The organism is Streptomyces milbemycinicus, from assembly GCF_002154605.1.
Classification (GTDB): Bacteria; Actinomycetota; Actinomycetes; order Streptomycetales; family Streptomycetaceae; genus Streptomyces; species Streptomyces milbemycinicus.
Genome location: NZ_MUNE01000141.1, coordinates 1 through 40,828, shown reverse-complemented (window position 1 = coordinate 40,828; position 40,828 = coordinate 1). Strand labels below are relative to the sequence as shown.

Annotated in this window: 35 protein-coding genes and 1 riboswitch; of the genes, 22 read left to right on the top strand and 13 right to left on the bottom strand. The window is 72.4% G+C overall.

The annotated features are described in order from the left end of the window. From CCN51_RS13205 to CCN51_RS13190, 4 genes are all read right to left on the bottom strand, one after another. A partial coding sequence (locus CCN51_RS13205; protein ID WP_143675794.1) for a DUF2264 domain-containing protein occupies positions 1–759 on the bottom strand: 759 nt, incomplete at its 3' end. Continuing rightward, positions 756–1,622 (bottom strand): carbohydrate ABC transporter permease, encoded by an 867-nt coding sequence (locus CCN51_RS13200; protein WP_014174397.1) that lies wholly within the window; start codon positions 1,620–1,622, stop codon positions 756–758. The genes CCN51_RS13205 and CCN51_RS13200, both read right to left, overlap by 4 nt. A 13-nt stretch (positions 1,623–1,635) precedes the next feature. Beyond that, on the bottom strand, positions 1,636–2,502 hold the full coding sequence (locus tag CCN51_RS13195; RefSeq protein ID WP_014174396.1) for a carbohydrate ABC transporter permease: 867 nt from the start codon (positions 2,500–2,502) through the stop codon (positions 1,636–1,638). After that, on the bottom strand, positions 2,499–3,809 hold the full coding sequence (locus tag CCN51_RS13190) for an extracellular solute-binding protein (protein WP_014174395.1): 1,311 nt from the start codon (positions 3,807–3,809) through the stop codon (positions 2,499–2,501). Before CCN51_RS13190 ends, CCN51_RS13195 begins: the two co-directional genes overlap by 4 nt. Before the next feature lie 109 nt (positions 3,810–3,918). Between CCN51_RS13190 and CCN51_RS13185 the strand changes: the two genes are divergently transcribed. Next, positions 3,919–4,953 (top strand): LacI family DNA-binding transcriptional regulator, encoded by a 1,035-nt coding sequence (locus tag CCN51_RS13185; protein WP_043486285.1) that lies wholly within the window; start codon positions 3,919–3,921, stop codon positions 4,951–4,953. On the opposite strand, the gene CCN51_RS13180 is transcribed toward CCN51_RS13185, so the two are convergent. Next, complete coding sequence (locus CCN51_RS13180) at positions 4,932–5,426, bottom strand: hypothetical protein (protein WP_014174393.1); 495 nt, start codon at positions 5,424–5,426, stop codon at positions 4,932–4,934. The two genes, CCN51_RS13185 and CCN51_RS13180, sit on opposite strands and share 22 nt — an antisense overlap. Positions 5,427–5,436: 10 nt before the next feature. Then, positions 5,437–6,645 (bottom strand): ROK family transcriptional regulator, encoded by a 1,209-nt coding sequence (locus CCN51_RS13175; protein WP_014174392.1) that lies wholly within the window; start codon positions 6,643–6,645, stop codon positions 5,437–5,439. Positions 6,646–6,795: 150 nt separating this feature from the next. Between CCN51_RS13175 and CCN51_RS13170 the strand changes: the two genes are divergently transcribed. The 5 genes from CCN51_RS13170 (at position 6,796) to CCN51_RS13150 (ending at position 11,249) form a co-directional block, all read left to right on the top strand. Continuing rightward, positions 6,796–7,809, top strand: a complete 1,014-nt coding sequence (locus CCN51_RS13170) for a sugar ABC transporter substrate-binding protein (RefSeq protein ID WP_014174391.1) — start codon at positions 6,796–6,798, stop codon at positions 7,807–7,809. Between the two features lie 74 nt (positions 7,810–7,883). Then, complete coding sequence (locus CCN51_RS13165; protein ID WP_014174390.1) at positions 7,884–8,858, top strand: ABC transporter permease; 975 nt, start codon at positions 7,884–7,886, stop codon at positions 8,856–8,858. Then, the gene (locus CCN51_RS13160) at positions 8,855–9,640 is read left to right on the top strand and encodes an ATP-binding cassette domain-containing protein (RefSeq protein WP_014174389.1); all 786 of its coding nucleotides are present in this window, start codon (positions 8,855–8,857) and stop codon (positions 9,638–9,640) included. Before CCN51_RS13165 ends, CCN51_RS13160 begins: the two co-directional genes overlap by 4 nt. A gap of 35 nt (positions 9,641–9,675) precedes the next feature. Further along, positions 9,676–10,560 (top strand): sugar phosphate isomerase/epimerase family protein, encoded by an 885-nt coding sequence (locus CCN51_RS13155; RefSeq protein ID WP_014174388.1) that lies wholly within the window; start codon positions 9,676–9,678, stop codon positions 10,558–10,560. Positions 10,561–10,565: 5 nt separating this feature from the next. Beyond that, complete coding sequence (locus CCN51_RS13150) at positions 10,566–11,249, top strand: nucleoside/nucleotide kinase family protein (RefSeq protein WP_014174387.1); 684 nt, start codon at positions 10,566–10,568, stop codon at positions 11,247–11,249. Here the strand turns inward: CCN51_RS13150 and CCN51_RS13145 are convergent. Further along, complete coding sequence (locus tag CCN51_RS13145; protein WP_014174386.1) at positions 11,212–12,114, bottom strand: lytic polysaccharide monooxygenase auxiliary activity family 9 protein; 903 nt, start codon at positions 12,112–12,114, stop codon at positions 11,212–11,214. The two genes, CCN51_RS13150 and CCN51_RS13145, sit on opposite strands and share 38 nt — an antisense overlap. Continuing rightward, positions 12,111–12,989, bottom strand: a complete 879-nt coding sequence (locus CCN51_RS13140; RefSeq protein ID WP_014174385.1) for a CPBP family intramembrane glutamic endopeptidase — start codon at positions 12,987–12,989, stop codon at positions 12,111–12,113. Before CCN51_RS13140 ends, CCN51_RS13145 begins: the two co-directional genes overlap by 4 nt. 308 nt (positions 12,990–13,297) lie before the next feature. On the opposite strand from CCN51_RS13140, the gene CCN51_RS13135 reads away from it, so the two are divergent. Next, positions 13,298–14,929 carry a TROVE domain-containing protein gene (locus tag CCN51_RS13135; RefSeq protein ID WP_014174384.1) on the top strand — a complete coding sequence of 544 codons (1,632 nt, stop codon included), beginning with the start codon at positions 13,298–13,300 and terminating at the stop codon, positions 14,927–14,929. A gap of 34 nt (positions 14,930–14,963) precedes the next feature. Here the strand turns inward: CCN51_RS13135 and CCN51_RS13130 are convergent, their stop codons facing one another. Then, positions 14,964–16,454 (bottom strand): outer membrane protein assembly factor BamB family protein, encoded by a 1,491-nt coding sequence (locus tag CCN51_RS13130; protein ID WP_014174383.1) that lies wholly within the window; start codon positions 16,452–16,454, stop codon positions 14,964–14,966. Positions 16,455–16,574: 120 nt separating this feature from the next. On the opposite strand from CCN51_RS13130, the gene CCN51_RS13125 reads away from it, so the two are divergent. The 13 genes from CCN51_RS13125 to cobM all read left to right on the top strand — a co-directional run bounded on the left by CCN51_RS13125 (position 16,575) and on the right by cobM (position 31,004). After that, positions 16,575–17,075 carry a MarR family winged helix-turn-helix transcriptional regulator gene (locus CCN51_RS13125; RefSeq protein ID WP_014174382.1) on the top strand — a complete coding sequence of 167 codons (501 nt, stop codon included), beginning with the start codon at positions 16,575–16,577 and terminating at the stop codon, positions 17,073–17,075. Between the two features lie 117 nt (positions 17,076–17,192). Further along, on the top strand, positions 17,193–18,464 hold the full coding sequence (locus tag CCN51_RS13120; protein ID WP_078610350.1) for an MFS transporter: 1,272 nt from the start codon (positions 17,193–17,195) through the stop codon (positions 18,462–18,464). 185 nt (positions 18,465–18,649) lie between these two features. Then, on the top strand, positions 18,650–18,826 hold the full coding sequence (locus CCN51_RS55825; protein ID WP_014174380.1) for a hypothetical protein: 177 nt from the start codon (positions 18,650–18,652) through the stop codon (positions 18,824–18,826). 231 nt (positions 18,827–19,057) lie between these two features. After that, the gene (locus CCN51_RS13115) at positions 19,058–19,585 is read left to right on the top strand and encodes a helix-turn-helix domain-containing protein (protein WP_014174379.1); all 528 of its coding nucleotides are present in this window, start codon (positions 19,058–19,060) and stop codon (positions 19,583–19,585) included. Positions 19,586–19,646: 61 nt separating this feature from the next. Continuing rightward, complete coding sequence (locus tag CCN51_RS13110) at positions 19,647–20,234, top strand: hypothetical protein (RefSeq protein ID WP_106436553.1); 588 nt, start codon at positions 19,647–19,649, stop codon at positions 20,232–20,234. Continuing rightward, positions 20,227–21,417, top strand: a complete 1,191-nt coding sequence (locus CCN51_RS13105; RefSeq protein ID WP_043489280.1) for an MAB_1171c family putative transporter — start codon at positions 20,227–20,229, stop codon at positions 21,415–21,417. The genes CCN51_RS13110 and CCN51_RS13105 overlap by 8 nt, the downstream gene beginning before the upstream one ends. 196 nt (positions 21,418–21,613) lie before the next feature. Further along, positions 21,614–22,852 (top strand): cytochrome P450 family protein, encoded by a 1,239-nt coding sequence (locus tag CCN51_RS13100; RefSeq protein ID WP_086859565.1) that lies wholly within the window; start codon positions 21,614–21,616, stop codon positions 22,850–22,852. Positions 22,853–23,065: 213 nt separating this feature from the next. Then, positions 23,066–24,952 (top strand): methylmalonyl-CoA mutase small subunit, encoded by a 1,887-nt coding sequence (gene mutA / locus CCN51_RS13095; protein ID WP_014174375.1) that lies wholly within the window; start codon positions 23,066–23,068, stop codon positions 24,950–24,952. Between the two features lie 53 nt (positions 24,953–25,005). Continuing rightward, positions 25,006–27,165 carry a methylmalonyl-CoA mutase gene (gene scpA, locus CCN51_RS13090; RefSeq protein ID WP_086013721.1) on the top strand — a complete coding sequence of 720 codons (2,160 nt, stop codon included), beginning with the start codon at positions 25,006–25,008 and terminating at the stop codon, positions 27,163–27,165. 4 nt (positions 27,166–27,169) lie between these two features. Next, positions 27,170–28,189, top strand: coding sequence for a methylmalonyl Co-A mutase-associated GTPase MeaB (meaB, locus tag CCN51_RS13085; protein ID WP_014174373.1), 1,020 nt, complete (start codon positions 27,170–27,172; stop codon positions 28,187–28,189). Next, on the top strand, positions 28,182–28,934 hold the full coding sequence (locus CCN51_RS13080; protein WP_014174372.1) for a (2Fe-2S)-binding protein: 753 nt from the start codon (positions 28,182–28,184) through the stop codon (positions 28,932–28,934). The genes meaB and CCN51_RS13080 overlap by 8 nt, the downstream gene beginning before the upstream one ends. Before the next feature lie 52 nt (positions 28,935–28,986). Beyond that, on the top strand, positions 28,987–30,264 hold the full coding sequence (locus tag CCN51_RS13075) for a bifunctional cobalt-precorrin-7 (C(5))-methyltransferase/cobalt-precorrin-6B (C(15))-methyltransferase (protein ID WP_014174371.1): 1,278 nt from the start codon (positions 28,987–28,989) through the stop codon (positions 30,262–30,264). Then, positions 30,261–31,004: a precorrin-4 C(11)-methyltransferase gene (gene cobM / locus CCN51_RS13070; RefSeq protein ID WP_014174370.1), complete on the top strand. Its 744-nt coding sequence runs from the start codon at positions 30,261–30,263 to the stop codon at positions 31,002–31,004. The genes CCN51_RS13075 and cobM overlap by 4 nt, the downstream gene beginning before the upstream one ends. On the opposite strand, the gene CCN51_RS13065 is transcribed toward cobM, so the two are convergent. After that, on the bottom strand, positions 31,001–32,182 hold the full coding sequence (locus CCN51_RS13065; RefSeq protein ID WP_014174369.1) for a cobalt-precorrin-5B (C(1))-methyltransferase: 1,182 nt from the start codon (positions 32,180–32,182) through the stop codon (positions 31,001–31,003). The genes cobM and CCN51_RS13065 overlap by 4 nt on opposite strands. A 182-nt stretch (positions 32,183–32,364) precedes the next feature. Here CCN51_RS13065 and CCN51_RS13060 point away from each other — a divergent pair, with 182 nt between their 5' ends. Beyond that, the gene (locus CCN51_RS13060; protein ID WP_014174368.1) at positions 32,365–33,156 is read left to right on the top strand and encodes a cobalt-precorrin-6A reductase; all 792 of its coding nucleotides are present in this window, start codon (positions 32,365–32,367) and stop codon (positions 33,154–33,156) included. A 40-nt stretch (positions 33,157–33,196) separates the two neighbouring features. On the opposite strand, the gene CCN51_RS13055 is transcribed toward CCN51_RS13060, so the two are convergent. The 3 genes from CCN51_RS13055 to CCN51_RS13045 are packed head-to-tail and all read right to left on the bottom strand — an operon-like array spanning position 33,197 to position 36,968. Then, complete coding sequence (locus CCN51_RS13055; protein WP_014174367.1) at positions 33,197–34,693, bottom strand: precorrin-2 C(20)-methyltransferase; 1,497 nt, start codon at positions 34,691–34,693, stop codon at positions 33,197–33,199. Beyond that, the gene (locus CCN51_RS13050; protein WP_014174366.1) at positions 34,690–35,340 is read right to left on the bottom strand and encodes a precorrin-8X methylmutase; all 651 of its coding nucleotides are present in this window, start codon (positions 35,338–35,340) and stop codon (positions 34,690–34,692) included. Before CCN51_RS13050 ends, CCN51_RS13055 begins: the two co-directional genes overlap by 4 nt. Next, positions 35,337–36,968 carry a nitrite reductase gene (locus CCN51_RS13045; RefSeq protein WP_405380846.1) on the bottom strand — a complete coding sequence of 544 codons (1,632 nt, stop codon included), beginning with the start codon at positions 36,966–36,968 and terminating at the stop codon, positions 35,337–35,339. Before CCN51_RS13045 ends, CCN51_RS13050 begins: the two co-directional genes overlap by 4 nt. A 56-nt stretch (positions 36,969–37,024) precedes the next feature. Continuing rightward, a riboswitch (cobalamin riboswitch) is annotated at positions 37,025–37,179 on the top strand. A 31-nt stretch (positions 37,180–37,210) separates the two neighbouring features. On the opposite strand from CCN51_RS13045, the gene cobN reads away from it, so the two are divergent. Further along, the coding region (gene cobN / locus CCN51_RS13040) for a cobaltochelatase subunit CobN (protein WP_086859561.1) at positions 37,211–40,828 on the top strand (3,618 nt) is incomplete at its 3' end.

The following is a 40,828-nucleotide window of genomic DNA, read 5'->3' as shown; positions in this document are numbered from 1 at the left end:
GAAGCGGTAGGTGAGGCTGCGGCCGTACGGGACCGCGGCGCCGTCGTCCGCGAACCAGTGCTGGAAGTCCCCCGCGAACAGCGAGGCGCGCATCCGGAAGCGCACCGCGCGCTCGGGGTCGCGCTCACCGGCGAGCGCCGCGTACAGCAGCCCGTAGAAGTGCATCGCCCACGGTACGTAGTAGTCGCGGCGCTCGGTGGGCCCGTCCGCGTACCAGCCGTCGCCGAGCGCGAAGGACTCCAGCCGGTCCAGTCCGGCCCGGACCGGGGCGTGGTCGTAGGACACGCCGACCCGGTCGAGGCCGAGGCTGATCAGGACGGGGAAGAACAGCCAGTTGTTCTCGGTGGTGGGGCGGTCGAGGGCGGAGCGCAGCCAGCGCGCGACCCGGTCCCGCTCGGGCCCCTTGAGCGGGTCCCACAGCCGGTCGGGGGCGAGCGCCAGGGCGAAGCCGATCGCGGCCATCTCGACGATCCGCTGGTCGTGGGGGCCGGGTTCGCCCCAGTACTCGGGGTGGTCCGGGTCCGTGCCGGTGGCCAGGCCCCGCACCCAGTGGCCCCAGTGCTCGAAGGCCCCGCCGCCCGCGGCGAGCGGCGCGAGCCCCCACAAGGGCCGGGCGAAGGACTCCAGTTCGGCGGCCGTGTCGTCGTGGATGGCGGTGTTGACACCGAGCCTGAGCCGGGCCCGGCCCTCGCTGAAGTGCGGCAGCAGCGGCTCGGTGAGACGGCGTGCGAACCCCTGCAGCGCGTTGCGGTCGGTCATCCCTTCTCGGCTCCTGCCATGAGTCCTGAGCGCAGAAAGCGCTGGGCGAATACGAACGCGACCAGGGTGGGCGCGGCGGCGACCAGTCCGGCCAGGGCCGCTTCCGGCTGATGGATGTCCAGGTCGCTGAAGCCGCTGCCCGCGTTGACCGCGCCGGTCGACTGCAGCAGCGACATCAGCCCGAGCTGCAGGGTGAAAGTCCGGTCGTCGGCGAGCATCACGAACGGCAGGAAGAAGTCCGTCCAGGAGCGGACGAAGGAGAAGAAGGCGATCAGCCCGATCGCGGGCTTGGCGAGTGGCACCGCGACCGACCAGAACAGCCGCAGCTCTCCGGCCCCGTCCACCCGCCCCGCGTCCAGCAGGGTGTTGGGAAGGTTGGCGGCGAAGTGCAGAAAGGCGAGATAGACCCCGAAGGGATAGAAGGACAGCGGCAGGATCACCGAGGCCGGCGTGGAGACAAGCCCAAAGGCGTCCATCTCCAGATACAGGGGGAGCACCAGCGCGGCCGGCGGCAGGATCATGCAGACGATCGAGAGCGTCAGCAGCGTGCGGCGCCCGCCGAACTCGTGCTTGGCCAGGACATATCCGGCCGGTACGCACAGCGCGAGCGACAGCGCGACGCTCGCCGCCGCATACAGGACCGAATTGCCGATCCAGATCGTGAGCTCACCGTCGTTGTACCTCATCAGATGGCTCCACGCGGCGCCCACATTGCCCAGCGAGCCGAAGCCCAGCGGCGAACCGGTGGTCAGGTCGTCGGCGGTGCGGGTGGGGGCGAGGGCCAGCCACAGCAGCGGCAGCCCGAAGAAGACGGCCGCGCCGAGCAGGAAGACCGCCCGCGCGGTGCGGGATATGGCGTTCATGCGGCTGTCCCCCTCACCGGTCGTCCGTCGCGTACATACGGGTGCGCTTGATCACGATCCAGGCGGCCACCAGACCGACCGCGAGCATGGCCAGCGAGAGCGCGGCGGCCTTGCCGAAGTCGCCTTCCTGGGTCGCGTAGGCGTACGCGAGCTGGTTGACCGACCAGGTGGGGCTGATCTGGCCGGGCGCCCCGGTGGTCAGCACCGTCGGCTCCACGAACACCTGGCTGCCGGAGGCGAAGCTGGAGATGAGCACGAACGCGACATAGGTGCGCACCATGGGCAGCTTGATGTGCCAGGTGGTACGCCACGTGGACGCCCCGTCGACCTGCGCGGCCTCCAGCACATCCCGGGGCAGCGCGTTGAGCGCCCCGTACAGCACGACGATCCAGCCGCCCGCGTGCACCGCGACGCCCATCACCGTCAGGATGCCGATGAGGGTGGAGCCGGAGAGCGCGTCCGTGACGCTGGTGATGTCGAACAGGTCGAGCAGCGGGCTGAAGGGGCTGGCGTCCGGGCTGAACATGAACAGCCACAGCAGCGCCGCCGCCGAGCCGGTGACCGCTCCCGGCAGGTAGTAGACGAACCGCATGGTGGAGGAGAAGCGGCCCGGCCGCGCGTGCAGGGTGAGCGCGAGCGAGAGCACCAGCAGGACCAGCACCGGCAGCCACAGCAGCAGATACGTCCCGACGTGCCAGGCCGCGTCGGAGAGCCGGTAATCGTCGAAGACCGCGCTCCAGTTGCGTACGCCGGAGAACGCGCCGTCGTGCACGAAGGACGTCCACAGGGCGTAGCCGGCCGGCGCCAGCCCGAAGACGGCCAGGAACAGGGCGTACGGGCCGATCAGCGCCCAGGCCGCGAGGGATCGGGAGCGCTTCATCCGGCGGTCTGGTCAACGGAGTAGTTGTTGGTCTCGGCGGCCTGGGTGAGCTTCTTCTGCCAGTCGGACAGGGCGTCGGTCAGCGACTTCCCGCCCCCGGTGGCGGCGCCGACGGTCTGGTTGAAGCTGTTCTGCCACTCGGCCTCGAAGCGGATGGCGCCGAAGCCGGGGCGCAGACCGGCCGCGGCCTTCGTCAGCACGGGCACCGGATTCGCGGCGTAGTAGGGGTCCTTCGCCTTGGCCTTGCCCCATTCGGCAGCGGCGGCGGTGAAGGCGGGATACGTCGGCTGCTTCGCCTGGAGCGCTGTGTCGGTGGTCAGCCAGGTGGCCATGGCGGCCGCGGCCTTGGCGCGTTTGCCCGCGTGTTTCGAGATCAGGAAGGCCCCGCCGCCGACCTGTCCGGAGTACGACCTGTCCTCGCCGTCCCAGGTGGGCATGGGGGCCGCGGCGATCCTGCCGTCGGGCACCTTGAAGGCGGGCTTGAACATGAAGTCGCCGAACCAGGCAGGTCCGGGCAGCATCAGGATCTTGTTTTGGGAGCCGAGCTTCGCGAACGCCGGGTCGGTGGGGACGACGGTCGTCACCGCCTTCTTCTCGGCGAGCGGCTGCAGCATCTCGGCCACCCGGGTGCAGGTGGCCTGCGCGGTGTCGATACGCACCTTGGTCAGGCTGAGGGTGTCGCGGGTGGGGCAGCCGCTGCTGCCGAAGTAGGTGCCCGCCCCGTACTTGCCGTTGACCGCGCCGACGATGGTGCCGGGGTGTTCCGCGGCGGCCTTCAGACCGAGCTTCTGGTAGTCCTGCCAGGTGGCGGGCGCCCGGTAGTGATACTTCTCCATCAGCTTCGCGTCGTACCACAGCACCGTCGGCGCGATGTCGTTGCGCAGGCAGTACACCTTGCCGTCGAAGGTGCAGGTGTCGAGGGAGCCCGGTGCGAAGCCGTCCAGGGTCTTCCCCGGCACCAGGCCCTCCAGCGGGGCCGCGTACGCGAACCTGTCGGCGGCCAGGGTCGCGGCCTCGGCAGGGTTGGCGAGGAAGACGAGGTCGGGCCAGCCACGCTTGCTGCGGTTGGCGAGGGAGATCTTCGTGGGGACATAGCCCGCGTCGGGCGGAATGGTCACGATCCGGATCTTCTGGTCCGGGTGTTCCTTCTCGTACTGCTGCGCCGCGGCGGTACGGGTGTTGTCCACCCACACCAGCAGCTCGTCCTTGTCTCCGCCGCCCGCGCCCGAGCCGCAGCCGCCGAGCAACAGGGCGCCGCACAGGACCAGTGCCGCGTGGGTGGGAAAGCCGGGACCCCATCGGTTCATCGAAGACCACCTCAATGCCGGGGAGCTGATGTTGCGATAGTTTTCGCAACACCGAGATCGTCCCGAAAGGTAGGAGAAACATCGGATGGGGTCAACGCTTGGGGACGAAATGGCGGGGGCGACTTTGGCCGAGATAGCGAAGGAGGCGGGCGTTTCGGTCTCTACCGTCTCAAAGGTGCTGCATAACAGATCCGATGTCTCCTCGAAGACCAGAGCAAAGATCCAACGGCTTCTGGAGCGGTACGGCTATCTCGCCCGGCACCGCCCCGCGGCCTCGGCGGTGTTGCGTGGCGGGCTGATCGACTTCGTCATCAACGAGCTGGACAGCCCCTGGGCGGTCGAGCTGATCCGCGGCGCCGAGGAGGTCCTGCACGGCGTCGGCATGAGCCTGGTCGTCTCGGCCACCCACGGCCGCACCCGGCTGGCCCGCCAGTGGCTGGACTCCCTGGCCACCCGGCCCACCCTCGGCGCGATCCTGGTCGTACCCGAGTTGACCACCGGGCAACACGAGGAGCTGCGTCGGCTGGGTATTCCCTTCGCGCTGGTCGCCCCGGTCGACGAGCCCGCGCCCGGTGTGCCGTGGGTGGGCGCCACCAACTGGCCCGGCGGGCTGGCCGCCACCCGCCATCTGATCGAGCTGGGCCACCGCCGTATCGCCATCATCAGCGGCCCGCAACGCCGCCTCACCTCGCGCGCCCGCGCCGACGGCTACCGCTCGGCGCTGGAGGAGGCCGGGCTGCCCTTCGACCCGGAGCTCGTACGGTATGGCGACTTCACCCATGACCTCGCCCACCGGCACGCCCTGGATCTGCTGGCGCTGGACCGACGGCCCACCGCCATCTTCGCGGGCAGCGACCACCAGGCCCTCGGCACCTTCCGGGCGGCCGCCACCCTCGGTCTGCGTATCCCCGAGGACCTGAGCGTGGTCGGCTTCGACGATCTGCCCTTCGCCGACTGGGTCACCCCGCGGCTGACGACCGTGCGCACCCCGCTCGCCGATATGACCGCTCTCGCCGCCCGGATGGTCCTCCAACTGCTCGCCGGGGAGCAGCCCGAGACCACGCGGGTCGAGGTCGCCACGGAACTCGTCGTCCGTGAGAGCAGCGGACCGCCGGGCGGGCCTCAGCCGTCGGCCAGTTTGTAGTCGTAGTAGCCGGTCGGACCGGTCAACACCGCCTGGAAATACAGCGGTTCGCCGTCGGTGTCCAGCGGGACCTCATGACCGGCCACCCGGGTGAAGCCGAGGGAGAGCCCGGGCAGATACGCGTACAGGGTCTCGTCCAGGACTGTCAGGCCCATCGCCGCCAGCCGTCCCAGCAACTCCCGGGCCGGGGTGCGGAAAACGTCGATGCCGCGGAAGCGGACGGTGATGTCCTCGGGGCCGGGGCGGGGGATCCACACCTCCGCGGCGCCGAGGGTCCTGCCGTCCTCGAGATGGAAGACGATCTCGAACTGCGGGTGCAGTGCGAGCACCTTCATCGAGCGGAACCGCACCGCGGAGCCGTCGTTGCGGACCTTGATCCTGCCCAGCTCCGCGGCCGCGGCCTTGAGGCCGTCCGCGGGCATGCCGAGGGGGAAGCCCGTGATGCCGTGCGGCGGGTCCAGCTCGATGTCCATGGCCCGCATCCTAAGAGGCGGTGCCCTCCACGAGTTGCCTGACCCGCTCCGGCGCGTAGATGCCGTCGGTCAGCAGCTGGGACAGTCCGAGGATGCCGGCGTGCGGATCCAGTTCGCTGCGCACGATCTGGAGGTTGCGGGTGGCCAGCGGCAGCGAGCGGCCGTACACGACCTCGCGGATGCCGGCGAACAACTGCTCGTCGGTGTGGGCGAGTTGCCCGCCTATGGCGATGACCCGGGGGTTGAACATATTGACCGCGTCGGCGATGGCGCCCCCCAGGATGCGGGCGGCGCGGCGCGCGAGCCGTACGGCGGTGATGTCGCCGGAGCGGATGAGCCGTACCGCGTCATCGACCGTCGTCACCTCGTAACCGGCTTCCTTCAGGTCCCGGACCAGGGCCCAGCCGCCGGCGTACGCCTCCACGCAGCCGGTGTTTCCGCAGCGGCACAGCGGGGGCTCGGCGACGTCCTCGACGGTGACCTGGATATGGCCCACGTCCCCGGCCGCGCCGTCGGCCCCCCGGTGGATCCGGCCGCTGGCGATGATGCCGGTGCCCACGCCGGTGCCGATCTTGACCATGAGCAGATGGGCGGTGTCGGGGTAGCGCAGCCGGTGTTCGCCGTACGCCATGGCGTTGGCGTCCTTGTCCACCAGCACCGGGCAGTCGTAGCGGGGGGCGAACCAGCCGGGGATGTCATACCGGTCCCACCCGGTCATGATCGGCGGGCTGACCACACGCCCGGAGCCGAAGTCCACCGGGCCGGGCACCCCGAGTCCCACGCCGAGGACGTCCGACTCCTCGTGCCGGGTCTCCTTGAGCAGCCGGCCGAACAGCTCGTCGACGAGGGCCAGAACGGCCGTCGGCCCGGCCGTCACATCCGAGGGAGCCTCGCGCTCTGCCCGTACCTCCCCGCCCAGGTCGCATACCGCGGTGCGCAGCCCGGTCGCGCCGATGTCGGCCACCAGCAGCACCCCGCGGTGGCGGTTGACGACGAATCGGCTCGCGGGGCGGCCCCGGGTGCGCGCGTCCTCCGGTGCGGGGACGAGGAGTTGGGCGCCCAGAAGGCTGTCAAGACGCTGGTTGACGGTGGTCCGTGAGAGCCCCGTAAGACGCACCACATCCGCCTTGGTCAGGCCCTCGTCGACATCGCGGAACAGGGCGAGAACATCGCCGAGAGCGATCCCGGTCCGGAGAGCGCCTGCGTTGATGGTGTCCACTCGCACACTCTAGCCATGGGTGTGAGTGGACGGAAGATGGCAATCTTGTGACGGAAAAAGTTGAAAGAAGGGTTGCTCGATCTCATAAACGGGGGCTACTTTCAGCCGCATCACCATCGGAAGGGACGCCTGATGCGGAGAAAAGCCACCGTGAGAAGAGGGAGCGTTGTCGCCACCGCTGCCGCCGTCGTGGCCGGAGCCCTGGTCCTGAGCGGCTGCGGATCCGGCGACACGGGCGCGTCGGGCAGCACCAAGGTCGCCGCCGTGATCAAGGGGCTGGACAACCCGTTCTTCCAGAGCATGCGCCAGGGCATCGAGACACAGGCCAAGTCGGGGAAGCTGTCGACGACCGTGCAGGCCGCGAACTCGATCACCGACACCACCGGCCAGGCCGACAAGTTGAACGGCCTGGCGGGCCAGGACTACGGCTGCTTCATCGTCAACCCGATCTCCGGCTCCAACCTGGTCCAGGGGCTGGCCAAGCTCGCCGCGAAGAAGAAGACCATCGTCAACATCGACAACCCCGTCGACGCCAAGGCGGCCAAGGCGGCGAACGCCACCCCGGCCACCTATATCGGCACCGACAACGTGGCGGCCGGCGAGACGGCCGGCAAGCGGATGGCGGAACTGCTGCCCAAGGGCGGCAAGGTCGCCGTCATCGGCGGCATAGCCGGCGATGTCACCAGCGGAGCCCGCGTCGAGGGGTTCAAGAAGGGCGTGAGCGGCAAGCTGGAGGTGGTCCAGACGGTGGCCGCCGACTGGGACCGGCAGACCGCCCTCACCAAGGCCACTGATGTGATGCGCGCCAACAAGGACCTGTCCGGCTTCTTCGTGGCCAACGACGACATGGGCCTCGGCGTCTCCCGGGCCATCGCCAACGCGGGCAAGACCGGCAAGGTCAAGGTCATCAGCGTGGACGGGGTCAAGGACGCGCTGAAGGCCGTCGAGTCCGGCACCCTGGACGCCACCGTGGCCCAGTACCCGTACGCCATCGGCCTGATGGGCGTCGAGGCGTGCCAGGCGGCCGCCAAGGGCAAGAAGCTGCCCGCCGACGTCAAGGCGCCGGTGGAACTCGTGACCAAGGACAACGCCGGTAAGGCCCTGGCCGCCACGCCCAAGCCCTTCGGTACCTACGACGACCCGTTCAAGCAGCTCCTTCGCTAGGGCCGTCCCCAACAGCGACGCATCCGGCGGGCGGGTGGCGTGCCACGCCACCCGCCATCGCCAGGAGGACACACATGGCAAACGCAACGCTCGCGGCACCCGACCGTGACACTTGGCCCACGCGCCTGCGTGACATCGGTTTCTGGGCCGACTGGGCGGCCCTGGTCGGGCTCATCGTGCTCGTGGTGGTCTTCCAGGCCGCCAACCCGACCTTTCTGAGCACCGGCAACATCCAGTCCATGCTGGAGGCCGCCGCGATCCTGATCATTCTGGGGGTCGGGCAGACCTTCGTCATCGCCACCGCGGGCATCGATCTGTCCATCGCCTCCATCATGACCCTGGGCGCGGTCGGCTTCGGCCAGGCGTACTCGGCCGGCTGGGGGCTCGCGGCGTCCTGCGCCGTCGCCGTGGCCGCCTCGACCCTCGCCGGACTGCTCAACGGTTTCGTGGTGGCCCGCGGCAAGATCACCGACTTCATCGTCACGCTCGGCATGCTGTCGGCGGCCTCGGGACTCGCCCTCATCGTCTCCAACGGCAAGCCCGTGACCGTCATCGAACCGGCCCTGCTGAAGCTGTCCACGAACGGCATCGGGATCCTGGGCTGGATGTTCATCATCGCCGCGGCCGTCGCCATCGTGGCCCATGTGGTGCTCTTCCACACCCGGTTCGGCACCCATCTGCTGGCCACCGGAGGCTCGCCCGAATCGGCCACCGCGATGGGCATCAGCACCGCACGCATCAAGATCGGGGTGTACGCCGTCGCCGGACTCCTGGCCGGCCTCGCCTCCATCCTGCTGGTCGCGCGGGTCGGGGCCGCCGAGCCCGCCGCCAACACCTCCTTCCTGCTGAACTCGGTCGCCGCCGTGGTCCTCGGCGGGGTCAGCCTGTTCGGCGGCCGGGCCACCGTGATCGGCCCGGTCATCGGCGCACTGCTGCTGACCGCGCTGGTCAACGGACTGACCCTGCTCGGTGTCTCCCAGTTCTACCAGCCGCTGTCCGTCGGCATCGTCGTGGTGCTCGCGGCCTTTCTGATGAGGTTTCAGCGATGACGACCGTCAAGTCCGAGCCCAAGACCGCGGCCACCGCCTCGGACGAGTTGCTGCGCTGCGAGGACGTCTCGCTGTCCTTCGGCAACGTACGCGCCCTCGTCGATGTGTCCGTCAGCCTGCGCCGGGGTGAGATCACCGCACTGGTCGGCGACAACGGCGCAGGCAAGTCCACCCTCGTGCGGTGCGTGTCCGGAATCCACCGCCCGGACAGCGGCCGCGTCCTCTTCGATGGAACGCAGGTCGACTTCGGCTCGCCGGAGGACGCCCGCGAGGCGGGCATCGAGACCGTCCACCAGAACCTCGCCCTGGTCGAGGACCTGACCGTCTGGCAGAACCTCTTCCTCAACCGCGAGATCGTCCGCCGCATCGGGCCGGTGTCCTTCCTCGACCGCAAGGCCATGCAGACCCGCGCCCAGGAGATGGTCTCCACCCTCGCGGTCAACGTCCCGGCGGTCACCTCACGGGTGCGCCGGCTGTCCGGCGGCCAGCGCCAGGCCGTGTCCATCTGCCGGGCGGCCGGATTCAGCTCGCAGCTGGTCATCATGGACGAGCCCACGGCGGCCCTGGGCGTCCAGGAGACCGCGCGTGTCGAGGAACTCATCCTCAAGCTGCGCGACGACGGCCACGCGGTGCTGCTCATCAGCCATAACTTCGCGCAGGTCATGCGGCTCAGCGACCAGGTCTGGGTGATGCGGTCCGGCCGCTGCGTCGCGGGCCGCCGGACCGCCGAGACCACGGGCGAGGAGATCGTCGCGCTCATCACCGGCGCGCAGTCCGCCTAGCCCCCACCGACCAGCCACACAAAGGAACACCGCTCATGACCACCGTGACCCAGGCCAACCCGATCGGCGTGCACGCCCTCGTGTGGGCGGGCGACACCTCGCCCCAATCGCTCACGTACGCCATCGACAAGACCAAGGCCACCGGCTTCGACCTCCTCGAGCTGTCGCTGCACGACTCGGACTCGCTGGATGTCCCCGCGGCGCGCCGCCAGTTGGAGGACGCCGGACTGCGGGTCGCCTGCTCCCGCGGCCTGGCCTTCGACGCAGACGTCTCCAGTGAGGACCCTGCCGTGGTCGAGCGCGGTGAGCGCCTGCTGCACAGCTCCCTAGCCGTCACCCACGGCCTCGGCGGAACACACTTCACCGGCGCGCTCTACAGCGCGCTCGGCAAGTACGCGGGCCCGCTCACCGCGGCCGGCCGGCGCAACGCCGTCACCGTGCTGGGGCGGCTCGCCCAGGAGGCGGCGGGCCTCGGCATGACGCTGGGCCTGGAGATCTGCAACCGCTACGAGACCAACGTCATCAACACCGCCCGTGACGCCCTCGCGCTGGCCGATGACATCGGTGAGGACAACGTCCTGATCCACCTGGACACTTACCATATGAACATCGAAGAGGACGATCTCATCCGGCCGGTGCACGAGGTCGGCGACCGGCTCGGCTACGTCCACATCGGCGAGAACCACCGCGGTTACCTCGGCTCCGGACACCTGGACTTCACGGCCTTCTTCCACGCGCTCGCCGATATCGGCTACCGCGGCCCGATCACCTTCGAGTCCTTCTCCTCCGCCGTGGTCGCCCAGGGCCTGTCCAACGACCTCGCCGTCTGGCGCGACCTGTGGTCGGACGGCGAGGACCTGGCCCGCCACGCCCACACCTTCATCACCAACCAGCTCGCCGTGAGCGGCCGCGGTCGATGACGCCGATGACGCCGATGACCATCAAGGATCTTGCGGCTCGCGCCCGTGCCCTGGTGCGGCCCGGGCGGCGCGCCGTTCTCGGGATCACCGGAAGCCCCGGGGCCGGCAAGTCCACCCTGGCCGAACACCTGCTGACCGCGCTGCGCGACGGCCCGGACCGGGAGGGCGGAGAGGGCCTGGGCGACTGGGTCGCCCATGTGCCGATGGACGGTTTCCACCTCGCCGATATCGAGCTCGACCGCCTGGGCCGCCGCGACCGCAAGGGCGCCCCGGACACCTTCGACGCGGCAGGCTACGCGGCCCTGCTGCGCCGGCTGCACCAGGACGAGGACGAGGTGGTGTACGCGCCGGGCTTCGAACGGGAGCTGGAGCAGCCGATCGCGGGCAGCATCCCCCTACCGCGCACCGCCCGGCTGGTCATCACCGAGGGCAACTACCTGCTGTACGACGAGGGGGACTGGGCCCGGGTGCGGCCGCAGCTCGACGAGGTCTGGTACTGCGAGCTGGACGAGGCCGAGCGGTTGCGCCGGCTCGTCGCCCGCCACGAGCGGTTCGGCAAGGACCACGCCGCGGCGGTGGCCTGGAGCCTGGGCACGGACCAGCGCAACGCCGACCTGGTGGCCGGCACCCGGCACCGGGCCGACCTCGTCGTCACCGGTGACGTCGGGGGCGTCGCCGTCGCAGGCTGACGGCCACGCCCGCACCGACGGCGAGCGCCGCCGCGCCACCCGCGTACAGCGTCACCGGGGTGTTCTCGGTGGCGTCGGCGCGGTCGGTGTCCTTACCGGTGTCGGTGCCGGTGTTTTCGGCGGTGCTTTCGCCGGTGGGTGTGTTGGTGGGTGTGTTGGTGGGTGTGCCAGTGGGTTTGGCGGGGCGTTCGCCGCCCTCGGCCGGGGCCTTTTTGCCTGCCGTGTCCTCGGCTCCGCCGAACACCACATCGGAGCACGAGTAGTAGGTGTCGGGGGTGCTGGTGTTCCGCCAGATGGTGAACAGGAGCTGACGGCCCGTCCGGCCGGTGGGCAGCTTGGCCTTGATGCGGTAGGCGTCGTCGACCAGGGCCGGGTCGGTGGCCGTCGCGAACGGTTTCGCGTCCAGGTCGGACCACTTCAGCGGCCGCGTGGGATCGTAGCCCTCCTTGGTGAGATACAGCTCGAATGTCCCGGTGTGCGGGATGGTCGAACGGTAGGTGAGGGTGAGTTCCGCACCGGCGGCCAGCTGTGTCGAGGGCCAGTCGGCGCGGGCCAGGTCGAGCCCCTTGTACGCGTCGAGCCCCCCGCTGCACAGCTTCCCGTCGGGAATCTTCTGCTGGTCCTGGCCCGCCACCCCGGCCACCCGCAGATTGTCCCACTCGTCCGGGACCCCGTCGGCGGCGACGGCCGCCCGGCACGCGGCCGAGCGGGAGTTCTCGCCTCCCTCGGGGGAGCAGGCCACCGTCCGGCTGACCGGGTCCGTCGGCGCGCCGTGCGCCTGGGCGGGCCCGGCGGCCAGCGTCATGAGCAGGACCGGGGCCGCCCCGAGGAGGGCGGCCACGGCGGCGGTGCGATGTGCGGTCATCCGATGCGGCCCTCCTGGCCCTCGTGGCGGGCAGGCTCGCCCGCGCCCTGGAGTACGCGGTGCGCGGGCGCCGCGTTCAACGCCCTTGCCCGGCGGCGGGAGAGCCACGCGAGCCACCCCGCGAGCGCGGCCACCGGAACCGTGGTGAGAAGCGTGGTCGCGATCGCGCCGGGGCCGTCCGCCCCCTCGCTCAGCAACTGGCCGATCAGCAGGAAGAGCACCATGTTGTTCCCGGCGTGCGCCAGGCTCGCCGCCCAGACGGTGCCGCTGCGCAGATACAGCCACGCCAGGACGGCTTCCTGGCACAGAAAGGACACCGTCCACACCAGCAGGCCGAGCGCCACGTTCTCGAATTCGGTATAGCCGATGAAGGCCAGCGGGTAGTGCCACACCGCCCAGATGACGCCCGTGGCCACGACGGACGGCAGGACACGGCCACCGAACAGCCGCGGCCTGAGATAGCTGGTCCACCCGAACTCCTCGCCCCAGTACAGCGGGGTGAGCAGCGGGACGACGAGCATCAGGACCAGCAGCGCCGGCCACCTCGCCACCCCCGGCACGAGCTCGTCGAGCGGCGACAGGTCCGGGTGCCATACGCCCAGGACGGCGGCGAGCGCCATGGTCACCGCGGCCAGGGCGAGCGGGCCGAGCCAGGCGGCGAGGTAGTACGGCCAGGCGGCCCGCAGACGCGGCCGAAGCCCCGCGTCGGCGAACCCCTCCCGGGTGACCCAGCGCCGTACGACCCAGGCCGCGATCCCCGGCATACAGAAACCCGGCAGCTGCAGCAGCGGGTTCAGCGCCGACAGGCCCAGGACACCGTGGGCCACCCACAGCCACAGCCACGTACCGGCGAAGGACAGGGCGAGAAACGCCATGACCCCTCTGTTCCTCTTCGTCTTCGACATACGAGCCTTCGACACACGAGCCTTCGACATACGCGCCTTTCTCCGCGACCGAACCGGATCCGCGCACCAACGTGTCATTCGCCGGTACGGGCCCACATCGCTGCGCGGAGCGAATTGCGTTTCCCCCGGTGGCGGGAGGTGGCGCCGGCTCGTACGGGGGAGGGGCCGGGGCCGTTAATCGGTTCGGTGTCCGGAGCCGTCGTCGCTACAGTGAACGCGTCCAGGTGCGCAGGCGGGGGGCTACTTCACCTGGACATCCAGTACGAGGGGGAAATCTCATGGCTCGCTTCAACACCCGTGCCACGCGCCGGGCGGCCGTCTCGCCGATCGCCACCACCGGGGAGCGGACGGCCACCCACGAGGGCGCGACCGGATACCTCCGCGACGACAAGAGCGAGCTGTTCCTCCTCGCCGTGTCCAACACGGTCGGCACCGACACCTTCTACGAGCAGGGCGACGACCGCGACGACCGCTACGGCTCCCTGGTGCGGAAGCTGGCCGTCGAGGACCCGGAGTGGACCGCCCGGCTGCTGGGCTGGCTGCGCCGCGAGGGCAATATGCGTACCGCGTCCCTGGTGGGCGCCGCCGAGTACGTCAGGGCGCGGCTCGACGCGGCGGCTCCTGGCCACTCGCGGCAGGTCGTGGACTCGGTGCTGCGGCGCGCCGACGAGCCGGGGGAGATGCTCGGCTACTGGACCGGCCGGTACGGCCGGGCGCTGCCCAAGCCCCTCAAGCGCGGCGTAGCCGACGCCGTACGGCGCCTCTACGACGAGCGGTCGCTGCTCAAGTACGACACCGCTTCCAAGGGTTTCCGGTTCGGCGATGTGCTGGGCCTCGTGCACGCCCGCCCGGTGGACGACAAGCCGTGGCAGGGCGATCTGTTCAAGCACGCCATCGACCGGCGCCACGGCCGCGACACGGAGATCCCCGAGAGCCTGACCGTGCTGCGGGCCGCGGCGGCGCTCTCCGCGCTTCCGGTCCCCGACCGCCGGGCGTATGTGCTCGACCCCTCGCTGGTCACCGCCCCGGGCGGGCCGGCGGGCGCGGGGTTCACCTGGGAGCGGCTGGCCGGCTGGTTGCAGGGGCCGATGGACAAGGCGGCCTGGGAAGCGGTCATCCCGGCCATGGGCCCGATGGCGCTGGTGCGCAATCTGCGCAACTTCGACGAGGCCGGTGTCTCGGACGGGGTCGCCGAGCAGGTGGCCGCGCGTATCGCTGACCCCGCGCAGGTCGCGCGGTCGCGTATGTTCCCGTTCCGGTTCTGGGCGGCCTACAAGCACACCCGGTCGCTGCGCTGGGGCCACGCCCTGGAGAAGGCGCTGAACGCCTCGCTGGCCAACGTGCCGTCGCTGCCCGGCCGGACGCTGATCCTGATCGACCGGTCGCCGTCGATGTTCCCCGGCTACGGGTACTCCACCCCGAACACCTCGGACATCCCGCTCGCCGAGCAGGCCGCGGTGTTCGGCGCGGGTCTCGCGGTGCGGGCCGAGGCCCCGACGCTGGTCGAGTTCGGCATGAGCAGCCGACAGCTCGAGGTGTCGAAGGGCGGCAGCGCGCTGCGGCTCATGGAGGAGTTCGGGCAGATCAACGGCACCGACATCCCCTCCGCGGTCAAGAAGCACTACCGCGGCCACGACCGGATCGTCATCGTCACCGATGAGCAGACCCGCCCCGGCTGGCTGCCGTCGAACTGCCACGGCCAGTGGGGCGGTATGCCCGAGACGCACATCGACGACCTGGTGCCTGCCGAAGTGCCGGTCTACATGTGGAACATGGCGGGCTACCGGGCCGGGGCGATGCCCTCGGGCGGTGGCAACCGCCATGCGTTCGGGGGCCTGACGGACCACGCCTTCCGCATGATCCCGCTCCTGGAGGCCGGCCGGAACGCCCGCTGGCCCTGGGAGGGCTGAGGGCGCGGCAGGGCTGCGGCGGGCGCGTCCTCGGCTACTTGACCGCGAACACCGGCGGCGCGTCCTCCGCCCCGTTCGAGTTGACGATCACGTACCGGCCGCTCTTCACCCGGTGCAGGGCGAGGACGTCGCCGACCGGCGCGCCGCGCAGCGGGGTTCTGCCGCGCTTCTCACCGGTGGCCGGGTCGAGGCGCCACACGCCGCCACCGGCCAGGAGATCGAGCTCTCCCGCGCGGTCCTGCGTCAGGGCGGCGACGGCCGCGCCGAGCGATGTCTTCCAGACGCGCCTGCCGTCCTTCAGCGAGTACGCCGCGACGTCCTCGGGAGCGTCCTTGTCCGTCGGGCCGACAGCGGTGATGAACAGCCCTTTGGTCACCACCGACCGGAAGACCGGCCGGGCGTCGGAAGGTTGGCTGTAGCTGTACGGCATGACCTGGAAGTCGAGGTCGTCCTCCGGCCCGGACCGGGGGATCACGGCCTGCCGCCGCCCCTTATCGTCGAAGCTGATCACCGCGTCGGTCCCGCGGTCGTCATCCTCGTCCACATACACGACGATCGGGTCGGCCGAGAGCATGAACAGCGTCTTCCACTTGCTCTCCGTCGGCAGCGTGCTGTGCCACTGCCATGCGCCGGACCGGGGGTCGAGGGCGGACAGCCGCATCTTCGCGTTCTCCCCGTCGGTGTTGGTGCACTGCTCAACGACCAGGGCGCGCTCGGGCGTCGCATCGACGGCCAGGGCCTCGCAGTTCCGGTCCAGCGGGCTCCGCCACCGGGCCGCGCCGTCGCGTAGCCCGAGCCCGACGACCGCCTTCTGCTCCAGGGCCACCGCGGTGTCACCGGCGCCGACCAGCCGGGCGTCGGTGGCACCGGTGACGGAGTCATCGGCCTTGATCTTCTTCGTCCACAGCGTGCGGCCGGAGGACAGATCGACGGCGAGCACGGTGTCGCAGGGCTTCTCGTACCGCCCGAGGCCCACAAGACCGATGGCGGACGGCGTGGTACGGCTCATCGTGCACACCGATCTCCGCTCGGGCGCCGGGACGGTCCACCGCCGGGTGCCGTCCGAGGTGTCGTAGCCGAACAGCCCGTCGTTGCGCGCCCTGACGAGGGTGGACGGCCCCGGCATCCAGTCACCGACGGCCCGCACGGAGGAGGGGCGGTCCCGGGACGCCTCCCAGGCCACGTCGAGGTGCGGCCCGCGCAGCCACTCGTACCCGAGCACGCCCGGCCATACGCCGCCGGCCAGGCCCACCACGACCAGCGACGCCATCCAGGGTGTGGCCAGCGATCCGCTGTTCAGCGCGACGGCGATGATCACCCCGAAGGCACCGGCGAAGGTGAAGACGAACGCGAGGATGAGCACCGGCGTGAGCCCTTCGGGGCACGGGTCGTACCGGCCGCCGCACGCTCCATGTGACTCACTGGACAGCGCGGACCACCCCAGCCAGTGAAACACCACGGCGCAGGACATCAAGACCCCCGCCAGGGGCAGGGCGATGGGCTTGACGGCACGCGAAATCGACACAGTCCCCCCACAGATGTGATCAGCGCGCGTACGGCGCGCAGGAGACCTTAACCCGGGGTGCCGGACGGGCGGCGCGCGAGGGCTCGTCCATTTATATAGGTGCGTGATACAAATGAATGCATGGGTGATGCAGCTATAGAGGGCGAGGGTCCGGTCGGCCGCGAGCGGCGCGAGGAGATCGCCGACGTCCTCGAACAGTTGGCGGTGCTCGCGGTGCGCCAACTGGGCAAGCGGGACATCAGCATGACCGCCGCCTCCGCCCTCGGCCGGCTGGCCCGCGAGGGCCCCACCCGGCTGACCGCCCTCGCCGCCGACGAAGGAGTGAGCCAGCCCGCCATGACCCAGCTGGTGCAGCGCCTGACCAAGCAGGGGCTGATGGCCCGGGTCGCCGACCCGGACGACGGCCGGGCCGTGCTCGTGTCCATCACCGACGCCGGCCGGCGGCTGCTCGCCGAGCGGCGCCGGGACCGTGTCGCGCGCCTGTCCGGTCTGCTGGCCGCGCTCCCGCCCGAGGATCAGGCGACGCTCGCCGCCGCGGTCGACTCGGCCGCGCCTGCCCTGCGGCGCCTCGTGGCGAGCGTGGCAGGCCCGGGCGGCCGGCCTGAGGCGCCCACCAGGTGACGGTCCGTCACCCCTCTGCCCTGCCCGGAGCGTGACGCGCCGTCACCCGTTTCGCTGCCCCCGGCCGCATCCCCCGAGAGCGCATTCACAGAACGCATTCCTATCCGGGAGTACACCTTGTCCGCTCATCCCAGCGCCCCGAGTCCGTTCCGGCAGCCGAAGGCCGTATGGGCCGTGGCCTTCGCCTGCGTGATCTCCTTCATGGGCATCGGGCTCGTCGACCCCATCCTGCCCGCCCTGTCCAGCCAGCTGCACGCCACGCCCAGCCAGGTGTCGCTGCTGTTCACCAGCTACCTGGTGGTCACCGCCGTCGCCATGCTGGTCACCGGCTTCGTCTCCAGCCGCATCGGCGCCAAGCGGACCCTGGTGGCGGGCCTGGCGGTCATCGTGGTGTTCAGCGCGCTGGCGGGCGCGTCCGGGAGCATCAGCGGCATCGTCGGCTTCCGCGCGGGCTGGGGCCTGGGTAACGCCCTGTTTATCGCCACCTCGCTCGCCGTGATCGTCGGATCGGCCAGTGGCGGCTTCGCCGGGGCGATCATCCTCTACGAGACCGCGCTCGGCGTCGGCATCGCCGTCGGCCCGCTGCTCGGCGGCGAGCTGGGCGGGATCAGCTGGCGCGGGCCCTTCTTCGGCGTCGCCGTGCTGATGGCGATCGCGCTGATCGCCACCCTGGTCCTGGTCCAGCCGACCCCGACCCCCGCCCGCCGCGCCTCGCTCCTCGACCCGCTCAAGGCGCTCCGCCACCGCGGTCTGCTCACCATGGGCCTGATGGCGCTCTGCTACAACTGGGGCTTCTTCACCGTCCTCGGCTACTCCCCGTACCCCATGGAGCTGGGCACCCATGAGCTCGGCTATGTCTTCACCGGCTGGGGCGTGCTGGTCGCGATCTTCTCCGTGTTCGTCGCGCCCCGGCTCCAGGCCCGCCTCGGCATAGCCCGCGCCCTCTACCTCAATCTGGCGCTGTTCGCCCTGGACATCCTGGTGATCGGGGTGTTCACCTCGTCCCGGACGACGCTGATCGCCGCGGTGATCCTGGCCGGCGCCTTCATCGGCGTGAACAACACGATCACCACCCAGGCCGTCATGACCGTCGCGCCGGTCGAGCGCTCGGTGGCCTCCGCCGCCTACGGCTTCGTCCGGTTCATCGGCGGCGGCCTGGCGCCGTACGCCGCCGGCCGGCTGGCCGAGCACTACGACGTGCATATGCCTTTCTACGTCGGCGCGGCCGCGGTCCTGATCGGTCTGGCCGTCCTGTCGACCGGCCACTCCCTGCTCGCTGACGCCGAGCGGGCCCAGGCGGCCGAGGCGGCGCTGCACACCCCCGCCGAGAACCGCGAGGAGCGGCTGGAACGGGACGCGCTCGCCGAGGACGTGGGCTCCGCGAGCTGAGCCACCCGTTCGGCGGTCCCCGCCCGCGACCCCCTTGTGGCCTGGTGCGTCGCGCCGCGGGCGGGTGGCCACCGGCCCGCGATCCCGGGACAGGGTGTCCACTCCTTGGGAATCAACGCGCACGGCGTTCTGGATCTCGTTAACCTGGCGACACATCCGGTTCAGCCGACACTAGGGAGTGTGCGGTGACCCCCGAGAAGACACAGAGCGACGATTCGCCGACCAAGGACCGCGAACGGTTCGCGTTCGCGGAGCCGACGGAGGTGGGCAGCCTGGAAGTCTGGGCGAGATCAGCCCCGATCCGGCTCGCCGGGTACGAGGACGACCTGGCCGAGCCGCACATCCTCCAGAGCGTGGACTGACGCGGCAAGCGCCCCTGAACTCACGCGCCCGGCGCGGCGGCACAAGGCTTTCCCTTTTGCGCCCCTCTCAGCGCTCGCGCTCCTCAACTGCTGGTTAAGTCCGTCCCGGCCATGGTTGGCCGGGGGTGGGCTGGTGTGCCGACCGATGCCCATGGCAGGATGCATCGCGCGGCCGAGTCCGCCTTAACCAACCGTGAGTGAACGCGCCGTGACCAGCAGGAGGGGGTGCAGATGGCAGTGGGGACCCATGGGTCGCCGGACGCCGACGGCAGCCCGCTGGCGCGGCGGCTCAACTACCTGTTCGCCACCATGCACCCGCCGGGCGCGCCCTACACCAACGCCCATGTGGCCGAGGCCATCAGCGGCGGCGACGAGTACGGCGGGGTCAGCCTGACCGAGCAGTACCTGTCCATGCTGCGCAACGGCAAGCGCACCAACCCGAGCCCGGACGTGCTGCGGGCCCTGGCCAAGTTCTTCGCCGTGCCCGTCGGCTATCTGCTGGGGGACCTGTCCCCGTCGCAGGCCGAGCGGGTCGAGGAAGAGGTGCGGTTCCTCGTCGCGATGCGCGACAAGCGGGTGCGCGGTATCGCGCTGCGCTCGGTGGGCCTGCCACCGGAGGTGCAGGACAGCCTGGCCGCCATCATCTCCCAGTTCCGACAGCAGATGAACCTCCCGCCCGACCCGGCCGACGCCGACGGTCCGGGCGGTCCGGGCGGCCCACGGGATCCCGACGACGGGGCGCCCAGTGGCCGACGGTGACCAGGATCGGCTGTTCCAATCCTGGCAGCGGAGCGGAGACGAGGACGGTGCGGGCATGAGAGTGGGGCGGATACGGCGGCGGTGCAAGCAGCTCATCAAGGAGCTCGGACTGCCCGCCACAACCGACCTGCCGGGTCTGTGCGACCTCGTGGCGGGCCGGGTGGGCCGTCCCGTCCACCTGGTGCCGATGAGCCTGGGCGGCGTGGTCTCGGGCATGACGGCCAGTACCGACGACGGCTTCTGGATCTTCTACGAGCTGCGGACGTCCCCCTGGCACCAGACCCATATCGTGCTGCACGAGGTCGGGCATCTGTTGCTCGGCCACGACCAGGACCCCGCCGTCACCGAGGACGCGCTGCGCATGTGGGCGCCGTCGGTCGATGTCACCACCGCCATGCGCCGGTTGGGGATGACCGCGGACTTCGCGCGCCACCACTGCTACGACGACCTGACCGAGCGTGAGACCGAGGTGCTGGGCACCCTCCTCATGGAGCGCGTGGTGCCTGCCTCGCCCGACGACGGGCTGCCGCTCGAGGGGCGGGCGGCCGAGCTCGCCGCCGCGCTCGGGCCCGCGCTGCGGCATGTCCGCGGGGCGCGCACGGGTGGCGCCGGGAGCGGTGGCGGCGAGGGCGGTGGCGCGCGTGTTTGACGTGGTCTACCTGTGCTTCGGCGCCGCCGCCTGGGCGATCGTCGGATACAAGGCGCGCGCCTGGTTCCGCGACCGGCAGAACGCCGACCTCGGCCTGACCTGCGTCATGACGGCCGGCGTGGCGAATGTGTTCCTGCTCTCCGCGCCGAGTGTCTACCGCTGGTTCGACCACCTGGTGGGCGTGGCCAACCTGGCCATGGTCTTCCTCTACTCCTCGGTGGTGGTGTTCGCCACTGGCGCCCTGGTGCTGATGCTGCGCTGGACCGGGTCGGCGGTGCGGCCCCGTACGGTGGTGACCGCCGTCGGCGCGGCGTGGTCGGTCGCCGTCGTCGGCTTCGCCGTCGGCCGCCCCGACGCCGTCGAGCACCCCCGCGACTTCAGCACCGCATACGCGGACGCGCCGGGAGTTGTCACCTTCCTGGTGCTGTATCTGGCCATTTTCGGTTCGGGTCTGGCCGGGCTCGGGGTGCTGTGCCGGCGCTACGCGTCCCCCCTGCGCGGCTCCTGGCTCGCCCGGGGGCTGCGGGTACTGGCTGCCGGGTGCTGGCTGGGCCTGGCGTACTGCGCCTGCAAGGTGATCGGCTTTCTCTTCTCCTGGGCGGGCCGGGACCTGCCCTGGCTGTCCAACGGCGTGGCGCCGCTGACCGCTTCGGTCGCCGCCCTGCTGGTCCTGGCCGGGTTCGCCATCCCGGCGCTCGGGCCGCGCGTCTCCGCCTGGCGCAGGCTCCGCCGACTGAACCCGCTGTGGCGCGAGGTCACCACACAGGCGCCCGAAGTGGCCATGCCCATGGGGCGTCACGGCTGGACCGGCTGGTGGCCGTTCGCCGATCTGGAGTGGCGGGCCAACCGTCAGATGGCCGAGATCCGGGACGTACAGCGCGGTGTCCGGCGCCATGTGGAGGCCGAGGCCCTGGAGATCGCCCGTGTCAAGGGTCGTACTGCGGGACTCGGGGATTGGCAACTTGTTGCATTCATGGAAGCGGCGGCGCTCCGACGCGGTTTGCTGAACCAAGCGGCCGGGCGCGTGCCGGTGCCCGGCGCTGACAGCGTGGTGGTGGAGACGGGCGCCGGGCCGGGCCAGGAGCATGAGCACCTGGCGCGCGTCGCCGACGTGTACCACCAGCCGCTCGTCGACGAGGTGCTTGCGGAGCTGGGCGGACGGACCGCCGCCCAGCGGCAGTGAAGGGGGACCGAGAGCGAGGTGGCCCTGGACGGGGGTCGGGGCCGCCCGTGGCACAGGGCGGCGCCGGGGAGATTCAGCCCCGGCGCCGCCTCTCGGCCACCATGCGCCACACTGCCCGGGCCGAGCTCGAAGACCGGTCGAGAGACTGGCTCTGACCGGCCGGGGTGTCACGGACCAGGCCCTAGAGTCGGGAGCCATGCAGAACACCGCGAACACCGCTGTTCCCGGCCCGCCAGAGCCGTTCGACACCCGTGTGCTGCTGGAGGATCCGCACACCGCGTACGCCGAGTTGCGCGAGGCGGGCCCCGTCCACCGGATCCCGGGTCCGGACGGGCGGCCCGCCTGGCTGGTGACCCGCTACGACGATGTGCGGCGGGCGCTCGCCGACCCCCGGCTGTCCCTGGACAAGAGCAACGCGCTGCCCGGCAACTTCCGCGGATTCGCCCTGCCGCCCGCCCTGGACGCCAATCTGCTCAACATGGACCCGCCGGACCACACCCGGGTGCGTCGGCTGGTGACCAAGGCATTCACCCCCGGGCGTGTCGAGCGGATGCGGGAGCCGGTCCGGCGCGCCGCGGACGAACTCCTCGACGCCGTCGAGCCGGCCGGCCGGGCCGATCTGATCGCCGCGTACGCCGGACCGCTGCCCATCACCGTCATCTGCGATCTGCTCGGCGTCCCCCAGCGCGACCGGCGGGACTTCCGCGCCTGGAGCGATGCGCTCATCGCCCCCGACCCGGAGCGGCCGCATGTGGCGAAGGAGGCGGTCGGCAACATGCTGCGCTTCTACACCGGCCTGATCGCGAGCAAGCGCGAGGAGCCCGGCGACGATCTGCTCTCCGACCTGATCGCGGTCCGGGACGACGCGGTCGGCGGCGCCGGCGAGGGTGGCGACCGGCTCACCGAGGACGAACTGACCTCGCTGGCCTTTCTGCTGCTGATGGCCGGATACGAGAACGTGACCCACCTCATCGGCAACGCGGTGCTCTCTCTGCTCGACCACCCCCCGCTGCTGCGGGAGCTGCGCGAGCGGCCCGCCGGTATCGCGGCGGCGGTCGAGGAGTTCGCGCGCCACGACGGCCCGGCGCCGCTGGCGATCCGCCGCTTTCCGCTCGAGGACGTGGAGATCGGCGGGGTGACGGTCCCGGCGGGGGAGACCGTGCTGCTCTCCCTCGCCTCCGCCAACCGCGACCCCGGCCATTTCAAGGAACCGGACCGACTTGATCCGGATTTTGGCCGATTGGGGCATCTTGCGTTCGGCCACGGAATCCACTATTGCCTTGGCGCCCCGCTGGCCCGGCTGGAGGCCGAAACGGCACTGGCCGCCCTGTTGAGCCGCCTTCCGAGGCTGCGTCTGGACATTTCACACACAGAGCTGCGCCGGCGGCCGACGATTCGTGCACGTGGCTTGATCTCGCTTCCCGTCGCGTGGTAGCGGGGGAAAGCGAACAAGCTTTTGATGCATAACTGCGCTTCGATGCGGTAAAAAGGTCCTGAGCCCGCCCGGTGTGCATCCCCCGTCGCACCGGGCGGGCCTTCGTCGTTCCGAGGCCACCACAGGGCCGGACGGGTTAGAGATTGCGCTAGAGAGCAAGGTCACAGAGGGAGACACTGCTGTCGCTTTAGGCTCCCGCACTAGCCTCCTCCCATGACGGTCCTGCCTGACGACCTGCCGCTCGCCGCCGACTTCCCGGCGGCGACCCGAGACCAGTGGCACCACCTTGTCGAAGGGGTGCTGCGCAAATCGGGCACGGTGGATGCCGTCGGCGCGCAGGCCGCGGCGGCGCTCTCCACCGCGCTCGAGGACGGAATCTCCGTCCACCCGCTCTACACCGCGGAGGACGCCCCCGCCGACCCCGGCTATCCCGGGTTCGCGCCCTTCGTGCGCGGCGGCCGGGCGCAGGGCTCCACGGTGTCCGGCTGGGACGTACGCCAGCGCCACGCCCACTCCGACCCCGGGCACACCAACCGCGCGGTGCTCGCGGACCTGGAGAACGGGGCGGGCTCGGTGTGGCTGGCGGTCGGCGCGGCCGGGCTGCCTGTGGAGGCGCTGCCCGAAGCCCTCAAGGGGGTCTATCTCGACCTCGCCCCCGTCGTCCTGGACGCGGGAGCCGACTTCGACGCCGCCGCCCGCGCGCTGCTGCGGCTGTACGCCGACCGCCAGGTGCCGCCGCGCGCGGCCCTCGGCAATCTCGGCGCCGACCCGCTGGGCCTGGCGGCCCGCACCGGTGACCACACCGACCTCGCGGCCCACCTGTCCGCGGCCACCGAGCTCGCGGCGGTCTGCGACCGCGACCACCCGGGCGTACGGGCCTTCACCGTGGACGCCCTGCCGTACCACGAGGCCGGCGGATCCGCGGCGCAGGAGCTCGGCTGTTCGCTCGCCGCGGGCGTGGAGTATCTGCGCGCGCTGACCGACGCCGGGCCGCTGACGGCCGAAGCGGCCTGCGGCCAGCTGGAGTTCCGCTACGCGGCCACCGCCGACCAGTTCCTCACCATTTCCAAGCTGCGCGCCGCCAGGCGCCTGTGGGCGCGCGTGGCCCAGGTGTGCGGGGCGCCCACCGAGGCGGCGGCCCAGCGGCAGCACGCGGTGACCTCCCCGGTGATGATGACCCGCCGCGACCCCTGGGTGAACATGCTGCGCACCACCGTCGCGGCCCTGGCCGCCGGGGTGGGCGGGGCCGACGCCGTCACCGTGCTGCCCTTCGACACCGCGATCGGCCTGCCCGACGACTTCGCCCGCCGGATCGCCCGTAACACCTCCACGATCCTGCTGGAGGAGTCGCACCTGGCGCGGGTGATCGACCCGGCCGGAGGCTCCTGGTACGTCGAGAGCCTGACCGACGACGTGGCCAAGGCGGCCTGGGCCTTCTTCCAGGAGATCGAGCGCGCCGGGGGGCTGGCGCGGGCCCTCGCCTCCGGTCTTGTGGAGCGGCAACTGGCCGCCACCTGGGAGCGCCGCGCCAAGGACCTCGCCCGCCGCAAGGAGCCGATCACCGGCGTCAGCGAGTTCCCGAACCTCGCGGAGCAGCCGGTGGAGCGCGAGCCCGCCCCCGTACCGCCCGGCGGCGGCCTGCCGCGGGTGCGCCGCGACGAGGCGTACGAGGCGCTGCGCGCCCGCTCCGACAGACACCTGGCGGCGGAGGGGACCCGGCCCCGGGTGTTCCTGGCCGCGCTCGGCCCCGCGGGCGCGCACACCGCGCGCGCCGCGTTCGCCGCCAACCTCTTCCAGGCGGGCGGCATCGAGGCGGTGCACGAACCCGCCACCGTCGACGCGGAGACGGCCGCCGAGGCGTTCGCCGCCAGCGGCGCCCGCGTGGTCTGTCTGTGTTCGAGCGACAAGGTGTACGAGCAGGAGGCGGTGGCCGTGGCGGAGCGGCTGAAGGCCGCCGGAGCGCTGCGCGTCTACCTGGCGGGCAGGCCCGGTGAGCGGCGCGGGGAGTTGCAGCGGGCCGGCGTGGACGCGTTCGTCTTCGCCGGCTGTGACGCGGTCGAGGTGCTGACCTCGGCCCTCGAGACGATGGGAGTGGCGTGACCGTGAGCGGGATTCCTGACTTCTCCACGGTCGACCTCGGGACACCGGAGGAGGTGTCCGGCGCGGCGGGTGCCGCGGCGTGGACGGAGGCGCTGCAGAGCGCCACCGGCAAGGGTGTCGAGGACCTGGTGTGGGACACCCCCGAGGGCATCGGGGTCAAACCGCTGTACGGCGCCGAGGACCTGGCCGGCCTCGACTTCCTGGGCACCTACCCGGGCATCGCGCCGTATCTGCGCGGCCCGTACCCGACGATGTACGTCAACCAGCCCTGGACCATCCGCCAGTACGCGGGCTTCTCCACCGCCGAGGAGTCCAACGCCTTCTACCGCCGCAACCTCGCCGCGGGCCAGAAGGGCCTGTCGGTCGCCTTCGACCTGCCCACCCACCGCGGCTACGACAGCGACCACCCCAGAGTCACCGGCGACGTCGGCATGGCGGGCGTGGCCATCGACTCCATCTACGACATGCGGCAGCTCTTCGACGGCATCCCGCTGGACCGGATGAGCGTGTCGATGACGATGAACGGCGCGGTGCTGCCCGTACTCGCGCTCTACATCGTCGCCGCCGAGGAACAGGGCGTGGCGCCCGACAAGCTGGCCGGGACCATCCAGAACGACATCCTCAAGGAGTTCATGGTCCGCAACACCTATATCTATCCGCCGCAGCCGTCGATGCGGATCATCTCCGACATCTTCGCCTTCACCTCGCAGCGGATGCCGCGCTACAACTCCATCTCCATCTCCGGCTACCACATCCAGGAAGCGGGCGCCACGGCCGACCTGGAGCTGGCGTACACCCTCGCCGACGGTGTGGAGTATCTGCGCGCCGGGCTCGACGCCGGGATGGACGTGGACGCCTTCGCGCCCCGGCTCTCGTTCTTCTGGGCGATCGGCATGAACTTCTTCATGGAGATCGCCAAGCTGCGGGCCGCCCGGCTGCTGTGGGCCAAGCTCGTCGGCCAGTTCGACCCCAAGAACCCCAAGTCGCTGTCGCTGCGCACCCATTCGCAGACCTCCGGCTGGTCGCTGACCGCCCAGGACGTGTTCAACAACGTGGCGCGTACCTGTGTGGAGGCCATGGCCGCCACCCAGGGCCACACCCAGTCGCTGCACACCAACGCCCTCGACGAGGCCCTTGCGCTGCCCACCGACTTCTCCGCGCGTATCGCCCGCAACACCCAGATCCTGCTCCAGCAGGAGTCCGGCACCTGCCGGGTGATCGACCCGTGGGGCGGCAGCGCGTATGTGGAGCGGCTGACCCACGACCTGGCCCGGCGCGCCTGGCTCCACATCCAGGAGGTCGAGGCCGCGGGCGGCATGGCCAAGGCCATCGACGCCGGTATCCCCAAGATGCGCGTCGAGGAGGCCGCGGCCCGCACCCAGGCGCGGATCGACTCGGGGCGGCAGCCGGTGATCGGAGTCAACAAGTACAGGGTCGACAGCGATGAGCAGATCGACGTCCTCAAGGTCGACAACTCCGCGGTCCGCGCCCAGCAGTTCGACAAGCTGCGCCGGCTGCGCGCCGAGCGCGACGAGGCCGCCTGCCAGGACGCGCTGCGCGCGCTCACCGCGGCCGCCGAGTCCGGCCCGGGCGCCGGCCTTACGGGCAACCTCCTCGCGCTCGCCGTGAACGCGGCCCGCGCCAAGGCGACCGTCGGCGAGATCTCCGACGCGCTGGAGAAGGTGTACGGGCGCCACTCCGGCCAGATCCGTACGATCTCCGGTGTGTATCGAGACGAGGCCGGACCGTCCTCCGGCGTGGACCGTACCCGGGCGCTGGTCGAGGAGTTCGAGCGCGCGGAGGGCCGCCGCCCGCGCATCCTGGTCGCCAAGATGGGCCAGGACGGGCATGACCGCGGCCAGAAGGTGATCGCCACCGCCTTCGCCGACCTGGGCTTCGACGTGGATGTCGGCCCGCTCTTCCAGACGCCCGAGGAGGTCGCGCGGCAGGCGGTCGAGGCCGATGTGCACATCGTCGGCGTCTCCTCGCTCGCGGCCGGCCACCTCACGCTGGTGCCCGCGCTGCGCGAGCAACTGGCCGAGGCGGGGCGGGAGGACATCACCATCGTGGTGGGCGGGGTCATTCCGCCGCAGGATGTGCAGACCCTGCACGAGGCGGGCGCCGCCGCCGTCTTCCTGCCCGGCACGGTCATCCCCGACGCCGCGTACGAGCTGGTGCAGACGCTGGCCGTGGACCTCGGCCACGAGCTGTAGGCCCATGCCGGCTAAGAAGAGACGAACCAACAATATCGACATCGACACCTACGCCAAGGGTGTGCTCGACGGCTCCCGCGCCTACATCGCCCGCGCGATCACACTCGTCGAGTCCACCCGCCCCGACCACCGCGACCTCGCCCAGCGGCTGCTGATCGAACTGCTGCCGCATGCGGGCGGGGCGCGCCGGGTGGGCATCAGCGGCGTGCCCGGGGTGGGCAAGTCCACCTTCATCGACGCCCTGGGCTCGATGCTCACCGGGCTCGGCCACAAGGTCGCGGTGCTCGCCGTCGACCCCTCCTCCAGCCGCACCGGCGGCTCCATCCTGGGCGACAAGACCCGGATGGAGCGGCTGGCGGTCGACCCGGCCGCCTTCGTCCGCCCCTCGCCCAGCGCGGGCACGCTGGGCGGGGTGGCCCGCGCCACCCGCGAGTCCATGGTGGTCATGGAGGCGGCGGGCTACGACGTGCTGCTGGTCGAGACGGTGGGCGTGGGCCAGTCGGAGACCGCCGTGGCGGGCATGGTCGACTCCTTTCTGCTGCTCTCCCTCGCCCGCACCGGCGACCAGCTCCAGGGCATCAAGAAGGGCGTGCTGGAGCTCGCGGACGTCGTCGCCATCAACAAGGCCGACGGCCCTCATGAGCGCGACGCCAAGGCCGCCGCCCGCGAGCTCAGAGGCGCCCTACGGCTGCTGCAGCCCGCAGACGCGCCCTGGAACCCCCCGGTGCTGACCTGCAGCGCCCGCGAGGGCACCGGCCTCGATGTGGTGTGGGAGCGGCTGGAGCAGCACCGCCGGGTGCTGGAGGCCACCGGCGCGCTGGACACCAAGCGGCGCGACCAGCAGGTCGACTGGACCTGGTCCATGGTCCGCGACCAGCTGCTGACCAGGCTGCGCGAGCACCCCGGGGTGCGGCGGCTCGGCCCCGTGCTCGAACAGCAGGTGCGCGACGGCACGCTGACGGCGACGCTGGCCGCCGACCAGCTGCTGGAGGCGTTCGGGACGCCGGCCGACGCGGATGGGTGACCCGCCGCTGTCGGCGGCCGAGGTGGGGCCGTTCTTCGCCCTGCGCACCGACCCCGGCAATCCTCGAGATGAGGGTTACGCGCTGATCGGCGAGGCGTACCGGCTGACGCCCGAGGGCGCCGCCGCGCCGCTGCTGCGCGCCCGCGTCGAGGCGGTGGCCGCGAGCCTGCGCACCGAAGAGCTGAGGGTCGCGGCATCGCTCGCCTTCCAGGGGCTCGCCGCCAGGGTGTGGTCGCTCGCCCTCGGCCGGGCGGCCCTGACCGGTACGGTGTCGCGCCTCCGCCCCGACCGGCTGTGGTGGCACCCCACGCGCCCCGCCCCCGACGATCTGTGGTGGCCCGGTGTGCCCTCGGTCATGGGCGAACCCGGAGGGCTCGCCGGCCAGGTGGGCGACGCGGCGTACACCCAGCTGCTGCCGCTGCACGCCGCCGTCACCCGGGCCTACCGGGTCTCGGGGCGGCTGCTGTGGGGGAACGCCGCCTCGGCGCTGGCCGGTTCGCTGCGTGTCCTGCACGACTGGTGCCAGGCGCACGGCCACCCTGAGGCGGCGGAGCGGGCCACCGAGCTGGCCCGCGCCCAGCTGGCCCACCCGCCGCTGCGCGACGCCGGCACCCTGACCTCCCCTCCGCCCGCCTTCCGCCGCCGCACCTGCTGCCTCTACTACCGGGTGCCGGGCGGCGGCCTGTGCGGCGACTGCGTACTGCGCCGCGCACCCGCCTCGGGGTTCCGCCGCAGGGCACAGTAGAGTTCCGGTCGTTGCCCGGATACGCTTCGCACACCGAAAGGTCCGTAACGCCGTGAACCCCTCCCACCCCCCGGTCACCGTCGTAGGACTGGGAGCGGACGGCTGGGACGGGCTGGCTGCGCCGGGGCGCGAGGCGCTGCTGGCGGCCGAGGTGGTCATCGGCGGCCCGCGCCAGCTGAATCTGCTGCCCCCCGGCTGCACCGCCGAACGCGTGCCGTGGCCCTCACCGTTGCGGCCCGCCGTACCGGGGCTGTTCGCGGCGTACGCCGGGCGGCGGGTGTCCGTCCTGGCCAGCGGCGACCCCATGTTCTTCGGCATCGGCCGCACCCTGGCCGAGGAGTTGGGCGCCGACCGGCTGCGGGTGCTGCCCCACCCGTCGTCCGTGTCCCACGCCTGCGCCCGGCTGGGCTGGCCGGTGGAGGAGACCGAGGTGATCAGCCTCGTTGGACGCCCTATCGCCTCCCTGGCCCGCTCCCTGCACGCCCGGCGGCGGCTGCTCGTCCTCAGCGCGGGTGCCGCCACCCCCGCCGAGGTCGCCGCGCTGCTGCGCGACCGCGGCTTCGGTCCCAGCCGGATGCGGGTCCTGGAGCAGCTGGGCAGCGACCGCGAACGGCACCTCGAAGGCACCGCCGACCACTGGCCCCACGCGCCCGGCGACCCCCTCAACATCATCGCCGTCGAATGCGCCCCCGCCGCGGACACGCTGCGCCTGCCCGCCGTCCCCGGACTGCCGGACCAGGCGTACGAGCACGACGGCCAGCTGACCAAGCGCCACGTGCGCGCCGCCACGCTCGCCGCGCTGGCCCCCGCCCCCGGAGAGCTGCTGTGGGACGTCGGCGGCGGCTCCGGTTCGATCGCCGTGGAGTGGATGCGTACGCACCGAAGTTGCGCCGCGGTGTCCATCGAGCGGGACCCCGTACGGGCCGAGCGCATCGGCCGCAACGCCGCCGCGCTCGGGGTGCCCGGGCTGCGCGTCGTCACCGGCGCCGCCCCGGACGCGCTGACCGGACTGCCCACCCCCGACGCGGTGTTCATCGGCGGCGGCCTGACCGCGCCTGGTGTGCTGGAGGCCTGCTGGGGTGCGCTGCCCGTCGGCGGGCGGCTCGTGGCGAACACCGTGACGCTGGAGTCGGAGGCGCTGCTCGCCGGCTGGTACCGGCGCTACGGCGGGGAGCTGGTCCGGATCGCGGTTGCGCACGCCGCCCCGGTCGGCGGCTTCACCGGGTGGCGGCAGGCGATGCCGGTCACCCAGTGGGCCGCGGTCAAAGCGACGGCCGAGCTCGCTGCCGAACCCGCGGTGGAAGCCGCCGAAGGAGAGACCTCCCCATGACCGTGTACTTCATCGGCGCGGGCCCCGGCGCCGCCGACCTGATCACCGTGCGCGGCGCCCGCACCCTGGCCCGCTGCCGGGTCTGCCTGTACGCGGGCAGCCTGGTGCCGCGTGAACTCCTCGCCGAATGCCCGCCGGACGCCCGCCTGGTCGACACCGCCCGGCTCAACCTCGACCAGATCACCGATGAACTGGTCCGAGCACACCAGGCGGGCGAGGACGTGGCCCGGCTGCACTCCGGCGACCCGTCGGTGTTCAGCGCCGTCGCCGAGCAGATGCGCCGGCTGGACGCGCACGGCGTGCCGTACGAGGTGATCCCCGGCGTCCCCGCGTTCGCCGCCGCCGCGGCCGCGCTCGGCCGTGAGCTGACCGTGCCGACCGTCGGCCAGACCGTCGTCCTCACCCGCGTCGCCCAGCAGGCCACCCCGATGCCGGACGGCGAGGACCTCGCCACCCTCGGCCGCAGCCGGGCGCTGATCGTGCTGCACCTGGCCGCCCGGTACGTGGACCGGGTGGTGGCCGAACTCCTCCCGCACTACGGCGCCGACTGCCCCGCGGCGGTGGTCGCCCGGGCCAGCCGCCCCGACGAACTGGTGCTGCGCGGCACGCTCGGCGATATCGCGGACCGGGTGAAGGAGGCGGGGGTGGTGCGCACCGCGGTCATCATGGTGGGCCGCACGCTGGGCGCGGAGCAGTTCCGGGACAGCCACCTGTACTCGGCGCGCCGCGAGCGGCCTTAGACGCTGTCCGAGAGCGCGTCGGGTGACGGCTCCCGGGGACCCCGAGCCGCCGCGCGGCCCACGACGGAGCCCGCGCGGTCGATACAGATGACGTCCACGGCCACCGGCGCCCCACGCAACACCCCGAGCGCCGTCTCCCGGGCCGCCACCGCGACCAGATCACCGAGCGGCACCCCGCGCGCCGCGCACAGCTGCACCGTCTCCAGCCCGGTGTTGGCCGCCGCCACCGCCGCCACCAGCTCATCGTCCGCCCCGCCACGGCGGGCCAGCTCCGCAAGGAAGCCCTTGTCCACCTGCGAGCGGGAGGAGTGCAGATCCAGATGCCCGGCGGCCAGTTTGGAGAGCTTGGCGAACCCCCCGGCGACGGTCAGCCGGTCCACCGGATGGCGACGCAGATACTTGAGCACCGCCCCCGCGAAATCGCCCATGTCCAGCAGCGCGTCCTGCGGCAGCCCGTGCACGGCCACCGCCACCTTCTCCGAGGTCGACCCCGTACAGCCCGCCACATGCCGACGCCCCGCCGCGCGCGCCACATCCACGCCGCGCCGGATGCTGTCGATCCACGCCGAGCAGGAATACGGCACGACGATGCCCGTCGTCCCGAGGATCGAGAGCCCGCCGAGGATGCCCAGGCGCCGATTCCAGGTGGAGCGGGCGATTTCCTCGCCGTGGTCCACCGCGATCTCGACCTCGGCGTCCCCGGTGCCACCGAGACGAGCCGCCACCGACGCGATGTGATCGCGCATCATCTGCCGGGGCACGGGGTTGATGGCGGGCTCGCCGACCGCGAGCGGCAGCCCGGGACGGGTCACCGTCCCGACACCGGGCCCGGCCCGGAAGACCACACCGCTCCCGGGCGGCAGCAGCCGCACCGTGGCCCGCACCACCGCGCCGTGCGTGACGTCCGGGTCGTCACCCGCGTCCTTGACCACCGCGGCCATCGCCCGGTCCGCCGTCAGCTCCTCGCCCGCGAGCGCGAACGCGGGCCGCTGCCCCTTCGGCAGTTCGATGGTCACCGGATCGGGGAACTCCGCGCTGAGCAGCGCGGTGTACGCGGCCGTCGCCGCCGCCGTCGCACACGCCCCGGTGGTCCAGCCGTGCCGCAGCCCCGAACGCTCCAGTTGCGCACTGCGGCCCCCGGCCGGAGCGGTCCCGGCCTTCGATGTTTGCTCAGCCACGGGAGGCGCCGCCTCTCGCCCCCGCGCCGACCCCGCGCCGAGCACGGCCCGGGGGCGCGTCTCCCCAGGCGAGCGAGGAGAGGCCCGGCGCCGCGCGGTCGGTCACGGCCATGGCAGGGTTGACCGGGTGCGGCCGACAGGCCGTGTACCGGCACGGCACCACGCACCACGGAAGGCACCCGATGACTTCGAACCCGGCGGATGCCGCCCCCGGAGCCCGGCCGCGCCGGCCCCGCCATGTGCTCATCCTGGGCGGCACCACCGAGGCGCGCCGACTGGCCGCCGAAGTTGCCGACGCCCCCGGGCTGCGCGTCACCAGCTCGCTGGCCGGGCGTGTCGCCGAGCCGCGGCTGCCGGCCGGGCAGGTGCGGATCGGCGGGTTCGGGGGCCCCGAGGGCCTGGCTCGCTGGCTGCGCGAGCAGCAGGTGGACGCGGTCATCGACGCCACCCATCCTTTCGCCGGCACGATCAGTTTCAACGCGGCCCGGGCGGCCGCCACGGCCCATGTTCCCCTGCTCGCCCTGCGCCGCCCCGGCTGGGTGCCCGGCCCGGGGGACCGGTGGCACTGGGCGGGGTCGCTGGACGAGGCGGCCGGGCTGCTGCCCGCCCTGGGGCAGCGGATCTTCCTCACCACCGGGCGGATGGGCCTGGCCGCCTTCGCCCATCTCACCGAGCAGTGGTTCCTGGTCCGCTCCGTCGACGCACCTGAGCCACCGGCCCCGCCGCACATGGAAGTGCTGCTGGACCGCGGTCCGTTCAGCGTGGCGGGGGAGGCGGAGCTGCTGCGCGGCCACCGCATCGACGTCGTGGTCACCAAGGACAGCGGCGCCGGTGCCACCGCCGCCAAGCTCACCGCGGCGCGCGAGGCCGGGCTGCCGGTCGTCGTCGTCCGGCGCCCCGCGGCCCCGGACGGCGTGCCGGTCGTGCCCGACCCGGCGGCCGCCCTGGCCTGGCTGAGCACGACCCTGGGCTGACCTGCTGACCTGCTGACCTGCTGACCGCGCACGCCGCCGGTCAGCGCTCCGGGTAGCGGCGTGGCGTCCAGACGATCTCGGTGCCGTCGCCGCGCCGCGCCGTGCGGGTTTGGGAGGAGCCGACCAGCAGGATGGTGCGCATATCGACCTGGGCCGGGTCGAGATCGGCCAGCTTGACGATCCGTATCCGCTCCTCGGGGCCGCCCACGTCCCGGCCGAGCACGACGGGCGTGTCGGGCGCGCGGTGTTCGAGCAGCAGCTCGCGGGCCTTGCCGACCTGCCAGATGCGGCTGCGCGAGCCGGGGTTGTACAGGGCGAGCACCAGGTCGGCCGCGGCCGCGGCGCGCAGCCGTTCGGCGATGACCTCCCAGGGCTTGAGCCGGTCGGACAGGGAGATCACCGCGTAGTCGTGGCCGAGCGGGGCGCCCGCGCGGGCGGCGGCCGCGTGGGCGGCGGTCATGCCGGGCACCACCCGGACCGGCACCTCGCGGTACGGGTCCTCGGCCGCAGCCTCCAGCACGGCCGTGGCCATGGCGAAGACGCCCGGGTCGCCCGAGGAGACGACGGCGACCCGCCGCCCGCGCCGGGCCAGGTCGAGTGCGAACTCGGCGCGCTCGGCCTCCACCTTGTTGTCCGAGGTGTGCCGGCGCTGCCCCGGGCGCTTCGGCACCCGGTCCAGATAGGTGGTGTAGCCGACCAGATCCTCGGCGGCGGCCAACTCGCCCCGCGCCTCTGGGGTCAGCCACAGCGGGCCCGCCGGGCCGAGGCCCACCACCACGACCTCGCCGCGGCGCGCCGGGGCCTGTGCGTCGATCCGGCTCGGCAGCACCGCCACCGAGAAGTAGGGCACCGACTCGGGGTCCACCTCGGCCAGTGGCGCGACGCGCTCCGCGCCCATCGTGGCCCGCTCCACGTACTGGGCCTCCGCCAGCCGACCCGAGCGCTCCAGCGCCCGCCGCACCGCCGGGAAGGTGCGGCCGAGCTTCATCACGGCGGCCGCGTCGGTCGTGGCCAGACGAGCCGTCAGCTCCTCCTCCGGGAGTGTGCCGGGCAGGACGGTCAGCACCTCCTCACCCTCGACCAGCGGCGCCCCGATCCGGGCGGCGGCCGCGCTCACGGAGGTGACGCCGGGGACGACCTCGGTGGGGTAGCGGTCGGCCAGGCGCTTGTGCATATGCATGTATGAGCCGTAGAAGAGCGGATCGCCCTCGGCGAGCACCGCGACCGTACGCCCCGCGTCCAGATGGGCGGCCAGCCGGGCTGCCGCGTCCGCGTAGAACTCCTCCATCGCGCCGCGGTAGCCGCCGGGGTGGTCGGTGGTCTCGGTGGTGACCGGATAGACCAGTCGCTCCTCGATGTGGTCGGGCCGCAGATGGCGCTCGGCGATGGAGCGCGCGATGCTACGGCCGTGCCGGGCGCTGTGGTACGCGACGACATCGGCCTCGGCGATGACCTCCACGGCGCGTACGGTCATCAGAGAGGGATCGCCGGGGCCAAGACCCACACCGTAGAGCCGGCCCGTCTGCTGCTCGCTCACTCTTCCTCGCTCGCAATCGCGTTGACCGCGGCCGCGGCGATGGCGCTGCCGCCACGCCGGCCGCGCACCACCAGGTGGTCGAGCGCGGCCGGATGCCCGGCCAGCGCCTCCTTGGACTCGGCCGCGCCGATGAAGCCGACCGGTACGCCGATGACGGCCGCCGGGCGCGGCGCGCCAGCCCCACCCTCTTCGATTATCTCCATCAGGCGGAACAGCGCGGTGGGCGCGTTGCCGATGGCCACCACCGCGCCCTCCAGCCGCTCCCGCCACAGCTCGAGCGCGGCGGCGCTGCGTGTGGTGCCCATCCGGCGGGCCAGTTCGGGCACGGTGGGGTCGGACAGGGTGCACACCACGTCGTTGTCCGCCGGCAGCCGCTTGCGGGTCACGCCGCTGGCCACCATGTGCGCGTCGCAGAGCACGGGTGCGCCGGCGCGCAGCGCGGCGCGGGCGCGGGCGACCACCTGGGGGGTGTACGCGAGGTCCTGGACGAGGTCGACCATGCCGCAGGCGTGGATCATCCGCACCGCGACCTGGCTGACGTCGGCGGGCAGACCGTCCAGGTCGGCCTCGGCGCGGATGGTGGCAAAGGAGGCGCGGTATATGGCCGCGCCGTCCTTCTCGTAGTCGAACACTGTGCCCTCGATCATGTCGTTCCACGGGCCGCCGCCACGGCGTCGGCCACTTGCTCTGCTGTCACGTCCACGCCCCGCGCGGACCCTGTGGCATCTCGTACGGTGACCTGGTAACGGTCGCCCGTCGCCAGCACGTCGACCCACCGGCCGCCGGGGTGGCCGCAGCGCCGCTCGCAGCCGGAGAAATACACGGGCAGCCGGCCCCGCGGCGGGCCCGGTCGGCCGTCGCCGGACGCCTCGCCCGCCACCGCGCGCGCCGCCTCGCCCGCCACCGCGCGCGCCGCCTCGGCACGCACATCGGCCAGGGACTTGGCGCAGCCGGGCCGTCCCGTGCAGGCGCCGACCCCGAGCCAGGGGGAGTGCGGCGCGGTCACCAGGCCGGCGTCGGCGAGCTCCCGCAGCGCGGCCCCGGCGCCGCCGGGGGAGAAGCCTGGCAGCACCACGCCGCGCCAGGGTGTCACACGCAACTCGCCCGAGCCGCCCCGGGCGGCGAGCTCGGCGAGCAGCCGCCACCGCGCGGCGGTGAGCCGCCCCAGCGGGACGGCGACCGACACCGCGCACCGCCCGTCAGGGCCGGCGACGAGCCCGACGAGTGGTGTGCTCGGCGCGGTGGTCGGGGAGTGCGGGGCGAGGGGTGTGGCCTGGATTCCTGCTTCGGCGAGTCGCCCGTCCAATTGGCCGGGCGTCACGGCGTGTCGCACCGGCAGCTCGCTCACACGCCAGGCGCGTGTGCCACTCGCGCGCACCGCGTCGAGAAACGCCACCGCGGCCAGCGCCGCCGCGCGGGGCGCGTTCGCGGCGCGCACCCGGAGCTCGGCGCCCGCGGGGTCGCCACCGGGCGTGGGCCGGGGCTTTATGTCCCCGGGATCGCCTGCGGGCCCGGGGGGACCCAACGGCCGCGCCCGGCTCGGCGTGTCCTCGCCCACCGGTCGCCCGTCCCGGCACGCCGCGACGCCCGACGTGTCAGCGTGGCCCGGCGCGTCAGCGTGGCCCGTCGCGTCGGGGGAGTCTGTGGCGTTCGGCGCGGTGGATTTCGGGCGCGCGAGTCCATGCCCCCCGGCGGAGCCGAGCCGCAGCACCGCCTCGCCGCCGGGCGCTGCGATCAATGTCACATCCGCGCCCAGCGCCGCCACATCGCCGCGCCCGTCGTCGAGCGCGAACAGGAACCGGCCCGACAGCCCCGCCAGTTCGGCCAATCCGGAACCCGCGGGCGCGTTGTCGCACAGCAGGGCGTCCAGCTCCCGCGCCCACGCCGAGACATCCGCGTATCCCGCCTCGTCCAGCCCGGACAGCGGGGACGCCACGATGTTGCGCACCCGGTCGTGGCGGTCCGACGGGAGCAGCCCTGCCGTCCGCAGCCGGGCCGCGAGTCCGGCCCCGCACCCCGCGTCGAGGCCGCGCAGCTGCAGATTGCCCCGGGAGGTGAGGTCCAGCCGGCCGTCGCCCAACTCCTCGGCCGCGAGCGCCAGCACGAGCGCCTGACGTGCCGTCAGGAGCCCGGCAGGCAGTCGCACCCGGGCCAGTGCGCCGTCGTCCGCCGAGTGCAGGCGCAGCGCGCCGGGGCAGGCGTCATCGCGGCCGCGCACGGGGGTTTCGTCCCCTGGTGGGGCGGTTGTCGGGGGGAGGGGCATGGCGGCGAGCATACCGACGATTGCGTTCGGCTCACCGCCCCGCGGCAGGTCAGAAGCGCCTACTATGCTCACGGCGGGTCGGTCCCGGCCCGCCACCACAAAAGACGGCAAAAAGGGTAGGAAGCCGGTGGAAATCCGGCGCGGTCCCGCCACTGTGAGCGCGGCAGCCGGTATTGCGACGGCCGCGCGAGCCAGGAACTCCCGCCGTCTTCAACCCGCCCGGGGCGCGGACCCCGAGGAAGGCCTGCCGTCGCATGATCCTGCTGCTGTCGACGTCCGACACCGACCTGCTCAGTGCCCGCGCGGCACAGACTCCGGTGCCCTATCGGCTCGCCAACCCGGCCCGGCTCCCCCTGGACGATCTGTCCGCGCTCCTCGACGGCGTCGAACTCGTCGTCGTACGGCTGCTCGGCGGGGTGCGCGCCTGGCAGGAAGGGCTCGACGCGCTGCTTGCCGGGGACCGCCCGGTCGTGGTCCTGACCGGCGAACAGGCCCCGGACGCCCAGCTCATGGAGGCATCCACGGTCCCGGTCGGGATCGCCGCCGAGGCCCACGCCTATCTCGCGCACGGCGGGCCCGGCAACCTCGGTCAGCTGGCCCGCTTTCTGTCCGACACCGTCCTGCTGACCGGCCACGGCTTCGAGCCGCCCGCGCCCGCGTCCTCATGGGGCCCGCTGGAGCGCACCGCGCGCGAGGACGTCACCGGCCCGCGGATCGCCGTGCTCTACTACCGCGCCCACCACATGAGCGGCAACACCGCCTTCGTAGAGGCGCTGTGCCAGGCCGTCGAGGATGCCGGGGGCCGCGCGCTGCCGCTGTACGTCGCCTCGCTGCGCGCCCCCGAGCCCGAGCTGCTGGAAGCCCTCGCCGAGGCCGACGCAGTGGTGACCACCGTGCTGGCCGCGGGCGGCACCCGGCCCGCCGAGGCCTCGGCCGGCGGCGACGACGAGGCGTGGGACGCTGGCGCGCTGGCCGGGCTGGACGTCCCGGTGCTCCAGGCGCTGTGCCTGACCGGCCCGCGCGCCGCGTGGGAGGCGAACGACGAGGGCCTTTCGCCCCTGGACGCGGCGACCCAGGTCGCCGTCCCGGAGTTCGACGGGCGGCTGATCACCGTGCCGTTCTCCTTCAAGGAGACCGACGAGGACGGCCTGCCCGTCTATGTCGCCGACCCCGAGCGCGCCGCGCGTGTCGCGGGAATCGCCGTACGACACGCCCGGCTGCGCCACATACCGGCGGCCGACAAGCGCCTCGCGCTCGTGCTGTCCGCCTACCCCACCAAGCACTCCCGCATCGGCAACGCCGTCGGCCTGGACACGCCCGCCAGCGCCGTCGCCCTGCTGCGCCGGCTGCGCGCGGACGGCTTCGATCTCGGCCCGGTGGAGGGGCCCGAGGCGCTGCCCGGTCTCGCCTCGGGCGACGGCGACGAGCTGATCCGCGCCCTCATCGAGGCGGGCGGCCACGACCAGGACTGGCTCACCGAGGAGCAGTTGGCCCGCAACCCGGTCCGGATCCCCGCCGCCGACTACCGCCGCTGGTACGCCCGGCTGCCGCAGGAGCTGCGCGAGGCGGTGGAGAGGCACTGGGGGCCGCCGCCGGGCGAGATGTTCGTCGACACGAGCCGCGACCCCGAGGGCGAGATCGTGCTGGCCGCGCTGCGCCGGGGCAATCTGCTCGTCGTCATCCAGCCGCCGCGCGGCTTCGGCGAGAACCCGATCGCCATCTACCACGACCCCGATCTGCCGCCCTCGCACCACTACCTGGCCGCCTACCGCTGGATCGCCACCGCTCAGTCCGACGGCGGGTTCGGCGCCGACGCCATGGTGCACCTGGGCAAGCACGGCAACCTCGAGTGGCTGCCCGGCAAGAACGCGGGCCTGTCCGCCGCCTGCGGCCCCGACGCCGCGCTGGGCGACCTGCCGCTGATCTACCCGTTCCTGGTCAACGACCCGGGGGAGGGCACACAGGCCAAGCGCCGCGCCCACGCCACCCTCGTCGACCATCTCGTGCCGCCCATGGCCCGTGCCGACTCCTACGGCGATATCGCGCGCCTGGAGCAGCTACTGGACGAGTACGCCGCCATCTCCGCGATGGACCCGGCCAAACTCCCCGCCATCCGCGCCCAGATCTGGACCCTCATCCAGGCCGCCAGGCTCGACCACGACCTCGGCCTGGAGGACCGGCCGGACGACGCCGGCTTCGACGACTTCCTGCTGCATGTGGACGGCTGGCTGTGCGAGGTCAAGGACGCCCAGATCCGCGACGGCCTGCATGTTCTCGGCACCGCCCCCTCCGGCCCCGAGCGGGTCAACCTCGTCCTGGCCATTCTGCGCGCCCGGCAGATCTGGGGCGGCACCACCGCGCTCCCCGGGCTGCGCGAGGCACTTGGCCTCGACGAGTCGGCCGCCACCCGCACCGGCGCGGACGAGGCGGAGGACCGCGCCCGCGCCCTCGTCCAGGCGATGGAGGACGCCGACTGGGCCCCGGAGGCTGTCGAGAAGGCGTGCCTGGGGCTGCCTGAGGAGCAGTACGACGCGGTGACCGCGATCCTCGACTTCGCCGCCCGCGAGGTCGTGCCGCGGCTGGCCGCCACCACCGACGAGATCGACCACGCCGTGCACGCCCTGGGCGGCGGCTTCGTACCCGCGGGCCCTTCCGGTTCACCGCTGCGCGGCCTGGTCAACGTCCTGCCGACGGGCCGTAACTTCTACTCCGTCGACCCCAAGGCCGTGCCCAGCCGGCTGGCCTGGGAGACCGGCCAGGCGCTCGCCGACTCGCTGCTGGAGCGCTACCGCCGCGACAACGACGGCGCCTGGCCGCGCTCCGTCGGCCTGTCGCTGTGGGGCACCAGCGCGATGCGCACCTCGGGCGACGACGTGGCCGAGGCGCTCGCGCTGCTGGGCGTCCGCCCGGTGTGGGACGACGCCTCGCGGCGCGTCACGGGACTCGAACCCGTCCCCCTCGACCAGCTGGGCCGCCCCAGGGTCGATGTCACCCTGCGCATCAGCGGCTTCTTCCGCGATGCGTTCCCGCATGTCGTGGCCCTGCTCGACGACGCCGTACGGCTCGCCGCCTCCCTCGACGAGCCCGAGGACGACAACTACATCCGGGCCCACGCCCAGGCCGACCTCGCCGAGCACGGCGACGAACGCCGCGCCACCACCCGTATCTTCGGCTCCCGCCCCGGCACCTACGGCGCGGGTCTGCTCCAGCTCATCGACAGCCGCGACTGGCGCACCGACGCCGACCTGGCGGAGGTCTACACGGTCTGGGGCGGCTACGCGTACGGCCGCGGCCTGGAAGGCCGGCCGGCCCGCGCGGAGATGGAGAGCGCCTACCGCCGGATCGCGGTCGCGGCCAAGAACACCGACACCCGCGAACACGACATCGCGGACTCGGACGACTACTTCCAGTACCACGGCGGCATGGTCGCCACCGTGCGCGCCCTCAAAGGCACCGCCCCGGCCGCGTACATCGGTGACTCCACCCGCCCCGAGACGGTCCGCACCCGCACCCTGCACGAGGAGACCTCCCGGGTCTTCCGCGCGCGCGTGGTCAACCCGCGCTGGATCGAGGCGATGCGCCGACACGGATACAAGGGCGCTTTCGAACTCGCCGCGACCGTCGACTACCTCTTCGGCTACGACGCCACCACGGGCGTAGTCGCCGACTGGATGTACGACAAGCTCGCCCAGAGCTATCTCCTCGACCCCGAGAACCGCTCCTTCCTCCAAGAGGCCAACCCCTGGGCGCTGCACGGCATGGCCGAGCGGCTGCTGGAGGCGGAGAGCCGCGGTCTGTGGGAGCACCCGGACCCCGAGGTCCTGGCAGCGGTGCGGGAGCTGTACCTGGAGACCGAAGGAGGCCTAGAGGGC

What these genes read in the sequence shown, in the direction of transcription:
- cobM (WP_014174370.1), top strand. Translation starts at nt 30,261, where the DNA reads ATGACCGTGTACTTCATCGGCGCGGGCCCCGGCGCCGCCGACCTGATC.
- CCN51_RS13140 (WP_014174385.1), bottom strand. Translation starts at nt 12,989, where the DNA reads ATGGCGTTTCTCGCCCTGTCCTTCGCCGGTACGTGGCTGTGGCTGTGG.
- CCN51_RS13080 (WP_014174372.1), top strand. Translation starts at nt 28,182, where the DNA reads ATGGGTGACCCGCCGCTGTCGGCGGCCGAGGTGGGGCCGTTCTTCGCC.
- CCN51_RS13200 (WP_014174397.1), bottom strand. Translation starts at nt 1,622, where the DNA reads ATGAACGCCATATCCCGCACCGCGCGGGCGGTCTTCCTGCTCGGCGCG.
- CCN51_RS13100 (WP_086859565.1), top strand. Translation starts at nt 21,614, where the DNA reads ATGCAGAACACCGCGAACACCGCTGTTCCCGGCCCGCCAGAGCCGTTC.
- mutA (WP_014174375.1), top strand. Translation starts at nt 23,066, where the DNA reads ATGACGGTCCTGCCTGACGACCTGCCGCTCGCCGCCGACTTCCCGGCG.
- CCN51_RS13160 (WP_014174389.1), top strand. Translation starts at nt 8,855, where the DNA reads ATGACGACCGTCAAGTCCGAGCCCAAGACCGCGGCCACCGCCTCGGAC.
- CCN51_RS13185 (WP_043486285.1), top strand. Translation starts at nt 3,919, where the DNA reads ATGGCGGGGGCGACTTTGGCCGAGATAGCGAAGGAGGCGGGCGTTTCG.
- CCN51_RS13190 (WP_014174395.1), bottom strand. Translation starts at nt 3,809, where the DNA reads ATGAACCGATGGGGTCCCGGCTTTCCCACCCACGCGGCACTGGTCCTG.
- CCN51_RS13165 (WP_014174390.1), top strand. Translation starts at nt 7,884, where the DNA reads ATGGCAAACGCAACGCTCGCGGCACCCGACCGTGACACTTGGCCCACG.
- CCN51_RS13150 (WP_014174387.1), top strand. Translation starts at nt 10,566, where the DNA reads ATGACGCCGATGACCATCAAGGATCTTGCGGCTCGCGCCCGTGCCCTG.
- CCN51_RS13155 (WP_014174388.1), top strand. Translation starts at nt 9,676, where the DNA reads ATGACCACCGTGACCCAGGCCAACCCGATCGGCGTGCACGCCCTCGTG.
- CCN51_RS13115 (WP_014174379.1), top strand. Translation starts at nt 19,058, where the DNA reads ATGGCAGTGGGGACCCATGGGTCGCCGGACGCCGACGGCAGCCCGCTG.
- CCN51_RS13135 (WP_014174384.1), top strand. Translation starts at nt 13,298, where the DNA reads ATGGCTCGCTTCAACACCCGTGCCACGCGCCGGGCGGCCGTCTCGCCG.
- CCN51_RS13195 (WP_014174396.1), bottom strand. Translation starts at nt 2,502, where the DNA reads ATGAAGCGCTCCCGATCCCTCGCGGCCTGGGCGCTGATCGGCCCGTAC.
- CCN51_RS13060 (WP_014174368.1), top strand. Translation starts at nt 32,365, where the DNA reads ATGACTTCGAACCCGGCGGATGCCGCCCCCGGAGCCCGGCCGCGCCGG.
- CCN51_RS13045 (WP_405380846.1), bottom strand. Translation starts at nt 36,968, where the DNA reads ATGCTCGCCGCCATGCCCCTCCCCCCGACAACCGCCCCACCAGGGGAC.
- CCN51_RS13145 (WP_014174386.1), bottom strand. Translation starts at nt 12,114, where the DNA reads ATGACCGCACATCGCACCGCCGCCGTGGCCGCCCTCCTCGGGGCGGCC.
- meaB (WP_014174373.1), top strand. Translation starts at nt 27,170, where the DNA reads ATGCCGGCTAAGAAGAGACGAACCAACAATATCGACATCGACACCTAC.
- CCN51_RS13050 (WP_014174366.1), bottom strand. Translation starts at nt 35,340, where the DNA reads ATGATCGAGGGCACAGTGTTCGACTACGAGAAGGACGGCGCGGCCATA.
- CCN51_RS13125 (WP_014174382.1), top strand. Translation starts at nt 16,575, where the DNA reads ATGGGTGATGCAGCTATAGAGGGCGAGGGTCCGGTCGGCCGCGAGCGG.
- CCN51_RS13180 (WP_014174393.1), bottom strand. Translation starts at nt 5,426, where the DNA reads ATGGACATCGAGCTGGACCCGCCGCACGGCATCACGGGCTTCCCCCTC.